Below are 57671 nucleotides of genomic sequence, written 5' to 3'. Positions count from 1 at the left end.
CTTCCTTTCCAAGTACTCTTACTGCATATATGGCTGCCTCATACCTCTTTACCTGTGCCTCAAGATTGCTGCTCCCAAACACTGCTAAGCTTTTAAGGACATCAGCCTTTTCAGAACTTGTTAATCCTGTGGCTTTTGCTGGTACCAGAAGTGAAAGGAAAATACAGATTGTCAGTATGGTGGAAAGTATTCTCTTTGACCTCATTTATAAAACCCCTTTTCATTAGTTATATAGATATCAGTATATCACTTTTTGCTATATATTAACAGCTATATGACGTTAATATGTGACACAAAGTTCCAATATCTTAGTATATCGGAACATTTACATAAGTAGTAAAGCAATAATATCCGCTATAAAATCAAAAGGTATTGAATCAGAACAATTCTGATTCAATACCCTCTTGTACAGTACTATTTTATATCATGATACTAAATTTTCAAATTCTGCCTTTATTACGTTATAGTCGCGAATAGATGAATATTTTTGATATACAGCGTCTATGTATTTTTCTTTTTCATTCAGGAATGATTCTTTATTTAGTGTTCCCTTTTTATATTTAGTTTCTGCTGCCGACAATTTTTTGGTTAAAAGTAATGCGAATTTTTCCGCAGTCTCTACCTTTCCCTGTTGGTTAAGTAAATCATTGTACTTATTTCTGATATCCGTTTCAAGATTTGCCTTGGCATCAGCTAGTTCAATTTTTGCAATTTCCACATCATAGTAAGCATTATCATATGCAGAACTACCCGGTTTGAGGTAATGATTGATTTCCTCAAGATTCTTTTCTTTTATTTTTAAGCCCTGCTCTTTCTCATAAATATTTTTATCTGTTTCAAAAGCTTTTGTTATTATATTTTCAATATCTGCCTTTTGTAAAAATTTATATTCAATCACATCTTTTATATCAACCAGAACCTCGTTTACAGGCATATTTAATAGCTTTTGCAATTCAAGTTTAGCGGCCTCTAAGTTATCTTCCACCCTAATAATGTCGTTTTTCTTGCACTCAACACTGTATTCAGCATCATTTACATCATTTTGTGTAACTGATTTTTGCTTAAATTTCGCTTGTACCATAGAATACTTATCTTGCAAAATACTCAGCTTCTGTTTCTCCGTCTCAAGCTCTTTATTTATTACTAGTATTTCTGTAGCTACCTTTAATACGCTATAGTTTAGAGTTTCAAGATTATCTCGCTTAGCCCTTTTAGCTAACTCCAGGTTCATTTCAACCTCTATCGGTTCTACACCTTTTTTATATGCATTTTCCAGCGAAGAGCCAGAATTAGGAAGAATGTCATATTTTGAATCATTTAAAATAATCTCTTTAACTTTTATATATAAATCATCTAATACCGCTTGCCTACTCTTTTCAACTGCCAGCTTTTTTGCTTCCTCTATAGTTAAAGTAACTTTTTGTCCACTAGCAAATACTGTAGTGAATGAAAGTGTAATAAACAATGTTAGCATTATAGATACTAATCTTTTCATAGTATACCCCTCTCTTAGTATGCTGGTCCGATACCGGCTGCATATACAAGTTTAATCAACTTCGTATTATAGTTATACACAGCGATTTTATATCCGTTTTCCATCTCATTTATTGATATTTGCATTTCATCAACAGCCATTTCTGTTGTCATGCCCTGTTTAAGTAATGCCTTTAACTTCTCATGGTTTCTCTTTTGAGCATCAATTGAACTTAGTAACCTCTTTACATTATTTTCTTCCTTTTTTATTTCTAAATATGCTTTTTTAATCTCATTTTCAATATCAAGCTTTGCCTTTTCTATTTTTAGATATAGACTTTCAATCTCATTTTTTATAGTTGAATAATCTCTTTTTGTATCTCTATATATATTACCTACATCATTTACTTCAAGAATGCTTTTTTCTAACTGTTTTAGTGCTATTTCTTTTTGAGCATCTACAATTTCAGCTCTTTCTTTTAAAGCTTTTTCTATGTAATAGTTTATGTCTTTATTTACAATGCTGGTATCAAAGGTTTCATCATAGGTAATTATGCCATAACTTGAGTTAAGTGGAGCGCCTATATACTTATTAAGTGCTCTACATGCATTTTCTCTGCTTCTCTTTATAGCCTCGAGTTCGCTTTTTGCTTTTATCAGGTTATACTCTGAAGCTTCAACATCTAATTTAGAAATTAACCCTAATTTATACTTTTTACTATCCTGCTCATTTTTTTTCTGTGCTAATTCAAACTTTTTCTGTTTTAGCTTACTATCCATATCTGCATTCAATAGTACTAAATATACACCTCTTAGTCCTACTATCAAGTTGTTTTGCGTTGTTATTTCTCTACTTTTAGATAATTCATAATAGTATTTCATCTGCTCGGGCAGGTAATCTCTTTGCTTTATAAGAAGCATTTCATCATAAGCACTGAATGTCCAATTCATAAAGCTATATATTTGTTTGGCGGTTTCTATACTTATCTCATCAGCATTTTTTTTTGCATTCTCATACTGGCCACTATACTTGTAAGTTGTATAGCTTAACTTTTTTAGCACACTGCTGTTCTCAATAAGACTTCTCTTCGCATCCACATATCTAATAATATTATCAGATGCGTAAGATGTAATGAATGTAAAGAGAATACTAACCAGTAAAACTACAGAAATTGTTTTTTTCACTTTATTCCCCCTATCTCAGATCGATTATTATATACTTAAAGGATATATGCTGTAAAAATCAGAAATAAAATCATAGATTAATAATAATTAACAGCATCAGATATATTTACGATAAATGATATAAAAAGTCTAATTTTAGTCATGTATTTTTTAAATATATCAGAATCCAGTATTTGCACAATAAATATATATTACCACTTTTCAATATTGTTATAAAGTAGCAATTATAATTGTTTATAAATTTGTAATAAATGAAAAACCCCACTCCATACATAATTTATACAAAGTGAGGTAATTCCTAACTACTAAGTTTATCGAGATTTTACATAGGTGGGAACAATATTTTGAATATATTCAATTACTTGGTCTGAATTGGCCAGTATGACATCTTTTAATGCGTCAATTTCACGCTTTAATAAAGCAAGGTCTGTAAACACGGGCTGAGCAACAAATATCTTGTTATTTTTAGTTGCTTGCAGTCCTTCTTCCGCCATTAAAAGCTCTTCATAAAGTTTTTCTCCTGGCCTCAAGCCTGTAAATTCTATCTTAATATCTACATCTGGCTCAAAACCCGAAAGCTTTATTAAATTTCGTGCCAAGTCATAAATCTTTACAGGCTCACCCATATCAAGTACGAATATCTCCCCGCCTTTAGCCATAGCTCCTGCCTGCATGACAAGCTGTACTGCTTCAGGTATAGTCATAAAGTATCTGATAATTTCTGGATGAGTTACCGTAACCGGCCCCCCTTGTTCAATCTGTTTCTTAAATAAGGGAATAACACTCCCGTTGCTTCCAAGTACATTCCCAAACCTTACTGCTACAAATTCTGTATTACTATATTTGTTAATTGCTTGTATTATCATTTCAGCAATTCTTTTGGTTGCCCCCATTATATTAGTCGGGTTAACTGCCTTGTCTGTAGAAATTAGAACAAATCTTTTTACTCCAAACCTATCTGCACATTCAGCAACATTTAGCGTACCAAATACATTATTCTTTATCGCTTCCGTAGGATTGGCTTCCATCAATGGAACATGCTTATGCGCAGCTGCATGAAATACCACTTCGGGTTTATACTTAGCAAAGACATTTTCAAGTCTGTATTTTTCCCTTATGCTTGCGATTATTCCTACAATATCCATATCCGGGTAAGCAGCTATAAGTTCATTCTGGATGTCATAAAGGTTATTTTCATAATTATCCAGTATGATAATCTGTCTTGGCTGAAAAGAAATCACCTGCCTGCATAGCTCAGATCCGATAGAGCCTCCTCCCCCTGTAACAAGCACAACCTTTCCATTTATATATGATGCTATTTCGTCATTATCGAGTTTTATAGGGTCTCTTCCCAGTAAATCCTCAATGTCCACATCCCTTATTTTTTGAATCATAACCGATTCATCGATAAGCTGGGCAACAGATGGTAATATTTTCACCTTACAGTCCGTTTTTGAACACTCTGTGAATATTTCATTTACAACTTTGTTACTTGCTGATGGTATTGCGATGATTATCTCATCAATCTGCTTCTTTTGTATGATATCTGCTATATCTTTTCTTTGGCCTACAATCGGAACACCATTCAGCTTCTTCCCCTGCTTCATAACATCATCATCTATAATAGCTACAGGTCTACTCTTTAATTCATGGTGAAGCTTTAGTTCTCTTACAATTATCGCTCCCGCATCTCCTCCACCAATGATCAGTACTCTTTTATAATCTTTAAGGCGGATTACTTCTCCCTTAGCTATTCTCCTGAATGCTCTGTATGCAAATCTAATTCCGCCAATTACAAACACATCGGTAAAAAATGTAATTATGAATATACTTCTGGGCCGTACATCAACTACATACATATATCCCGTCATTATAGTATTACTTATAAATGCGGCAACAATGATATTAATCATTTCATATATGCTCGCATATCTCCATAAACTGCTATACAGCTTGAAAAATACATAAGTAGCAATTTTAATTATAGTTGCTGTAATTACCAGCTGGTTAACATCCTTTAGGAACTCAGTCGGTATTCCACCATTATCAACAGCCCGAAGAAAGTAGGCCATAGCAAGAGATATATTCACAAGTACTATATCAAGTATTATTAACAGGTTTGACCTGATTTTTTGCTTCATAACGACCTCCCTCCTAAATAAAAAATGTCTGAATGTTTGCAGTATATCTCCAAATGCAACAACTAAAAGTCTATTACTTATTTGTCATACTAACAATTCTTATCCAGAGTCTGTTTCCCCTCTACAATACCTTTCTTTGATATAACATTTATAAAAGTAATAAATAAAATTTTTATGTCCAACCAAATGGATTTATTGTCTGAATAATACTTGTCATATTCAACCTTTACAGGTATCGGCAGTTCATCCCTTCCGTTAACTTGTGCCCAGCCTGTCAAGCCCGGTGCTATGTTATTTACTCCATAGCAGTCTCTCAGCTCTATTAGGTCATACTGGTTGTATAATGCTGGTCGTGGCCCAACAAAACTCATATCCCCTTTTAGTATGTTAATTAACTGAGGAAGCTCGTCAAGGCTAGTTCTTCTTAAGAATTTTCCTATAGGGGTAATATATTTGTCGGGATTTTCCAGCATATGGGTGGGTACATCTTTAGGTGTGTTAGTGTACATTGTTCTGAACTTATATATATAAAATTCGTGTTTTCCCTTGCCTATTCTCTTCTGTTTGAAAACTACAGGCCCTCTTGATGTAACCTTAATTAAGCCAACTAATATCAATAATACTGGAGAAAGCATAATGATAGACACAATAGACATAAATAAATCTATAAGCCTCTTCACAGTTTCGCCCCCTAATCTATATAAAAATAATTTTCTTTTTGGCACACTTCGTTTATAGCATTTTTTCCCTTAATACTTCTTCTATTAATCTAATTTGTCTTTCTATGACCAATCTTTCGTCAAATTCCTGCTCAGCCTTTTTCCTGGCCATTTTACCCATCTTTACACGCAATTCAGGGTTATTAATAAGAGCCTCTATCTTTTCAGCCAACATTTTCGAATTTCGTACTGGAACTAAAAAGCCAGTTATTCCCTCATCTATTTCCTCTCTACAACCCCGTATGTCTGTGGCAACTGCCGGCTTTTCCATGCACATTGCTTCTATCAATGAACGCGGCATCCCTTCCCTATAGGAAGGAAGCGTAAAAATATCAGTAATATCCAACAGTTCAGGCACGTCAGCCCTTGAGCCTGTAAAAATAATATGTCCTTCCAAATTGTTCTCTGCTATATATTCATCCAACTCTTTTTTTATTCCATCCCTGTCAGACTCCAATGTGTCTCCTACAGCCATAAACTTCACGTTTTTATATTTTAGTAAGACCTCATTTGCTGCCTGGATCCACTCCATATATCCTTTTTCCCTCACAACCCTTCCAATGATTGTTACTACTAAATCGTTGCAGTTGATACCCAGACAGCTCTTAAGTATCTCCCGATCTGTTTCATTGCTTAATCTTTTACCGTCAAACCTACTTATATCAACACCATTTCCAATCACAGAAATTTTTGATTTATGAATAATTCTCTCTTTTATTGCTGTATTATAGTCTTCTGTACTTTGAGTAAAAATGTAATCGGACAACCAGCCTCCAATTTTCTCAAACAAAATAAATAAATTTCTTTTAAAAGTATCCATATTATCATGAAAGTAAAAGCCATGTGCTGTATAAATAACTACAGGTACACCCGCCAGCTTTGCAGCAACACGACCAATCAAGCTGGCTAATGGCGTATGCACATGAACAATATCAAACCTCTCCCGTTTCAAAAACCAGAAAAGTTGAAATAGTGATCTTATGTTATTTATCGGATGTATACGCCTTCCGATATATACGTTTTCTATCCTGTAGCCTTTTTCTTTTAACAGGTCAGTCACTTCATCTCTGCCACATAATATGGTAACATCATAATACTTACTCATCTCATTTACAAGTGGAAGCAGGAGCTTTTCCACTGTAAACCCTACTGCGCACATCTGAAGCACCTTCAATTTTCTTTTTTCCTGCATAATTTGCCCCTCAAAGTAATAGAGAACGAAGAAAAAATAGGTAATTTGTCCTCCCCGCTCTCTAAACAAATATATCATATTATATCACTATAAGTAATAACTCTCAATTGTCAATTCATGCACACCTTCTATAAAACACCATTTCACCTATGGCACAGCCTACAAACTCCAATAGAAGATACCTGCCTCTTCAACAACCCTTCTATCTATCAAACCTTTAACATCTACCAGAATATATTTGCCGTTTCTGTATTTTTTCTTAAGCTCTTCTATGTTTATATGTTCAAATTCCTTATGAGCTACTGCGAGAATTATGGCATCTACATCCTTAATCTTATCTACTTCCTCAATCACAAGGCCGTATTCATGCATTGCTTCTTCTTTATCTGCTACAGGGTCTGCCACATGCACTTCTATGCCGTATTCCCTGAGCTCATTTACAATATCGATAACCCTTGTATTTCTTGTATCGGGTACATTTTCTTTAAATGTAAATCCCATTATAAGCACTTTGGCGCCCTTTATAGGTTTGTCCGCCTTAATGATCTGTTTTACCGTATTCTCAGCAATGTATTTTCCCATACTATCATTAATCCTTCTACCTGACAGTATAACCTGAGGGTGATAGCCTATTTGCTCAGCCTTATAAGTAAGGTAGTAAGGGTCTACTCCTATGCAATGCCCTCCTACCAATCCGGGAAAGAATTTCATAAAGTTCCACTTAGTGCCGGCAGCTTTCAGTACGGCATTTGTACTTATGCCCATCTTATTAAATATAATTGATAATTCATTCATAAAAGCTATATTAATATCACGTTGAGAGTTTTCAATTACCTTTGCTGCCTCAGCAACTTTGATACTTTCTGCCCTATACACCCCGGCTTCAACTATGATACTGTAGATATTTGCTATCTCACCTAGGGATTCTTCATCCATACCGGACACTACCTTGGTTATTTGGGTTACTGTATGGACCTTATCCCCTGGGTTTATTCTCTCTGGAGAATACCCTACCTTAAAGTCAACACCGCACTTAAGTCCTGACATCTTTTCCAGTATAGGAACACATATTTCCTCCGTAACCCCAGGATATACAGTCGATTCGTATACTACAATCGAGCCTTTAGAAAGGTTTCGTCCAAGTATCGCGCTCGCTCCTTCTACAGGTCTCAGATCCGGTGTTCTGTCGCTGTTTATAGGAGTTGGAACAGCTACAATATGGAATTTGACTTTACGTAAATCAGCCTCGTTGCTGGTAAATCTCATTGCTGTGGACTTAAGTGCCTCACTACCGACTTCCTTTGTAGGATCGATACCTTCTTTTAGTTTACTGATTTTATCTTGATTGATGTCGTATCCAATAACATTGATTTTTTTCGCAAATTCGATTGCAAGGGGAAGTCCGACATACCCAAGTCCAATTACCGACACAAATTCATTTTTCTTTATTATATTATTATAAAGACTCATTTTAGCCGCCTCCACATTCCTCTGTCAACTCGTTCGCCTATCATTATAGCACATATACAAATGTTTGTTTACTGGTTATTATTAGACAACCATTTTATTAGCTTCCTTAGACCCTCATCAACACTAACTTTTACATCATAACCTAATATTTCTTTTGCCTTCGTGATATCCGCCAAGGAATGTTTGACATCTCCCACTCTAGTTTCTGCATATAGAGGAATAATATCTGTGCTAAGTATGCTATTTATCTTTACAACCAATTCGTTTAGTGAAATCCGCTCTCCGCAGCCGATATTCATTACTTCAGAGCTACCGGGCCATTTACATAGACAGGCTGATAAATTTGCCTCCACTACATTATCAATATAAGTAAAGTCTCTGCTGGTTTCTCCATCCCCATAAATAGTAGGTTGCTTCCCTTCCATAATTATGCTGATGAATTTTGGAATGACAGCAGAATAAAAGGATTTTGGATCCTGTTTTGGTCCAAATACGTTGAAATATCTGAGGGACAACACCTCTAATCCATATACGTTATAGAAGGCTTTTCCATAGTATTCCTGTGTCAATTTAGCCACTGCATATGGTGAAAGAGGGTTAGGTATCATATCTTCCCTCTTCGGCAGAGTCGGTGTATCTCCATACGCTGATGAAGATGCCGCCTGAACGACTCTTTTTACTGATTTACCTTCAACGGCTGCCTTAAAAAGATTCACCGTAGCTGTAACTATGCTTTCATTTGTTGCGATAGGATCTTTAACAGACCTGGGTACTGAAGGTATAGCTGCCTGGTGTATTATATAGTCAATACCATCTACAGCTTTTTCTGCAATTCTATAATCAGCCAGGTCCCCACAGATGAAATCAGCAATATCAATGAATTCCCTGATATTATCAAACTTACCTGTTACCAGATTATCTACAATCCTTACCTTATTTCCATCCTTTAATAGCCTTTCAACTATGTTGGAGCCTATAAAGCCCGCTCCACCTGTAACTAAGTAACTTGCCATTGCTACACCTCTATCCTTAGATTAACGGTTCTTTAACGACTTCCGTATATTGTATGACTGCACAAATCCATACGAAGCAAAAATAAAATATATTGGTAACAGCTGCCCTCTCATCCTATATGCAAAGCCCATATTTCCCATCTGCAAACAGTAGAGTCCTGTAAAAGCCATTAAGATCAAAATCAGAACACTACTGAAGAGCCTATCCTTCTTTAATTTTAAAGTATAATATATCCCTGGTAAAGTAAATATGAAGAATAATATATACCATAAGATATTTTCCAGTGCCCCAGCCATTTGGAGCATGGTTCCCCCAAATTGCCAGGGAAAAGGGGAAAACATAAAGTAAAGAAAAGCTACAGGCAAAAACTTAAGTAATCCTGACAATGTGTTTATATGCATGTCCAATAAAACTTCTGACCCGCCTCTATACCTAGTGTTTCTGAATAAATCCAGGGTGTCAAGATTATAGTACTTCAAAAATTCCCATCCGAAAAAGCCCATCCCTGCTTTGTATGTCACGATTCCCATAGCTGCTACCATAGCAAAAGAAACAGCAACTTTCTTCATGACTGTCACCCTTAAGGCAATCAGGAAGTATACACAAACAACACATGCCATGAATATCCCGGCATAGCTTCTGGTAATAGTCAGAACAACTACATATATGGCTAATGAAACAATAGTTCTTGCTCGTATCTGCTTTTGGACATAGTATAGATTCCTGATAATAGCCGTAAGCAAAAAGACAACCATTGCTTCCTTCAGGTTCAAAATCTGCCAAACTACCAGGGAAGGGAAGAATAAGCATAAAATCAACGATACCTTGGCTGCCTTATAGCCAAACATTCTGTTACATATCACATATATGTTCAAAGCTGCAGCAACACCAAGAAAGCTATTTACAATATTCACAATAGACGGGTGAAAGCCAAACAGAAAATATATTATTGCATTATACGTATAGTAAAAGAAGTGCTCAGAGGGTGATGTAAAAAACAAATTCCCATTTCTCCATTCTTCTACTATCTTCATACCTTCCTGTTCGTAAGTCTGTGCATCTGATAAGTATAATACAGGATATACGGAATTTATTATCACTGATAGGATTCTTAATACAAGACCAATTATGCTTATCAGACTCAAGAAGTCAATTTCTTTCCTGTCAGTACCAATCCTTTCAGCTAAAAGCCTTAGAGACCATGATAATACCACAATGGATACCATCCATAAGAAATAAACGTACCCCGTCAAGTAGAACAAAAATATTCCTGTAGTAATTGATACGATTAAGCTACTCTTGATGATTCTATTCTTGTTGCCAGATACCTGCTCCGTCATGTACTCAACCTCAATTTTATAATATAGCTCATGCTTACGGCATGCTTTTGAATACTTTTGCCAGTTTGTCAAAAGTATCATTTTCTGAAAAAATCTCTTTTGCTCGAATATAGCCATTCATAACGCAATTTTTTCTGGTATTTTCATTTCCTAGCATCGTCCTGATAGCTCTTTCAAGGGCTTTTGAATCACCTTTTGGAATTAGTATTCCTCCGTCATCTCCAGTGAGTTCATGAATCCCGCCTACCTTAGTAGTAATGACTGGAACCTTCATTGACATGGCTTCGAGGACACAAGTAGGCATTCCTTCCCAATCAGAGGGGAGCAGGAACAAATCTGTGATACCTAATAGAGAGCGGATATCATCCACAAACCCAGCTAATATAAAATACTTTTCCAACCTCTTTTCTTTTATATAATTGGGTATTTCACCATTACTGTCATCCTTACCTGCAAAAATCACCCTAATATTATCAAAATCCTTCACTAGATTTTCAACAGCATCTATTACAAGCTTATGCCCCTTCATGATTCTTAGATTGGCTATCTCGCTTATCACAAAATTCTGAGCTTTTATTCCATATTTTCCCCTCGCAGCTTCCTTTTCACCTTCGGTCAATGGCTCATAGCTATCCAGGTTTATACCATAATATACTACCTTTATTTTGCTCTCCTTGACCTTTTCTCTTTTCATGACTGCTTCCTTACCTGCAATAGAGTTGGAAACGTACATATCTACAAAAGGGGCAGTAATTCTGTCTAGCATTATGTGATACCATTTCCGCCAATCATCAGTACTGACTACGGCAGTAACTACTTTTGTCCTGGCTATAAGCTTCCCGATAGGCCTCATGATAATGTTCGTCCTGAGCCCGAACAACTGTATCGCATCGAATTTTTTACTCCTCAACAATGAACACAGCCTAACAAAATCCTTTAAAACGCTTCTGATAGATACCAGGTTGAAGCTGTATACTTCTATATTGTTTTTTTCATAAAAATCCTTTAGCTTAGGACAGTTTCTTAATAATATCACACTTGTACTAAAGCCTTTTTTATTAAGGTGCTCACATGTAAGCTTGATATTCTTCTCAGCCCCGCCTATACCATCAGAAGAACAAACGAACCCTATATTCATTAAAAATTTCAGCCTTTCTAATATACTAGTGAATCATATTCTTTTATACTTTCTTAGCAATTGCAATGAGGGACTCTTTTTCCTTTTTAAACCGCGCAATGGCTATATACACATTTTCTATTACATTTACAACAATACTCTTCAGACTTAAGTTCCCACTCCATCTGAATTTCTTGACTGTAGGGTTATTTACTACCTCTAGCAGTTTAAAACCAGCTGTCCCGAGTACCTTCTCCAGTGAATGTTCATTAAATAGTGTCACAGCAGCTGGGATATGAAGGAATACTCTGGCAAGTTCGCTGCTGATTCGGTATAAGAACCTGGCATAGGCCATATTAAGCCGTCCCCTATTAGGAACTTGTACAACCACTAATCCATCGTCCTCGAGACACGCATTTGCCTTCACCAGATATGCCATAGGAGACTCTACGTACTGAAGAGAATCCCAAAATGTTACCATATCCACCTTTTTATCCAATTCCAAATTCAAAAAACTACCACAAACTACGTTTCCGATACCATACTTTTGCTTCACGTATTCACAGGCACTTTCAGATATTTCTACACCATATACGTCATACCCCGCGCCAGCCATTTCGGCAAGAAAGTGCCCCGCGCCAAATCCCACATCCAATAGCTTTCCGTGTTGCAAATATTCTTTTATAACCGCTGAATTCTTCTTAAAAAATATATCGCTTGCAGCTGAGTTTGATAAAAGCTTATCAAGATACTCTGAATCGAACTTTTTATTAGTGGTATCTATGTGGTTTCCATGCTGTGTCGTAACTATAGCACAGCCTTTGCATTTCATAAGGTTGAAGCCATTGAACTTCATAAACACATTCAGTTTTTTCGATTTACAGAATCCACATACTTGTGAATTATCTATCATTTTTCCCTCTGTCACTATTTAGTGATTTCTTTTATATAGTAGATTAATTTATTACTTTTCATAGCAAACCTGAACATATCGTCCTTCTGGTATATACCTATACGCTTCAAGGTAAAGTCAGTCTCTTTTATCCCTTTTCTCGGCGGAGTGACTACAGCAAGCTTATATCCAGCACTTTCAACTAGTTTGCACACTTCCTCGTTCAGATTTCCTGCGGGATAACAAAAGGATAGAATCTCTTTTCCAAGCATATCCTCAAGTACTTTTTTTGATTTTTCTATTTCTTCTTTTGCTGTATCAATGCTGACTGTTGTAAGTAAATGATGGTTCAACGTATGAGAGCCAAAATCTATTCCATATGCAAGCATTTCCTCTATATTATTTTTTGTCATAGGGTAGTCCTCAGAAACCGGTATTTCAAACCTTTGCTTATCCCAAGGAAAAATCTCTCTGCTTGATATATAGTTAGCAGTCAAGAATATGCTCGCAGTTATGCCGTACTTCTTCAATACAGGGTATGCATGCATATAGTTGTCTGCATAACCATCATCAAAGGTTATGACAAAACACTTCTTTTCTGGTTCTCTGCCTGCCTTGATATACTTATCATATAATTGTGCCAGGTTTATGCATTCATATCCTTTATCCAGCATATACCTAATCTGCCTATCAAAGTTTTCGATAGTTACAGATAATGTTCCTCTCTCTATAGGAGTGATTCTGTGGTAGGCATATATTTTCAGATTTTTCATTTGCCTCTATCCTTTATAGTTAAATAAATATTTTGCATATTGTCGACCATAACTTCTTTACTAAAAGCCCTTAAGATTTTCTCCCGCGCTTTGACTGCATACCCAAAAGCTAACTCTTTATCAGAAACCAGCCTAAGAATACCGTCCGTAAACCCTTGTTCATCACCCGTTTTAACAATTATACCGCAAACCTTATCCTCTATCAGTTCAGCATTCCCCCCTGCATCAGTAGCTATGATAGGCTTTTCTAAAAGCATTGCTTCTGCTATGGAGTTGCTTAAACCTTCTCTAATGGAAGTATGAATATATATATCCAACATACCTATCTCTTTTGAAATATCATTCTTAAAACCAGTGATTATGATTCGGTCTCTTAGTCCCTTATCATCTAAGAGCTTGATTATCTGCTCCTTATACGTTTTCTCCTCTGGAAAGAGAGCATCTCCTATGATAAGCATCTTAAAACTATAATAAGTACCTGTCAGCTTTTCAGCAATCTTTGCAAAGGTCTCAAGATCCTTAGCCACATCAATTCTGCATGCCATACCGATTAACAGGTCATCCTGCTCTATACCATACTCACTTCGAGTGTCTCTACTGGATTGCCTTATACTCTGAATAGGAGGAATCCGGCTGGTGTCAATACCATTATATACTGTAGTAAGCTTTTTGGCAGGTATACCGATTTTTTTGTGTAGTGTATCCTGAGCACTCCTACTGTTACAGATCACTAAAGTAAATATATTAGATAATGTCTTCGTAATGAAAGCGAACAGCCTGCTTTTGTTCCCATCACTTCTTTCAGATGAAATGATGACTTTGACACCTGCTATAAATGCAGCGAGCCCTCCCCAGATATTTGCCGTATCCAGCCATGTGTGAACTATATCCGGTTTGTACCGCTTGATAGCCTTAATCAAGCGGATGAAAAACTTCAAATCCGCTTTGCTGCATTTATCAAATATGACAGGCTCCTGTCCTGCTGCTATAAATTCTTTATGCAGTGCCCCCCCCGAAGTGGTACAGAAAACCTTCATTTCGAATTTTTCTTTATCATATCCGCTAACCAAGCTCAAGAGCTGCCGCTCAGCCCCCCCAATTGTCAAAGTCGGAATGATATGGAGAACTTTTATTTTTTTTACCATGTCAACCTCAATTATACACTACTCTACTAATTTTCCTTTTTAAAGACAAACTCATTACAACCCCTACCACCAGCGCATGTTTTCATGTTTAGAAGCTTAAATCCTCTATCTCTATAGAAGTCAAATATTTCTTCCGGTTTTGCTACTTCAAATGGATATCCTCCTACCCAGTCAACAACATCACTCCATGGTGACATACCGCGCCTTTTGATATAGGTATTCCAGGTATACATAGGCTTTCCCTTAAACAAATCTCTTAGGAACATAGGCCCTCTTAGTCTTATAAACGAAGGCCACAATACAATGAACTTCATCCCTCCAGGTAGTTTATTGTATAGCTTCTTAACAGCCAACCACTGATTGCTGGCTCTTCCTTGATTATTATATATGGAAATGAACAGCATCCCTTCAGGAGCAACCAGGCTGGAAACATTGTCCAGAGCCCGCCACATATTACCCGTGTGATGTAATACACCCCAGGAATATACAATGTCAAATTTGCCTAAAGATTCTAAATAGCCTTTGTCTAATGCATTTCCTTCCTCAACTGTCCACTGCGCGTCACCATTGTAATATCTTCTCTTTAGTTCAGCTGTACAATTAACAGAATTTGGATCATAATCAAATGAATGGACTCTTGCACCTAATCTCCTCGCACAAAGAGAGAACAAGCCGCTACCGGAACCAACATCTATGAATGTCTTTTTTTCAAGAGTATCTACATTCAACATCTCTTTTAATGATTTTTCTGCTACCAAAATACGTTCATCGTTCAGCTTTGATAAGAATTGAGCCCAATTCTTACCAAACTCAAAACGTTTTCCTTCAGATACCTCTTTTGCATGATCACTCATCAATATTCCTCCACTATAGTTAGGCATATATGTTTATAAATGCCCTCGATCATATCATATATCTATCAAACCACATTTGAAACATAAGCATGGACCAGATCATGTTCATGTTATTGAGTCTTCCACTCATATGTTCTGCTATAATAGTCGAAACAATCCTATCTTCAAATATTCCTTGCTCTTTCAATCTAGTAGGATTAAGATAATGGTCTACCAAGTGCCTCAAATCTTTTTTCAACCAATCGGAAAGCGGTATAGCAAAGCCCATTTTGGGTCTTTCGACCAATTCCTTAGGTACATATTTGTAAAGTATGTTCTTTAGTATCCTTTTCGTGATCCCATCACTAAACTTATACTCCAGTGGCGTTCTTAAAGCAAATTCAACTATCCTGTAATCCAACAAAGGTGCCCTGACTTCTAATGATGTTGCCATACTTGCTCTGTCCACCTTAGTAAGAATATCCTCCTGTAGGTAATTCTTGATGTCAACTAACATCAGTCTCTGTAGTAAACCCATATCCTTTACATCCTCATGAGTTTGCCTGAACTTGCTATTCTGTAAGATAAGCTTAGAAGAAGTTTTATCAATAAACAACTGACTTAGGTCCTTTGCCCTCCACTGGCTCATAATATGCTCATGCAAGCCTGGAGCCCCATTACCGAGTATAGCCTCTGTGAAATTCCTTAGTCTTCTGTTATTTCCTATAAAAGGTCTGACTACCTCTAAAACAGACTTCTTAACAACATGAGGCAGGTGCAATAACCTATCTAGTCTATTGATTCTCCTATAATGCTCATATCCACAGAAAAGCTCATCCCCACCATCTCCCGAGAGTGCTACCGTTACATGCTCCCGTGTCATTTTTGATACCAGGAAGGTTGGTATTGCAGAAGAATCCGCAAAGGGCTCATCGTATATGTCAGGAAGTCGCATAATCGTATCAAAGCAATCCTTTGGACTGACATATAGCTCATGATGCTCAGTATTCAAGTGTTTCGCAATTTCCTTTGCATGCTCTGCTTCATTGAAATTGGTGCTTTCAAAGCCTATTGTGAAAGTCTTAACAGCCCTTTTGTCGATAGCAGCCATCATTGAAACAATAAGACTTGAGTCTATACCCCCGCTTAAGAATGCACCAAGATTTACATCACTTATAAGTCGGTATTCTACAGCACTTCTTATCAATCTCTCCAATTCATTCTGTGCCTCATCATAGGATATGTCCTTGTATTGCTGCTCACGAGCAACATTAATGGGATTCCAATAAATATGGTCCTCGACGCAGCCATCCTGTATAACCATGTAATGTCCGGCTTCCAGTTTATATACATCCTTGAATATGGTATTGGGAGAAGGAATATTCCCAAAAATAAAATACATGTATAAACTATCTTCATCTATCTCTTTTTTCAGAAGAGGGTATTTCATTATGGCCTTAAGCTCTGAGGCAAAAGCGAATTGACCATTCCTTGAGTAATAGTATAAGGGTTTTTTCCCTAAACGATCCCTGGCCAGAATCACTTTATTATTTTTCTTGTCCCATAAAACAATGGCAAACATACCGTTGAACCGTTCAAAACATTTTTCTCCCCAGGCTTGGTATGCATATATTATAACTTCGGTATCACAATGGGAGTTAAACGAGAATCCTAACTGTCTCAGTTCATTCTGCAGTTCCAGATAGTTATAAATCTCGCCATTGAAAACCACCCACAAAGCTCCTGTACTATCACTCATGGGCTGGTGACCTGCTGGACTTAGGTCAAGTATGCTTAATCTGCGCTGCGCAAGGCCCACTCCTTCATCTATATAGAACCCTTCATCATCAGGACCTCTATGTGAAAGAGTATCATTCATGACCCTCAGACTATCTATTGCTAAATTTCTCTGTTTAGATTGAGTAAATCCACAAATACCGCACATTTTTATTCCTCATTCTATTTTTCTTAGATGCGTCTGAAACGATTTATGTTATTTCTTATAAGCCCACTGAGCTTGTAAGGCATATATGTTTCAATATATCTAGCCAGACATCTCAGGTTGTGGATAGTCGAGGTCTTACTTAAATGAATATAAAATTTGATATTTTCCCTCGCTCCACTATTATCACCCTTAGTCCTTAGAATTTTAGCACGTTCGAGTTTAGCCATAAGTTCCATTAACTTCAATTCATGCACATATCTTTGCTTATCGGATTCAGACAGGATAGATTTAAGATTGTTTACTACATAAATGACCTCATCCGGCCATTTTTCTCTTTTTGTGTTAGTAGTATTTTCCGGATATATACGATATACTGCCAGTGGTTCATGGATATATGCTGCCTGGCAACTATACAATATCCTCATGAATAAATCATATTCTTCAGCTATGTTAAGATTTTCATCAAATAGCGTGTCAACCTTATCCAACTCACTTTTCCTTAGTAGTACTGTGACCATTCCAACTGGGTACTCATTGAGAAATCTACCAAATACTTTACCTTCAGGCTGCGGATTCTTATGTGCAACAACTTCTTCCATATGCGCCATATTCAATTCATAATAGTTACTATAGACAAACCCCACTTCTTTAGGCAAACGCTCTATCAGCTCAATCTGCCTTTCTAGTTTATCAACTGCCCATCTATCATCACAGTCAAGGAAAGCGATATATTTACCTTCTGCCTTTTTGAGAGCCTCATTTCTTGCTGCGCCAAGGGGTAGGAAGGTTTCTCCTTTGAAATACCTCAAAGGCTTACCATAGCTCATAGCTATTTCTGCACTTTTATCTGTCGACTGATTGTCCCAGAATATTATTTCAAAATCCTTGAAGGTTTGCTTATATAAGCTGTCCAAAGCCTCATTCAGGTATTTGTCCGAGTTATAGCAATTCATTATTACACTTACTAGTGGCATTCAAAAATCCCCCTATACAGAAGTAAGGATTCACCCATGTCTTATTTGCCAGTCATAAGGAATATCCTTCGTGAAAGGATCAACCCTGATTATTTCATTAGGATCATGGGGAATTGTAGCACAGTTTGCTACTATGGCAGGTTTGACTCCTATTCCCTTAAACCCGTTATAGATAAAGGGTGGAACAGTCACCAGTACATAATTGTCTTCGCCTATGAACATTTCCTGAAGTTCACCCCTTGTCGGTGAATCTTTTCTGTCATCATAGAGAACAAATTTTATCATACCAGATACGACTGCATAGTTCAAAGTCATCTCCTTGTGTAGATGCCACGCCTTTATTGCTTCTGGATTAACAACAGAAAAGTATATTTCACCAAACTTTTCAAAGTTGGGACTATCAGAACGAAGCATATGCATTATCATTCCACGCTCATCAGGAATCTTTCTTAATGGGGTTATCCTTACTCCCTCTATCATTATCAATACCTCTCTATTCCTTATTGTTAAAAAACTCTGTATACCATTGTATAGTCTCTTTGAGCCCCTCTTCGACATTGTACTTAGGCTTCCAGCCAAGTATTGTCCTGGCCTTTTCTGCTGAAAGATACTGATGCTCGATTTCACCACTTGTCTCGTTAAGGACTTTAGGCTTCAGATCTTCCCTTCCCATGATCTTCAGGATAAGATTGGTAAGCTCCAAAACAGTCAGCTGTATTTCATTACTGAAGTTAAAAGCCTCTCCATGAATCTCTCTACTGTCCATTTTTTCTGCTAGGAAAAGGTATGCCTCAACAGCATCCTTAATATATACATAGTCTCTTATATACTCACCGTTACTTCTTATTACCGGGCTTTCATTGAATAGGACAGAACGTATTGTCCCAGGAACTATCCTGTTAAAATTCAAATCCCCTCCACCGTAAAAATTCCCACATCTTGTTATACAAACAGGTAGTTTATAAGTGTTATAGTAGGTATGAGAAATCAAATCTGCGCAACTTTTTGATACATCATATGGGTGGGAGCCTTTCAGTTGAGCATCCTCTCTATAAGGCAAATGCTCATGTTTCCCATATGCTTTGTCACTTGATGCAATAATCACTCTTTTTACCGTCGAGTTTTTTCTACAAGCCTCTAACAGCGACCATGTCCCTTTTATATTTGTTTCGAAGGTGGATATAGGATTTCTATTCGCTATAGTAACTATCGTTTGAGCCGCTAAATGAAACACAGCTTCAATCTCATACTCATTAATGATCCTTTCCATAAGCGAGTAATCCTCTACTTCACCGCGTACTATATTTATACGTTTATCCAAACCGAGCTTGACAAAATTTGATTTTGGTACATTATCTCTTACCAACCCTATCACATTTGCACCTTTTTCAACTAGTGCCTGTGTCAGGGAAGAACCTAATAGCCCAGTACAACCAGTTACCAGGACATTTTTATGCTGCCAGTAGTGTTTCACCATAATATTCCTATCTCCTTTTATATAATCTGAATTAACAGTCCCACAGCTTCCAAAATGCTTTATCCATATTCCACAGGTTATTTAGATATTCCATATCCCTTTGTGTATCCATACAGCCCCATTTGCCTGTATGTGTATATACCATCAGCTCCCCTTCTGCAGCAAGCTTTTCTAAAGGGCCTTTTTCAAAATCACAATTATCATCAATAGATAAGTAATCAAACAGCTTTTTATTGAATACGAAGAACCCACCACTAATCAAACCCGATGAAGTCTGAGGTTTTTCAGAAAACAACAGTGCTTTATCGTTTTCTACCAGCAATTCACCAAATAATGACGGAGGACGTACCCCGGTGACTGTACCGATTTTTCCATGTGATTTATGGAATTCCAGCAGCTTGTTTATATCTATATCAGCAACTCCATCACCATAGGTAACCATAAATATGTCACTGTCGATGTATTTCTCGACTTTTTTCAGTCTCGAACCCTTTAATGCTGTCTTTCCAGTATCTACAAGCGTAACATTCCAATCATTCTCATCTGAATTCTTGAATATGGTTATTTCCTTGTTAGAACCAAGCTTTACTCTAAAATCATTATTTATCATCTCATAGTTCAAGAAATATTCCTTGATTTTTTCGCCCTTATATCCAAGGCACAATACAAAGTCTTTTAATCCGTAATGGGAGTAAAGTTTCATGATATGCCAAAGGATGGGCTTATTACCTACTTCAACCATAGGCTTTGGTTTGTATTCGGTCTCTTCCTTCAACCTTGTCCCTAGTCCTCCACAAAAAATTATGACCTTCGGATTCACTACTCATCACCCTTTCTTCCTCATATACCTCACACTTGTTTAAAATAGCTCTTTACCCCTGCAATGACCTTTTCAACATCTTCATCAGATAATCCATAATGAAGCGGTATAGAAAGAATTTCCTCAAACGCCTTTTCAGTATGTGGTAAAGACTCGTTTTCCTTCTTATAGAGAGTATGGAAATGGTTAGGTATATAGCTGATGCTTGTCTCTATGTCAATATTTTTCAGATATGACATCAACTCATCCCGCTTACCATTTTCGGCTCTTATTACATACATGAACGGTGTTATTCTGTCGTAATCCACATCAAGCAGTCTAATCCCTTCAATATTAGAAAATGCATCATCATATCTTGCGCAAATCTCTCTTCTTCTAGCTATGAATTTATCGATCTTTCTTAGCTGCCCTAAACCAATAGCTGCATTTATATTACTCATATGGTATCGATATCCCTGCATATTGACATCATATAGCCAACTGCGCTCTTTCCACTCTGCAGTATGCGATTTGCGATCTATCCCTAGAAGCCTCTTCTGTCTTAAAATATCAGCAAACTCAGGATCCTGGCAAATGACAGCGCCACCCTCACCACAAGTTATAGTTTTAATCGAATCGAAACTGAAACATGTAATATCTCCGAAGCTGCCTATTTTTCTCCCATTATATTCGGATCCTATGGCATGTGCAGCATCTTCAACAATCCTTATACCGTATTGTTCTTTTAGCTTCAGCAGTTCATCCATATTACAAGGATTTCCTAAGTAATGGACAGGAATAATAGCTTTAGTTCTATCAGTGATTTTATTTTTTACATCATTTATATCGATAAGAAGGTTTTCTGGGTATATATCACAAGATACCGGAGTCGCACCTGTAAGTGTAATAACCTGATATGTGGCAACAAAAGTCATTGACGGTACTATGACCTCATCACCTTTTGTTATTCCCAGCGCATCAAGCGAGAGATGTAAAGCTGAAGTACCTGTGTTCACTGCAACCGCGTTCTTTGCATCCAGATAGTTTTTCAAAGCATCTTCAAATTGAAGCACCTTTCCAGCAAGCCCGAAATAACCATACTCAAACGCTTCTTTTACTTCTATAAGTTCTTCTTCTCCTAGACATCCCTTAGCATATTTGATCATCAACAAAACCTCTTTCCAAATCTTTTTAGTATCAATGCCTCTATATAATCCTTACAGGACTAAACATTAAGTATTTCATCCTTTTCCTTTAGCCGCCTTAAGCATCCTAAAAGTTTTTTTCATTAAGGTCAATGGTCTTACTACCAGTTTGGGTAGATGTGCTGCCATAAATTTTATAGGATTGTCCCTAAAATATGCTGCCAACAGGTATTCATGACCCTCTTGCAGTAACTGTTGAAGCTTATCCCCATCCCAGTTTTCAGTTGTTATGCTAAAACTTCTTATATACAAGTCATCAGTAGAAAAAGTTTCAGAAATATACTTGTTTTCGACACAAGTGTCATAAAGCACGGAACCTGGGTAAGGAGTAGCAACAGAGATATGAGGGTAATAAATCTTCAGTTCTCTAGCAAAGCGAAAACTGTCCCATATTTGTTCCACTGTTTCTCCTGGCATACCAATAACAAGAAAAATTCCCACTTTTATCTTGATTTTTCTAGCATATTCAATAATCGGTTTAACATTTTCAAGTTTTAACGGCTTTTTGATTACGTTATCCATTATATACTGGTTGCCTGTTTCCACAGCCAGATTTATATTATAGCATCCACTTAGTTTCATTTTATCAATTAACGCCTCATTCAATGAATATGCCGCTACACCGTTGGGGGTATCCCATACAAAGTCAAGCTTCTGCTCTATCATCATATCGAAAATTTTCTCTGCCCTCTTAGGATTAAGTGTCAGATTATCATCTTCAAACATAAGTTCTTCTATTCCGAACTTTTCCTTAAGTTCTTTCATTTCCGCGACAACATTTTCTGCAGAACGGTATCTATACCTTTTACCCCATACTTTATGGGCAGAACAGAAAGTACAATTGGCAGGACAACCTCTTGATGTAATAATAGGAGAAAACTTTCTTTTTCTTCTTTCACCATGAGAAGCGTTAAGTCCATAATACTTTTCCATGTTTAGAAGATGCCTTGCTGGAAATGGGATTTCATCCAGATTTTCAATGAAACTAGTTTTTGGGTTTATCCTAATCTCGCCTGCATCGTGATAACCTACACCATCCAGAGTATCAAATCTCTGTTGTCCTTCTATTTCCCTGATAAGGTCAATAAAGACGAATTCTCCCTCACCCATGATTACAAAATCAACATTATTATCACTTAGGACTTTTTCAGGCATTACTGTAGGATGAGCCCCACCGGCAACTGTTATTATATTTTTGTCAATTTCCTTTACCTTAGCATGTATGGCATGAGCATTCTCGCTCTGTTTACTAAAAAGATTACTTACCCCTACAATATCAGGAGAAAATTCTGTAATAATATCTTTAATTTCATCAAAGTTCAATCCCACTCTGATTACATTATCGTGAATGACTACCCTATTGTCCCATCCTTCGATAAGACTATCTACAATTTTAACCTCTATACCGTTTTTCTCCAAAACAGCTGCTATATACGCAAGTCCAAGAGGTGGTACAGGATTAATATCAATATTATCCGCAAATGTAAATGCTGGAGGAGTAATCAAAAGAACCCTCTTTATTTTTCTGCTACTTACTACCATAACCTATACCTCTTCTACTAATTTTTTGTTCTCTATATGAAGATTATTGAATCCAAGGACTTCCAAGTTATTGGTCAAAAGAATACTTGTCCAACTTCTATCTATTAAGTAATACAGTTTTCCAAACATCTTCCCTAACAGGAGAGAACACTTTACTTAAGTTCAGAATGTCTTTCCTTTGACAAAGGAAATCTTTTTCATTAAACATAGACAAAATTATATCACGCATATTCCCCTCGAAACAACTTCTAATTTCTACCTCGGTAAACGAGTCAAGAGGATCAAGATCTATAGCATGTTCTGAATAGTATTTCACAACTTTTTTCCCAGCCAATAAAGCTTCCAATCCTGATGTAGACGATGAATATATGACAAGCCCAGCTTCAGCCAATACTTCATTCATAGGACTTTTTGACACTCTGAAATTATCAGGTAACTCCTCTAATAAATCCTGTAAGGTCTTCATTGGTGTATCAGGATGAAACTTTAACAGAAATTCAAAGTCTTGGGCCGAGAATTCATTACAATAATCGATTAAAACCAATAGAATTTCTTCCGTCAGGACTCTTGAAGATGGAAAAATGATCAATACCTTTTTGTACATAGTGTCAATATCATCATCTGTCGCTTTCAAATTGTGCAACGCTTCATATCTTAATGCTCCACCATTGATTACATTTACTCTTTTTGCATATCCCGCTTCTATCAAAACATTTTGATAATGCTCACCGTTTGCAACAATATAGTCAGGAAGAGGCATTATTTCGCCTTCCTTTTCCGTAAAGAAATAATTTAGCAATAGCTGAGGTATTGTAGAGTGCTGGTATCCCACCAACCGAGTATTCAAGGAATGTTTTTTACATGCAATACACATGAGTTTTTCCCACGGATGATTTTCAAAAGTATATATGAAACTGATTTTTCTATCGCCAATACTCTTTGCCCAGTTAACAAACGCATAGTATGTCAATTTGTTAGTGAAAAACGAGACATTGGAAAACTCGTAAAAAATCTCTCTTAACAACAGAGAACTCTGTCCAGAAAATTTTAGTAACGCAAAACAAGTGATCATAATGGTTGAAAAAACACTCTTGATAAGATCAGTCACACCAACATAGCTATCTAGAATTATAAACTTTCCGCTTTCTATACATTTCTTTCTTATATCTGATCTTATATGTAAAGGTGTAAGATTTGTAAACCTGATGTCGGCATCATTCAAAATATCACTCAATCGTCCGAAATAAGGGTTGACTATTTCATTCTGCTTAAAAAACCTATCTTCTACCCAAGAGTATATAAATACATCAATATCTGACGGGATTTTGTTGTTAGTTTTCTTATTGAATAATTTGTTTTTTAGCATACCAAAGCATATGTCTAGTCCAGAATATACTCCCAATAGAGCTAATCTGAAAGCACTGGGTAAACGGCTCCGCTTACCGATAAACGTGTATTCCTTCCTGTAGTTGCTCGCTAAGTATTTATAAAACCACACATCCTCAATGATGAAAACCAAATTATCAGATGAGTGCTTTTTAGACATATCCTTAATAACCGCTTCAAAGCAATAGAGCTTAAATAAATCCCCCTGAAGGGGACTTTTGCTTGCAAAATTCAAAGCCCACCAATTAAGCATGTTTTTTTTGTTAAACCCAATATCGGTTACAAATTCCATAAAGCTATCTTTAATTCTATATGCCTCGCTCTGTAGAAGTTCTCCTATCAAAAGACGGCTATCATCCCCTAGCAAGGCAGCAGTTTCCTTTTTTCCTTTTACATCACTACCAAGGTATGTCCATAAATATTTCTCTCCATTGAGCATCAATGATGCTTTTTTAACATCCCTATAAAACACAATGAGGTTGTCTCTCAATAGTCTCACCCCACTTTGACTGATTTCTTAATTATTCTTGGCTACTAAAAAATTCATTGGGTACAATCTTTCATAATTTATTTCGAGCTATCAATTCTAAATGAAGAACATATTACATCCTTAGCCCATTTCTTATTAACAGAATCTTTAAAGCTAATCCATCCTCCTGCCGCTTCAACCAGAGCAATCCCCGCGGCAACATCCCAAAACATGATATTCTCTTCTATATATGTATCTGCATATCCACACGCTACATATGCAAGTGACAACGCAGCAGTTCCTAGCATTCTGATTTTTTTGAATGACTTAATCTGAGATATAGAGCTCATAAGAGAGTCTTGTCCAAAATCCCTATTGACAGGAAACCCTGTTACTAAAACAGCCGCTTCTTCCTTCTGAATTTGTGATACTGATATCATCTTATCATTACACCATGCACCGACACCTACTATACCCGTATATATCTCACCTGTATTAAAATTATTTATGACACCCAGAATTGGCCTTTTCCCTTTCCAGAGAGCAATAGATACACAGCATAATGGGATATTCCTACTATAATTGAATGTACCATCTAAAGGATCTATAATCCAAACAGGCTCATCTCCATCAATTTTTCCATGTTCTCCGCTTTCCTCAGCCAAAACCGGGTATCTGCTATTGCTTGTAAGCGTTTGTATAATCATACTCTCCGCTTCTCTGTCTGCTCCTAATTTTATATCCTTCCCATACTCACTGATAATATCCAAACAACCGTTTTGTAATTCCTTAAGCTTATCTCCTGCTGCTTTTGCAGCACAAACAGCCATTTCCAGTTCAGCCTGCCACTCCACTACCTTACCCCCAAATCTCTAAGCAAGTTCTTTACTGCTTCTGTTTCCATCGAAAGACGGCACTCCCGAGTATATGTGCTGACATGGGGAGTAAGCAAGACCTGTTCATACCTGCAAAGCACTCCTTTGTAAGGTTCTTCCCAGAAGGCATCAAACCAAGCACCACTGACCCTTTCCTCATCCAATGCACGAACAAGGGCATTTTCATCTACCAACTCACCGCGTGCCGAATTCAGCAGAATTACACCCTCTTTCATCAGTTCAAACTCCCTGTGTCCCAGTAAGACATCAGTACCGCTTGCATGAATTGAAATCAATTGAGCCTCATTCAATCCCTCTTCCAGTGACACCAACCTTTCATTATTGCAAAGCATCTCTGGTTTTACAGCTGGATCAACTACAAGTATATCTGCACCAAAAACTTGAAACAATTCACCCGTGCGTCTTCCGATGCGGCCATACCCGATAATCAAAACCTTCGCACCGTCTAGACTACTACTTATGTGTTTTTCCCACCTGCCTTGGTGTAATAATGAGTTTTCAACCGTTAGCTTACGGCATAATGCCAATGCAGCAGTCAGGGTCATCTCAGCTACAGCTTTAGTAGGCCCGTCAGGTGTATTTGATACTTTGATACCACGTTCTTTTGCTTCCACTATGTCAACATTTGTCATACCTATACCAATTCTGGCAATAGCCTTTAGTTCAGGTGATGCTGAAAGGACATTTTTATTCAAGGGTTCCAACCCTGCAAGTAAGCCGTCCACACCCCTAAGATGCTGAATTGTCTCCTCTTCTGTCAGACGGCGTCCATATGTATTATTTCTGACTTCCACTCCTGAATCTATTAACAGTCTCAATGGAGTATCATCCTCTACAGCGAAGGAAGACGCTCCTATCGCAACCACAAGCTTCATAAATGACCCTTCCTTTCAATCCCAAAATTTACGACAAAAGCCCACTATATCACTTTTCTTACCTTACCTTCATCTTGTTTTGAAACCACATAGCTAATAGGTGGTTAATAACCAAATGGATGTCTTCTACAGGTCCATACTCACCTTTCGGAGTGTCTACATGGACCACTATGTCACTGATTTCTTTAAGCTTTCCTCCATCAAAACCAGTAAGTCCTATTACCTTACCATTTCTTTGCTTTACCCACTCCGCCGCATTTATTATGTTAGGCGAGTTTCCACTTGCAGAAATTCCTATAAGGATATCGCCTTCTTTATAATATATCTTAAGTTGATTCACAAACACATTATCATAACTGTCATCATTAGATATAGCCATTATCAAGGGAATATTATCAGTCAGTGACATAGCACGGAAAGGAACTTCAATACCTGCTTTTTTTAACACATCCATCCCTAAGTCGTTTACCATATGTGAAGCAGTTGCCGCGGAGCCTCCATTCCCGACAATGAATATATTATTCTGACTTTTATGGCACCTATCCATTTCGTCTATAAACGCTGTTATTTCATCTAAATCTAGTTTCCTAAGTAGATTTGCCAGATAATCAAGATATCCAGCTGCAAACTCTTTTGCATTTGAACTTTCTGCAAAAAGGCGTTCCATATTATTCATTAAAGCATCTCCTTTCATATATAAAGCCTACGAACACTAACAAATCATTTAATATTAAAGCGTGAACACCATTCTGAATCTGCTCCATAAATCTCATAAATCAGCTTCATTGTATCAAGGGCATCAGCACTGTTACCAGATTTCAATTCAATTCCCTTTAGTATAGCATCTGCAAATTCGTTTACTTCATCCCTCCAGGAATTATCCTCAAGATATGTAGTAACCTGCTCCCGCGTTGCTCCCACATCCGATTCGTCTCTCTTGCCTAATATCAGCATCTCCTGCCCATAGCTTTTTGAACCTGACAGGATTCCCCTCAGTTCAATAAACCCTTCAGTAAGGCTGATTTCTAAAGAAAACTTATGTTGCCATTGAGTAGCTGTGGAATGAAGCATTGCTATCCGTCCCAATCTATCACGCATTAACGCATATGCATTATCCTCAACATCATGTTTCCAATAACTATTTGATATATAGCTTTTCACTTCAACAAACTCTCCACAGAAGAGCCTCATAAGGTCAACCATGTGAATGCCTTGATCAAGAAGTATTCCACCACCTGAATACTTTCTTTCAGCACGCCATCCACCTGAAAATGGGATTATCTTACTTTTGCCATATACACCACGTAAGCTGACTATTTCGCCCAGCTCACCTGACTTAATAATTCGTATGGCCTCCTTGACGGATTCGTGATACCGGTGATTGAACCCATATTTAAGTACGAGTCCTTTGTTCTTTTTTTCAGCTTCCACAACCTTTTCTATATCAGCTACATCACGGCCCGGAGGCTTTTCACAGAATATATGCATGCCCCTTTCAAGACCAGCAATAGTTACCTCCGCAGCAAGATAGTTCGGTAAGCTTACAAAGACTGCATCTAAATCCTCTTTAAGAATCTCATTGTAATCATTGTAACACCTAATCCCATCAGCCATTACACAAGGTTCACTGAAATTCTGATCACAAACTGCCACAGTCTTCATGTTAGGATGCTGATCTATATAATGACGACGTCGTTTTCCTACCACTCCATAACCCACAATCCCGACTCTAAGGTTATCATTGGATTTCATTAATGTGTCACCCCGGTTTCATCTAATGTAGTTTTTAACAAGCTTGTCCTTTGCCATGAGTTTTTCTGCTCTTTCCAAATCCTCAGGCGTATCGACACCTATAGATTGGAACTCAGTCAAAACCATTCGGATCTTATACCCATGTTCAATAGCTCTTAACATATCCACTGATTCAACAATCTCCAAAGGAGTCGGTGTCAATGCAGTGAATTTCTGTAAGAAATCTTTTCTAAATGCAATAATACCAAGTTGCTTATATTTCTTATAGCTCATTCCTTTTGCTTTACTTGCAGAAGGTATAGGTTCCCTGGAAAAATAAACCGCATTACCTGACAGGTCATAAACTGTTTTCACTACATTTGAACTGACGAAATCCTGTTCTTCATGAATCTCTGCCATCAGGTTCGTACAATATACACCCTTATCATCAATCAAAGGCTTTAAAAGAGGTTCAAACATTTCGGGCATTACCAGAGGCTCATCACCTTGCACATTTACAATTATATCAGCGTCTATATCAAGAGCAGCTTCAGCGACCCTATCAGTGCACCGCTCATGCGTATCAGCTGTCATTACAGACTTTCCGCCAAAATTAACGACAGCCTCATAAATTTCTTTATCACATGTTGCTACAAAAACATCATCAATCAACGAACACATGGCAACCCTTCTACGGACATGCTCAATCATCGGTAATCCGGAGATATTTGCCAGAGGCTTGCCTGGAAATCTAGTTGCACTCATTCTTGCGGGTACAACAGCAACTATTTTCATATAAAATCACCTTCCAATTCTTATTCTACCTTTTCCTTGCTAATATCCTCATGTGAGAACTGAATCTGTTATTTTTTATCCATTCCTGCAATTCCTTCTTAGCTTCAGGAGTAGCTTTTTTTGCTACCAGTTTCCAAAATCTATCTTCTTTTTCATCCCTTATACTAATTGCATCTTCTACTATATTCCAGTCTAGCTGCCCGGGGGTTTCCGCCTCTAATACCTCAAATCCGACAGATTCAAGCAGACTACTGAGTGAATCAGGATTAAAAAAGTTGATATGTGCAGGAGGATAGATACTTTTTGAATCTTTCCAAAGAACCTGAATATCAAAGCCTTCTCCGTTAAGAGTACTCATCCAGAGCCACCCCCCCGGCTTTAACAGTCTATGTACTTTTGACAGAAACTCTGCTGGATCTGACAGATGCTCCATCAATTCAAAGGCTGTCAGGAAATCAAAGTAATCATCATATCCTTTTAAATCTTCTAACATTGAACACTCGGTTTGGAATCCTTGCTTCCGGCAAATCTCCGCCTGCTCACTAGATGGCTCTATCGCTGTATAGCTGGAGCTAGGCCAAAGCTTCCGTAATTCATCCAAGAAAATACCAAACCCGGCTCCGATATCTCCTATTCTCCACTGTGGATCCTCACCGAAGCGTTGAGCAAAGTACTCCGCCCTTGGTCGGAAAATTTTCTCTCTTCTGGCTTCCGCAACAGGCATAAAAAACTCATTGACCCAATATGAAGTAGAAACCGACTTAGAATAGAATTCATTGAGCTTATCCAGCGAAGGTCTTGTCTTTGCATATAAGGTATTGCAGCTGTCACATGTCACGTATTTGAAAGAGCTCTTTTCAAATTGGCTAGAATAGCTTTCATTCACACATGCAGGACACCTACCTATATAAAAGCTTTCTGAATCGCTAAAATATTTTTCACAATCTTCCTTGACCAGTCTTAAATATGTCTCATGTGCTTCCTTTTTACGAATATCATTTTCTTTCATATATCAAGCCTCCGCAAATCTATTTCCATCTATTTCTTTCAATGCCCTTCTGCAGGAATCTCCAATATATATAAAGTCTACTCCATATGCAATAAAAGAGTAACCATCTTTTATCTTTTGATTGACCGATTCCTTTTGCGGAAAAACTACATGGAATCCGGAGGTTGCATTCATTTTTTCCGAAATCCTTTTTATCTCATTAAGAGCTTCGATCATTTTGGGATGTGTAAAATCTCCTGGAATACCAAGTGAACCCGAAAGATCATATGGCCCCACCATAAAAGCATCAATTCCTGGAGTTCTCAATATTCCCTCCAGGTTTTCTACTGCATTTATATGCTCTATCTGCACTACCAGTACACTGTCATTTTCTACCCATTTTCTGTAGTCATCAAATCCATAACCATATTTTTGTGCCCTGGATAAGCCTACCCCACGTTTTCCAACAGGTGGATACCTCATAGCACTGACTGCCGCCTCAGCTTCCTCCTTTGAGTTGACCATTGGGACGATTATACCATGGGCACCTGCATCCATGACCCTCTTTATGATAGTAGGATCATTCTCCCCAATTCTAACTAAAGGAACAACATCTGACAATTCAATCACCCTGATGAGCTCCTGGGCTTGACTGATTGATATGGCGCTATGTTCCAAGTCAATCGTCAGCCACTCAAATCCAGACTGGGCCATTATTTCTGCAACATTCGGATGCCCTATACTGATCCATGAACCTATAGTAAGTTCTTTCTTTTGGAGTTTTTGTTTCAGATTTATCATAATATACCTCTCTCTATGGTAAATTTCGAATTACTTTTGCAGGTACTCCACCAGCTATGACATTTGGAGGTATGTCTCCAGTTACAACGCTACCTGCTGCAATAATTGAATTTTCCCCTATTGTTACCCCTTTAAGTATGATACACTGTGTTGCTATCCAAACATTATTACCAATTCTTACATCCCTATCTTCTTCCAAAGCAGGATTCTCCATTCTTGTTTCAGGTGGCCATAAAGCATGAAAATCTGAATCCATTATTGTAACATTAGGTGCCAACCTTGTATTCCTACCTATATAGATGCATCTTGTCCTAGCTGTAATAGACGTTCCGTTAATTCCTGCATCATCTTCAATAATAATTTGTGCTGTATCAGAATATGTCTTTAGCCTCACTGGTGCATATATTGAGCTAGCAGTGCATCTTGGAGAAGATGATAAGAACATTACATTATTACCTACACTTATTTTACTTCCTACCGCCCTTATTATATGTATTGGTCCATAACATTTGATACCTCTTCCATATTCCACTCCAAACATGAATGCTTTTAGCCTAAAAACAAAGGTGCCAAAAAAAACAGACAAAAAGTCTTGTCCCTTTATATATAAAGCACATATGCGATCGTATAAGAACTTTTTGTTGTTTTTTTCTCTTTGTACTTTCTTAAATACATTGAATGTCATCAGGAGTACCTCTACATTATTATTATCAAACTTGTTATACATATTTCATATCATATCTTTTTTAGTTCTCGCAGCCATTGATTTAAAGCAGAGTCAGATACTAAAACATATTTTTTGCAGAAATTAATTATAACCTCCTGCCTTTCATTATCATTCCACCATTCTTCCACATTGGGGTATATTCTATTTATAGCCACCGCCGCCTCTTCTGGTGTATAATATAAAATTCCCATCCTTCGTAATTCGCTATAATCTACTTCTGCTTCACTATTAAGCACAAACATTTCCGGATCCCAGAACAAAATTGTTGGTTTATTCGCAGAAAGTGCCTCCAGAAACGTTGTAGATAAATGGTCGCAAACATAAATACGGCATTGGGTCATGCTCTCTAAAAAACTAATACTATCATAACTTTCTATAAGATGTCCGTATTTCAGTTCCTTCCATTTCATGTCATAATCTCTTCCGAACATTTCACCGTGGAGACGTATACGGATTCTTTCTCGTATATTTGAAGAAATTGTACAAACAAATCTTTTCTGCCAGTTTTCATAATTATCCGAAAAACTTTTTGGTTCCTGAAACCTTACTAAATATCTTGTTATAGAAGTTGTTGTATATAGAATACCTTCAAAATTATTATGTGCTTCAATTTTATTCCTGTCAACAAGTTTAGGTGCTGGCATAGGTACTATGTTTGCAGTATTAGTAAATCTATCCCATCCCCACGAATAGAACCTATCTGATATTTTTGTTTCATGCCTGTCAAAGAAAAAAAACTCTTCAACGCCATAATTACCCCCATGTTGGGCACCTAAAAGATGCACGCCTCTTTCGGTTAGCATCCCAGCCCATTGCTTGAAAGTCTCATCAAAATACCAGCCATAAACTGTAAATAATGCTTTAATATTTAGCGGATAATTTTTTTCAACTCCCCTTTTTATTTCGTTATATCCCTCAATAAAGCATTTTGGTATGTCATTAGCTATTACTGTTGATAAAAATATTTCAAACTCATTATTAGAATTAATATTAAAAAAATTCTTTACCACTAACCTACTTTCTTGGTTCACTGGCATAAAACCAATCTTTTTCGAATTATTAAACTCAAATGGCAATATTTTTCCACATGACCCTATTGTCATTTTTAGAATATTATTTCTTCTAAAATTGGATAGTGTCATTAAGATAGAGTTTTTGTTGCTGACTAATCTAACAATAGATTTAAGCACCTCATTGATTTTATCACTAAACTTCTTTTTTAGAGTGATTGGACCAGAATACCCTATCTGTTCTGGAGTAATATCAAGATACTTCTTTTCAAATTTAATGTTAAAGAAAGTCATTATTTTAGTATAAAATTGAAGATTGTAAGGATCATCATTAATTAATGAAATAAATTCAATTGTATCTTCCGGTACAAAAAAAGATTCTTCCTTTAATCCCATTGTTTCAAACTGACCGTAATCAGTCATGATCATTTTTATAGACAAAAATCTGTCATACGTACTGCTTAAGTAATGGTAGAGCCACGGGCCAAGCAATATCCTCCAATACCTGTTGCTATAATTTACACCATGTAAAGTGTTTAGGCTATTTCCTAGTGAATCCAATACTCTTTCATATAAATCAAGTATATAGTAAAATGCTTCTCTATGCTTATTTACATCTTCCCACATATTAGTAACAACCTTATGATCAAGGTTTTCCCAACCTTCTTTTCTACTATGCCGCATACACCACTCGCCAAGAAAAATTATGGGTTTTGATTTGTCCCAAAAATCTTCTAAAGCTGTAGTAGCAACAAAATATGTAGTAGCTTCATCTTTCAGATTCTTCAATTCAATTCCCTCCATAACCTTTTCCACACACAAATAGTTACTCAATAATATATAAATTCTCCCTCAAGTAATTAACTTGTATGTAATTAGAAATAGTATTTCTAATACAGTATTGTGTCAATCCTTCAATCTAGATATATACTTAGTTATAAGTATATTCGAGAATGACTTAACATCCTTTTTGCTTAGTCCCACTATTTCAGGTATTAAATACACTAATACAAGTACAATTACAGTGTATATTACCCCTTCAACTATAAAGCTAGCAAAAGTATTTTCTTTTAGTCCTAAAAGTATATCTCCTATAATAGCTGAAACTAATCCTATACCAATGAAAAAACTAACACTAATAAGTTGATGTAGCACATATTTCCAAAACTTTAACTTTAACAATTTTGCATTAAAGTATAGCTGTACATTTACCCCGAGAAACTGCATAAGAACCATCTTTGCAGCCAAGCCTACTGCTCCAGTATCTAGACCCATTATGCTTTTTGGCGCAATTAATATATATGTAATCGGTAGACCGACAACCATGAGAGTTATTCCAATATTTCTATATGTCTTCGTTTTATCAGCTGCATAAAAAATGCTGCCGCTCATCTGCCCATAAGTCTGATGAATCGGGTAAAAAGCCATTATTATAACCGGTAAAAGTGCACCTTTATAAGAAGTCCCCCCAAGTATATAAATTACTTTTTCGGCTTGTACAGCTGTAAAACATGCAAAAAAAGCCGTAACTGAATACATAAGTGGAATAAACCGTCGAAACAATCTTGCCATACCGCTAAAATCTTTATTAGCATATGCAATAGAAAATTCTCTTGTTAATAACGGCGTCATTGCACCCGTAAAAGCAAAACATATTGAGCTTAACTGATACGAAAGTCCAAAAAAACCCTGTTGAACACTTCCTGCAAAACTTTGAAGCATCCACCTATCTAAAATAGAGAATAATACCCCAAAAAAAGAATAAATAAAAAGAGGATGGCAGTAAGTATAAAACTCATATGTATATTCTTTAATATCTTGTATTGATGCCTTCCAGTGTCCTTTAAATATATTATTGTCCTTGTTAATTATTCTTGCTAATAAAAAAATCAATAAAAGCATTGATAAATAATAACACAAAAAGTAATTAGTAAGATTTAAAACACCAAGGTAGAAAAAGAGCATAATTACTACAGCATTAAATATTTTTTGTGCTATCCGAGCTCGCTCAGTTGAAACCGTGAGACCAAATGCATCCCCTATACTATTTATTATTTGAAGAGCCCAATTTATTATTGCATACCCTGCAGCGAGATAAATAAATTTCAATGCCTGATCTGGCCACAATTTCTCATAAATCGTTGTTAGATGAGTCATAAGAACAAATACAAAGATTAAAAAAAATACTATCCCAACAAAATACAGGTAATAGTAAACTAATCCTTTTTCCTTTGGCCTTTTTGATAATTTTGTATAAAACCCTATTGAAGAGCCCATGTCAAAGAAACTGACTATTTGCGATAAATTACTTGTTAAGAAGTTAAAATCACCAAAATTCTTAGGTCCAAGACCCCTCAAAACTATACCCTGTGAAAAAAGGCTTATACAGAAACCTGCAATATTTGTAAGCAGCTTATATAAATACCTTTTTTTTAATGAATCAGTTTTTTCCATTATATTACCTTCACTTATATTATAATCTATATAAACCCTTTGAATTGAACAAATTTTAGACCGCTTCAAAAAACAGAACAGCTAGCGATAGTTCCAAATCCCCTTTTAGGCTTATGCATTTTAGTTCACCGAGTTGCTTTAGAACACATTACAACAATACATTAATATACTTTCTAAAGACTTCAACTATCCGCTCTGTTCCATAACCATCTATCAATCCTATTGCTCTTTTACACAATTCAAGTCTATGGCTATAGTTCTCAGATAGTTGCTTTATCTTTTTTGTTATGATATCTTTTTTCATTTCATTATACCATCCTAAATCAATTACATATCCAGCCTCATCCATCTTTTTTACTATGAACTCCTGATTATTTGCAAGGATAATTGCCGTAGTTGGAGTCCCGCAAGCACATAATTCATAAAGAGTACTTCCACCTGATGATATTGCTATATCTGAATCGAGCATAATTTTGGCCATACTTTTCACATTTTCATGTAGGATTAAATTACTATATCTTCCAACCATTTTTATTATTTCCTCTTTATTTGTAAACGCATTACCAACAATAATATTAAAAGTAATATTGTTAAAGTAACTATCTTCCATTAAATCCTCTACTATCTTACAGGTAAGATTGTACGGATCAGCTCCTCCCGTAGTTATCATTATCTTATTTATCTTTCTATTAATACTTCTTAAAGGAATATTTTTAAACTCATTTCTTATTAAATTGTATTTAGGCCCTAGCAGCATAATCTCATCATTATAGTATTTGGTATAATTCATATATTCTCCTGTAATATTTCCATTTATAAGAATATTAACAGGGTATGTAAACTTATTAATATCATCAATATATGAAAGTATCTTTACAAATTTTTTTATTAGCAGTAAATACTCATGTGTTACGTTATAACTGTCTACAACCAATATATCAATACAGTTTTCATTAATGCACTTTATTATTTCTCCTGCTTCTTTTTCCAAAGATAACATATCTCCATAATGGAATCCTTGTTCATGCTCTACAGCACTAAATGTGCTTTCTAAGCGGAAAATTTCAAATTTTTCATTAATTATCCGATCAATTCCTTCTTGATATTTACTGAGAAAAATTACATCAAAACCTTGCTTTCTAAATTCGCTGGCTAATGAAAGGCATCTTATAATATGCCCCATTCCCATTTGCGGTCCACCATCCGCCCTAAAGGCTACTTTAATCATTTATATCATCCTTGAAATTAAAACTTTCATTTTCTCTTATTCTAACAAATTGGTTTTTATCACTTATTATGTCGTACTTGGTAATCTTCAAATTATTACCCACAGATTTCACTAAAATATGATTATCCCGAACCTCTAGAACCTTCCCATTTTTATACTCTCTATGTTTCTGATCCTGTTCTGCCAATTCTGCTTTCCAAATGATAACCTTAAACCCGTTATAATAAGTATAAGAACCTGGATAAGGTTCAGAGGTAGCCCTAATTAAGTTATATATTTGTATTGCTGGCTTATCCCAGTTTATCTGACCATCCTTAGGCGTTCTTTTTGAACAATAGCACCCACTAGATATATCTTGTTTTATAGGAACAACTGTACCTTTAATAATTTTCTCAACACTATCTTTAACTATATATGAATATACTTTCTTTACTTTTCCTAGAATATCTTCTATATAATCATTCTCTTCAATATCTATACTAACCTGAACTATTATATCGCCTGTATCAATACCTTTATTTATATAGTGTACTGTAACACCGGTTTCCTTTTCACCATTAATAATTGCCCAATTAAGAGGTGCTCTACCCCTATATTTAGGAAGTAATGAAGCATGTGTGTTTATACACCCTTTTATTGGGATACTAATAATTTCTTCTTTTAATATTTGATCGAAATTAACTACTACAATTAATTCTGGTGACATTTTCCTTACCGTCACTACAAAGTCTGTATTATTAATATTCTTTTCTTTAAAAACCAGTATACTATGCTTTTGGGCAACCTCATCTACACCCTTATACCACTCATCTGTGGTATCGGTTATAACAACACCAATAATGTTTTTGTTACTTTTAATGAGACTTTCGAGAGCAATTTTTCCAAGCTCATGTCCACCCATAAATAAAATTCTAATAACAACCATCTCCTACCTTATACTATTCAACCATTTTCCAGTTCAAAGGAGTGCCTCTGTCAATATCTCTGGATGCACGCTCTCCCAATACTTCTTCATAGTATTTTGGCTCAAGACCATTTCCAGGCCTAATAACTCTTATATTTTGTTCTGTAAAACACTCACCCTTTTTTATATTTTCAACAACAAATATAGATTTTCTGAAGATTCTACTAGATGCTTCACGTTCAGATATTTCATAGCTGATTTCCCCAATAGCCTTTTCAACATTTCTAATATCTCCAACCATTTTTTTAAATTGATCAGGTTCCATCGAAAATGAAACATCAGGGTTATCAATTTCCTTACTTAAGCAAAAGTGTTTTTCAATCACTTTAGCACCTAATGCCACTGCTGCTATTGAACTTACCGAACCGTACGAATGATCGGATAACCCTACCGGTACATCAAAGGAATCACTTAAATGCTTTAAAGTCAATAGATTCATATCAACTGGTATAGCCGGATAAGAACTTGAACATTTTAACAGGCAAATTTTATCATTACCCTGGGATTCCATAGTTTTAACTGCCATTTCTATTTCCCCGAGGCTAGCCATGCCTGTTGAAAGAATAATAGGTTTTCCTTTAGACGCAACGTATTTTATCAAAGGTATATCAACTAATTCAAACGACGCAATCTTATAAAATTTCACGTCTATACTTTCTAAGAAGTCTACCGCTGTCTTGTCAAATGGGGTGGACAGGAAATCTATTCCTATCTTATCTGCCTCTTTCTTTAAATCGCTCTGCCATTCCCACGGAGTATATGCCTTCTTATATAGATTGTATAGATTCTCGCCCTTCCATGTCCCTTCTTTTATTTGGAAGTAGTCGTTGTTACAATCAATTGTTAAAGTATCCGGTGTATATGTTTGAATTTTAATGCAGTCTGCTCCTGATTCTTTTGCGGCATAAATTATCTCCATCGCATTGTTTATATCTCCAGCATGGTTTGCCGACATCTCTGCAATTATATAACAGGGATTACCTTCCCCTATGGTTCTATATCCGATATTAATAGATTTTGGCATATCTTATACCTTTCATTGCAAATATTAATACATTTTACACTTATCTAGAATTTCTCTTAAATATGGGATTAACCTTTCCCCCATGTAAAATTCCATCTAAAGAATCGTTCTCTCTTGCCCTTCTAATATCTAGAATGGCACTTTCTGTAGCCTCTAAATATTTGGCAACTTCCCTTTCCGTATGTGATAAACAAATATTATTTACTCCAACTGTCAATATTCCCATATCTATCATTCTCTGCTGGTAAACCGAGTTTATATCTAGATAATCTAATGAGCCTATTCCTTCAAACACTACTCCCCCGTGAGGAGGTAGCCCTGTCAATTTTACAGCCTCACTAACATCATACTTCTCTACAAGAGTCTGGATTCCATTTAGCATCATTTTTCCAAGCTTCCAAATATATTCATAAGTTCCGGGTTGCTCAAGAACTTTAATTGTTTCCAAAGCACCAGATAATGATAACGCCTCTCCACCAAAAGTAGTAGAAATAAACACTCCCTTAGTGCCTATTAGTTCCATAATCTCCTTTTTGCCTGCTAATACAGAAATCGGAAGGCCATTACCCATACCTTTACCAAAAGCAGCCATGTCAGGCACTACATTATAAAGCTCTGATGCACCGCCTAGAGCATATCTGAATCCCGAGACTACCTCATCAAAAACCAAAATCGCACCATTTGAGTGAACAAGTTCCTTTAATACTTGCAAATAACCTTCTTCTGCACCATTTCCTTGAATAGGCTCTAAGATAACAGCCGCTACCTGATTAGGGTACTTATTAAAAACTTCCTTCAGAGAATCAATGTTATTATATTCAAAAGTCTTAGTTAATTCACATACTTGCTTAGGAACGCCCCTATTATTAACAGTTGAACCTATATACCAATCGTGCATTCCATGATAGCCGCATACAGCTACTATATCTCTATTCGTATAAGCTCTTGCCAACCTTATAGCAGCAGTTGTAGCATCTGAACCGTTCTTTACAAATCTGACCATCTCTGCGCAAGGAATTATCTCTGTTAACTTTTCTGCAAGTTCTAGTTCAACCCTTGACGACATAGAAAAAGAAATTCCCTTTTCTAATTGAGCAATAATGGCTTTATTTACACGAGCATCATTATAACCTATAATAACAGGTCCTAATGCACAGATGAAATCAATATATTTATTTCCATCAATATCCCATACATAACACCCCTCACCTTTTTCAATAAAAGATGGGGAGTTTCCTTCACAAAAATACCTGTAACTCTTACTGTAAGTTTGTGCCCCTAATGGTGTAACCCTTTTTGCTCTTTCGAGTAGAATGTTACTATTGCTGTAATTTCTTGACATAACTTCATCTCCTCGTAATTTATAAACTAGTCCAATTACGCGGGTCTATAAGTGCTATATCGGTTACCTTTAGTTGCTCTAGCTCGTGTAACTGGTTATTAATCTTAGATCCCTGGATGATATCTATATTCCTTTGTAGCTCACTAACTGAATTTATTCCAAGTATAGTAGTTGATATAAAATCTTTACTATTAACAAATTGTAATACTAACTCGTCAACTCCTAGTTCTAGCTCCTTTGCAAGGGTATTAAGCTTGTTTTTATATTCTCCTAATTGAAATAATTCCTTGGGCAAAGAATCTTCCCTGCAAGTGATTACGCCCTTAAGAAAAGCAGATCTGCTAATAATACCAATTTTAAACTCTTTAAATGTATCAACTAAGTCATCAAATCTTCTATCAAAAACGTTATAAGGTATTTGAAAAAAATCAATATATTGTCTATACTCATTTACTAATTTTATTGTCTCTTTAGTCTCGTAAACAGATATGCCAAAACTATCTATTAGATTTTCTGACTTCAGGTTTGAAATTGCATGCCAAAAATATTCGGAATTAGTTATATAGCTGTCAGCTTGGTGTAATTGTAACAAATTTAGTTTGTCCAGCTTTAAATTGCTTAATGATAATTCTACGGAACTGTAGATAATGTTTTTAATGCTTTCCTTATTTTCTACATCCTGAGGACTTATTTTTGCAAGTTTAGTTGCAATAATAAAGTCATTATCATTTTGCGAAACATAATTACCTATTTTTTCTTCACTATCCCCATAGCTGCTTGCCGTATCAATAAAATTAATTCCCTGCTTTTTAGCACAAGAAAGAATTTCATTCACACTGTCTTGATCCAACTTTTTATTAAATCCATAGTCAAGACCAAACTGAACTGTCCCCAAGCCAATTTCTGAAAGATAGTAATTTGTCTTTCCTAATCTCTTTTTTCTCATAGCTAGTTTCTCCAAAATATAAGCTTTTACTTTTTAAGTCCTGTAGGTGTGTAAATTGCCCTGAAGAGTTTAGCATCTTCGATGTACTTTAATGGAGTATAAAGCCTATCTCCAACACTTATTTGTTTTATAAAATCTTCCCCACTTTCCGTACTAACACTCTTTATTATAAGTGTTCCATCTTCTGTTGCAACAAATAGTGCACCAGCACTTATTCTATATACAATACCCTTTTGGAAAGGGTGGAATACTCCATCATTTGTTGAGCTAAAGCAGCTTTTGACCCTTACCTTTATACCGTTTATAAAAGTAGAAGCTCCCCTATATGGGTCATCAAATGCACATATAAATTGCTCAATATCCCTAAGTCTCCAACTCCAATCTATATATCCATGTAAATCAGTTGAAAGTCTAGGCCAGTATTCACTTAGGTATTCCTGTTGACTAAGCTTATGAAAATCCATTCCTGAGATAATTTCATTAAAAAATTCTTCCAAAAGAATATGATATTGCTTTATTGTGTAATTCTGGTAATCCACTGGTAATCTACAGGACGGTGGATAGAAATATTCCTTATACTTAATTATATCTCCGGTATCTACTCCAGGATCTATCTGGTGAATTATGCTATATCCAAGCCGCTCACTTCTAAGGATTCTCCATGAAAATCCTCCGCCACCTCTATCCTGTGGGAGTCTAGTTCCATGTAAATTTACTAATCGTCCCCCAAAGTGATTAATAAATTCAGTCCTAAATATCCAAGCTGCCCCCATTGAAATACCGATTGTACTATCAGTAATTCTGCTAATTACAGCATTATCATTGTTAACATTTGAGGAAACTACATAATTGATTCCTTTTTCAATTAAGAAGTTTTTAAGTGATAAGTGTGTCTCATCAACACATATAAGCTCTTCCGAGTGCCTTTCACTGGTTACAACTAAAACTTTAAAGCCTTCGTTTACCAGTTTTAATGCTAGTTCAGATAACAATTGTCCTCCCCCGAAAAGCATACACTGTGTTACTTTGCCAAAATTCATACATACCCTCCTCAAATCCTAACATCTATATCATGTGTAGATAGATAGTATCTGGCTTTTATTGGACTTTGGTCCGTAAAATGGAATATACTCCCAGCTGATACTGCAGCTGCCTTAGCCTTGTTAAACGCTGTTAATAAGTCCTCGAGTGTTCCGGCTCCTCCTGAAGCAATAATAGGCACATTAACACTTTCTGAAGCTTTCTGTATTAGCTCAATGTCATATCCTTGCATTGTGCCTTCTCTATCAATATTAGTCAATAGTATTTCACCAGCACCAAGCTGTGTACACCTCTTAATATATTCCAGTGGCTCAACATCAGTTTGTGTTTGCCCCGAATCAATAAATACTTTTAAATTTCCATCTATAGTTTTTTTGTAATCCACACTGATAACTATACACTGGTCTCCAAACTTCTGCGCCGCATCCTTTATGAGCGATGGGTTTCTATATGCTTCGGAATTAATAGAAACCTTATCTGCACCAATCTCCAAAAAGTTTTTAATATCGCCTATGCTTTTAATACCGCCACCTACAGTCAGTGGCATAAAACACTCTGATGCAACATTGCGAATTATTTCATTAACCTTTTCCCTGCTCTCATATGTGGGACAAATATCTAAAAATACAAGCTCGTCCACCTTTTGGGCATTGTAAACTCTAGCAGCTGTTACTGGATTACCTACATCCCTGAAATTTGTAAAATTAGATCCCTTAACCATTCTTCCGTCTTTTAATAGTAAGGTTGGAATAATTCTTCTTTTTAGCAAATTCAGACCCTCCACTTAACAAAGTTCTCCAGTACAATTAGTCCATTCTTTTGGCTTTTTTCAGGATGAAACTGTGTAGCGAAAATATTGTCTTTGATTAAAGCTGCATTAAAATTCCCACCATAGTCGCAGGTTGCTAAAACTTCTTCTTTATTTTGTGCCTCAAAATGATAACTGTGTACAAAATAGAAAGCCCGCTCTTTTATTAGACCTTTAAATAGTGGGGTTTCTTTTTCAATATTTATGTCATTCCAGCCTACATGGGGAATTTTCAAGGACTGATCCTCAACTAGAAATCTCTGAACATTACCCTTTATCCACCCTAGACCCTCAAATATACCTTTTTCCGTACCGTAATCAGCCAAAACCTGCATTCCCAGACAAATCCCCATAAATGGCTTACCTTTTTCTACTACTTCTTCCATTAAAAGATCCTTTAACCCTAATTGTTTTAAGTTTTCTATACAATCACCAAATGCACCGACACCTGGAAGGATAATCCTATCAGCATTCTTTATTTCCGTCTCCTTATTTGTAATAACCGCTTCAACTCCTATATAGTCTAAAGCATTGAATACGGAAAACGTGTTGCCCATCCCATAATCAATTATTGCAATCATATTTAGGATTCTCCTTAATAAAATAGTTTGCAAAATCTACTTATTTCCCTTTAATCTATCCAACTCCGCCTTCAATATCTCATTTTCTGATTTTATATAATCATAGTCCTTAACTAGCTCTTTTAGCGAAAGTCCTTTTGTATTCTCCCTATACCATAATCTCTGATCCCAAACTTGATTTCCCTTCCCAAGCTTTTCCGGATTCACTCTATTGGGATGTACCATAAGGCTAACAGCAATTTCGTTAAATTCCTCCTCCGAAATACCTACATAGTCAAGAAAGACATCAAGACTAGCGGGCCGTTTCCCCTCATACTCTTTAATATATTTCATTGCTTCCTCACGGCTCATACGACCATTTCTAATATCTATACTTGTAAGATGAGAGACCCTAGAATATCCTCTTTTTATATACTTAAGATAATCTCTTACACCCTGCATTTGACATTCAATCTTTTCATATCCATATCCCGGTAATACCCCTTCAACTTCCTCTTCCTGCCATCCCAGTTCTTTTTTAATTAAATCAGATTGTTTCTTTACATCCCACGGAATATAACTTCCTAAGCAAAAAGATCTGTAATTTATAGACTTTAAATCTTTTAATTTGGGGTAAGTAAACGGCGTTAGATCTCTCATTGTTACCGTACCATCAAGCATTCCTACCATATCCTCAGCGGTAATACCAAGGTTAACAAAACGATTAAATCTTTCTTCATCAACCTCTTCAATGCCATCATCATATGAATAGTATGATGTATATTCTGCACTAGGTTCTCCCCATATAACAAGGGGAACCTTAAATTTTACTGCTATATGCATAGGGTATGCAAAAATACCGGTGTGACAGTGCCAGCAGAAATCCCCTTTTCTTTTAAGACTTTCAAGCAGCAATTTTTTTACAACCTTCCAATTAGGTGTGTACTTAAGAACATCTACCCCCAGCTTCCTAAAAGTTTTTAGCTTGTTTTCCTCTACCTGGGGCCTATAAAACCCATGATCAAAGGAAATTACCAAAGGTTTAAGTTTATACTTTTCAACAAGCTCATATAGAGTAAAGGTACTATCTTTTCCTCCACTAAAAGGAACTAAACAATCATAATCATTTTTCCCACGATACTCTTCGATTATTTCGATAAACTCCTTATGTCTTGCTTCCCAATCTATATTTTCCTTCTTATATTGGTGTTGTGAACAAATATTGCATACACCTACATTATCAAAAGTTATTGTTTCGTGAGTCTCAGGAATAGTACATTTTGAACACCTTTTTAATTCGTTCATATTCAATAATCCTCCACTAAAAACTTTATATTTTAACAATTCATTTTATTATGAAAATATTATATAGCTTTATCATTTTTTAGAGACTTTTCCAATCCTTCATTTCTCTTGAACATAATATTTCCCTTTGAGATTTCCGGCACTTTTTCTAACAAATCCAAAATATCTCCAAGGAAAAAAATATTATTCTCTAAATATAAATTTCTATATATTTTAAGTATTACATCTAAATCTTCCTTTTCATCTAAAGTCCATCTAAGATTTGATATATCTTTTTCATACTCAAAATTTACTGTACTAAATAATTCTGGATGATTTCTAACGTATAAAGTCACATGTTCTCTTTCAGAAGTGAGTCTAGCCTCTCTATAACTTTTTTCCAGTGCTGAAAATTTAAATATTTCTATATCTAATCCGTCAGGAAAAGTCGGCGGATTGATATTTGATGCATAGTCACATTTATTGTTGAGATATACAGAGATTACATTATCTATTACCTTTGGATCTATCAGTGGACAGTCTGCAGTAATCCTTACGACACTATCATTTTCACGTAAACTATATTTGACAGCAGCGTTATAAAATCTATCTAGTACATCATTTTCATTTCCTGTGAAACAATTGATATTGTATCTTTTACATTCTTGTACTATAAGATCATCTTTTTCATTAGTACTAGTCGCAACTAGTACCTTATCTACTAAATTACTTTGTTTTACCCTGTTAACCACATGCCACAAAACAGTTTTTCCTAATAACTCTATTAGAACTTTACCTGGTAGCCTTGATGAGCCCATTCTTGCTTGAATAATTGCTAGAATCATTTTAATATCACCTCAAAACAATTGTCGCAGATCTCCTATACACTCTATAGCTTACTTAATACCTTCAGTACTTAAGCTAGGATATAAAGGAAGAGTAATGGTATTTTGATATAACGACTTAGCATTAGGACATGTTCTTTCTATACCCTAACTTTTTTTATTATAGATGAAAATAAATAGTTATATATTACACCTTTACCTCTATACTTTTTTGTTTTATTCATTAATAATATATTTTCATACTCTCTCCCTAAACAAGTGAGGGATTTTCACTAATCCATTTCATAGTTCTTGCAATACCTTCGTCAAGTGATATCTCAGGTCTCCATGACAGTATTTTACTTGCCTTGCTGTAATTACACAGTAGCTTCTGAATTTCACTTTGTGGATGTATATGTTCAACATGCTTTATTTTACTGCTATCCCCACATATACGCATTGCAAGTTCATTTATACTTATATCATAACCTGTTCCGGCATTAATCGTTTCCCCTATAGCCATATCGTTTAAACCTGCTTCTATAACAAACCTTGCACAGTCTTCAACATATAGAAGATCTCGAGTTTGCTTACCCTCTCCATATATATTTAAATCCTTTCCTCCTAGTGCGCGTTTACAGAAAATGGCAACTACTCCTCCTTCTCCACCGCTCTTCTGGAATGGACCATACGTATTGAACGGACGTAAGATAGTAACAGGTAATTTGTAAGCATACCAATATGAAAGAACTAAGTTTTCTCCTGATATTTTTGCTCCAGCATAAGGTGAAGCAGGTTTTAAGGGATGGCTTTCAATAATACCGTTTTCATTATTTGCTCTATCATACACCATACAGGTACTCATAAACACCATTCTTGTATGGTATTTCCTACATAACTCAAGTACATTGAATGTACCAATAACATCATTATTAAAAGTGGTTTCCGGATCATCGATACTATCCTGAACATTAATACTCGCTCCAAGATGGTAACATATATCAATTTTGTTTTCAAAAAGTGTACTTAGTAAATCATTATCCTTTATATCGCCATTAATAAAAGCTTTAAGTTGCTTACTTTCTTTAAACTCTTCTAAATTTTCAACTCGCCCGTTTGATAGATTATCAAGGATCCAAACATCATTCCCCATTTCTATCAACTTTTTTGCTACCCATCTACCAATAAAACCTGCTCCACCTGTTAGTAATACTCTCATAGTATTTTCACCTCTATAACAATGATTCGCTTAGAATAATATCTCTTATTTGATCCTTACTTATGGGTTCTTGCTCTTCGGAGCTGTAACTCATTTCATTTACTTTCCTATAATTTTTATAAGTACTTTCATAATCCTTTTCATGTAACCCGGTAGTTATGGCAAACATCTCGCCCAAATCATAAGTAGAAAATGATTCTTCCTTTGTCATTAATTCTTCATACATCTTTTCTCCTGGTCTAAGTCCAACAACTTTAGTCCTAATTGATTCCTTATTCATACCATACTTTTTACACATTTCTTCAATAACTACTTCACAAAGGTCTTTTATTCTCACTACTGGCATTTTAAGAACAAAAACCTCCCCACCAGTAGATACTAGAGCCGCTTTCATAGTTAATGAAACAGCTTGTCCTATTGACATCATAAACCTGCTCATTTCAGGATTAGTAACCGTTATTTCTTTACTTTCAAGTATTTGTTTCTTAAACAAAGGAATAACAGACCCTCTTGAGCCCATAACGTTCCCAAAACGTACAGCTGAAAATATTGTTTTAGCTTCACCCTTGTTATAATCTGCACTTGAAATTAGTTTTTCAGCTAATAGCTTAGTAGCGCCCATAGCATTAGTAGGACTTATAGCTTTATCAGAACTTGTAAAGATAACTCTCCCAACATTATTCTTAATTGCAGAAATAATTAAATTTTGGGTTCCAATAACATTAGTTTTTACTGCTTCAAATGGGTTATATTCACAAGCAGGAACATGTTTCATTGCTGCCAAATGGAAAATTACATTTATACCTTTACTCGCTCTTTCAATTCTCTCATAGTCTCTAACATCACCAATCAAATACCTTATATTGTCTTTGTGGCCTAATTCATTTTCCATTTCAAATTGTTTAAACTCATCACGGCTGAAAACTCTGATTACTTCAGGTTCATGCTTTAGCAGTTCGTTGACAAGCCTTTTTCCAATAGTACCAGTACCACCAACTACTAAGATTTTCTTTTTATAATACGTGTTATCCTCCATATACACCCACCAATTCACATAATCTGGTCTATTATTTGTCTACAAATTAAACAAGTTTACATACTTAATACCTTTTTCAGTTAGTAATAATTCATTTTCGTAATCCCAACAGAGAACAATATATTCAACATTTTTATCGAAACTGTCCAATTGGGCACTTGAAACGCTATATAAAGCTATACCAACTTCTCGAACTGCATTTGAAACAATATCATATAGCTCATTATGAACACCAAGGAGATATACTCTTTCAAGTCTTGTATTTTCATTTAACATCCCCTTGATTTTAGAATTTAAACCAGTTATATAATTATACGAATAAGCTATAAACTCACATGCTCTTTGCGTTTTTTGAATAAAACCTGTCGGAGTCAGCATATATCTAACAGCTCTACTATTAACGTGTTCTATTTTAATAAGACCTTTTTTTATTAACCGTTTTATTAGTATATTTGCAGCTCCTAAAGACAAACCTGCTTTTTCGGCTATTTTCCTTTGCGTTACGTTTTTATCCATAGATATATACTGTAATATTTCATATTCTTTATCCAAGACTATACACCCATTCATGATAAAAATTTTATTGATTACTGTTCAATAATGCTTATATTGCTTAACTTAAACTTTCCTTTTATTATTAATTTTAGGCTAACATCATATTGTGTGATATTATTTGGGGTTTTAAATGAAGCGGTATAAGTGGTTCCTACTGATTGTGACAGAAACCCACTGACATCGGTAGCCCCATCAATAGTAAATGGTATTTGTAAACTTTGACTTCCTGTCTGAATATTTGCATTAATATTGTAAGTTTTATTTGGCAATAGTCCGAGACCTCTAGTGCTGATATAAGTCTCATTATTGTCTGGAATTTCAATATTAAAACTTTTAAAGTCATTTATAGTTTTAATATTACTATCTTTCTTTATATTCCATTGATCTGGAACACCATCTGAATTTATATCCAAATCAAACACATTATACAGTTTTATTTTTTCATAATCTATAAAATTTTGCTTGCCCAAATTGTCTTTAATATACTTAAGCTTTTCATATGCTTCCATGGATTGGGCAGAGAATATAAATGGATTTAAATTGCTTTTATTGGCTTTCACTGCATCATCAAATATATGTTTCATTCTATCTATAACTTGTACTGCATTTTGATTGTTATTTTGGCTGAAGTTATAAAGAGCAACCTTTTTATACGTATCAATTCTTTTCTCCCATTGGTTTATATCTAAAGGTGCTAACTTATTACCATAATCAAAAAAGCTTAAGCCCTTTTCAACTTGATTAATAAACAAATAAAATGTACCTAGTTTATTTATTACATCTAACTTATATTTACCATACTTTTCTGCACCTTCCGCTTGCTCTATCGCTAAATCAATATCTTTTTGAGTAACATCCTTCTTCGTCACTAGCAAGTTTGCATAGTCAATCCTATATCCATCCATCAAAGGATCTGCTGCTACAGCCCTTTTCATATAGTCAAAAGCTCTCTGGGAATCATTATTTACTGAAGCTAAAGCAGCTTCTTTTCCAAAAATGAACCCCATATTAAACCTAAATGGAATTATCAATATTACAAGTGCTAATACAATACCAATGACAGGGTAGACTTGTATAATCTTAAACCTTTGAGCTCTACTGATAACTGAAAGTATGTTATTCACAAAGTTTTTCTTGTACATCAATTCCCTGTCTTCCCTACCATTCCTATACCTAGAATTAAATAATGCCATAAGTTCCCAGAGCAGTAGTGACACAGCTGACATTGAAAGATCCCAATCAATGATAGCATGCATTAACATTGCTATAATAGCTGTGAAGATACCTGTTTGCAGAATCCTCTCTTTAAAATCACTCTTCATTGTGTATCTGTACTCACGTAAAAACATAGCTATTAGTGAAACAATTATGAATAAAATTATTACAAACCCTATTGCTCCAGTTTCTAGAGCTAGCTGCAGATAATAGTTATGAGTCTCAGTGGTAGAATAGCTATATGACTGATAAGAAGGATGCAATATGAACCAGGCCCCACCACCTGCACCCAATATCAAATTATCCTTTAAAATCTTAAAAGCATCTCCATAAAAAATCTTTCTTTCTATAGCACTTTTGGAAACAGATAAGTTCTCAAACCTGGAAGCTATATTATCAGGTAGAAATCTATGTTTCATAGGTATGCTTTTTACTGTTTTACCCGAGTCCTTTTCTATTATTCTTGCATTATTAAGAATGGCAGCTTGGTTAGTATCACTACTGCTAAAATATATATTTACAATCTTTAATCCATTTGGAACAAAGAATGTAACTTCACGTGTCTCTCTACCGTTGGTATTTTTTCCTACCATATTTACTAGCTGCTTTTCTTCACCAAAGATGATGTCTGTCTCTTTTTGTGCAGTTAATCTTACAGTGTAAGCATTACCAGAATTATTTTTTGCATCAATATCATATAGTAGTTTATATCTGCTACCCGGCTCTAATACTATACTTTTCTTTACAGTTTCTGACACTTGCATTGGTTCATAAGCATTAAGCACATAAATAATAGCCGCAAAACCTAGTAAGCAAAGTGTTATTACTCCACATAAATATACCTTCCAATTAAGGTGTTCAAACCATGCTATAACTTTATCAGAAATAGCAGAAAACACAGCAGAAATACCTAACCCTAATAACAGGACTAACCAAATAATTAAAGCCTTTTCTCTAGTGCCTGAAATATTCATATACTCCAAAACAGCAATACTAGATGAAACTATGGCAATTATAGCTACATTTATAAAACCCCGGACTCTAAAACCTTTCGGAAGAAGTAAAATAAAGATAAATGCGGCCACAGGTAAGAACAAGAAAGCCCCTCTACTTAAGGTAAGTAAGAATGTTACTAGTATAAAAGTACATACAATAAAAGAAACCGTTCTTTTAAGCTTTGATACGGTATATATACTGATTGGCATAACTATAAAAAATACAGCCATCAAATAAGAAGCCAGGGCATTAGGATATTGTATAGAAGCAGTCATTCTATTATTGACATATAAGTCAAAGAACTTAATCCTCAGTCCTAAGCCACTAAATATACTATTGAATACGCTCGCTATACTACCTCCAGTTGCACCATCAAATCCTAATATGCAAACTCCGACTGTAGCAGCAACCATTACACCTAAAACCCTCATTTTGCTTTTATAAGAATTAATAATATCTGACAGAATAAAGAAAACAGAAAAATACATTACATATTTGAGCCATTCTGAAACAGCAAGATGAATATTTGCTGAAACAAATATACTGATAAAATATATGACTGTTAATAAAAAAGTACCATATTCCAATGGAGTTTGGAGAAATTTCTTATCTTTTTTAAGAGATTTATAAATCCAATATATAGCAAACAGCAACAGAACAAAAACTTCAGTAGGAAATATCTCTTCATCAAAGAAGAGTCCTCTTATGAAGGGTGGATAAAATATTACAATGAAAACTAAACAATAAATAAAACCTTTTAAGACTGAAACAAAATCAACTGTACTAGTATCTTTTTTCATTTTCATATAAATATTTTCCTCTCAGGACAAAATGTAATAAAATAGTCATGTTCATTATATGAACATGACTATTTTATTACATTAGTCTGTATAAGTCAATTCCAGTATTTATTAATATGATTGAAACATATTAATAATATACACTTAATATAAGCAAAAAAACTATATATGCAAACTCAAGCTATTTGCTTTTTAATAATACCATTTATTGAAATGCCTATACCCAGCATGGTCCAAAATACAGGAGCTACAGAAATGGTACTGTCGTTAAAAATACCTGTAAGGCAATAGCTCAAAACTCCAATAAAAACACTTACTCCTATTATGCCCAAAAATGAATCCAGTCTCGCTTTAATGTATATTCTAATTGATGATACCGTATATGCAAATATTATGAACAAAAACGCTAATACTGAAACTACACCCGTATTTACTGCCATCTGAAGATACATATTGTGCGGCTTATCGACTACTATGATGGAACTATCTAGACCAAGTAATTTACCAGCTATATCATCCTGTGGAAAGAATATAGCAAAGGTATCAGCACCGTGACCAAAAATGATAGTATCCCTTAACATTGGCAAAGTTCTAGACCAAATAAAGCCTCTTCCTGACGCAAAATCTTCTATTCCAACGAACCCCCATTTTGGTGGATTTCCAGCATCTATCAATCTATTTTGCACACTTGGAACTTTAAAACCTTCTTTGGTCAGAAAGAATAATATTTCTTTACCGCTTACATAGACGGTACTATTGCCGCCATTATTCCTTACTGTAACCTTAATGTCTGAATACGTTTCATTTCTGAACCCGATACTACCTCCATCATCAGTTATTGTATCTAAGGAATTCTTATTGCCATCTAAAAAAATAATCTGTGATTTCACATTCTTTAATATAAGAATAGCTTTTTCAGTTTTTATTTTCATCTCATCTCGGTCCGTAAACACAGCCTGTAGCCTATCTAGCTTTTTCTTTACAGAACTGTCTTTTTTAGCAATTCTTACAGACTCTATTATACTCTCACCAACAGAAGAAAGTTTATAGTACAAGAAACCGTTAGATACGATATTTGCTCCTACTGAAAGTACGATGCTTGCAATAACCATTACCCCAATGAATTTATAGTTACTGATAATTGGCTTTCTCAAAAAAACTATCAGTAATATAAATGCAACTACTGATATACCCATACCTGTCTTTGAACCTGAGCCGATCAGAGAAACTATCAGGCAGCAACTGAATAAAAATAAGCCTATCTTTTGAAATATATTTTTAAAGTATAAGGTAAGTCCAACTAAAACAGGCAAAATAAGAGCAACATAGCTTCCCACATAGTTCGGATTATACACTGAAGTATATACCTGGTGCTTAGGGAAAGTAAAATTCAACTGATCCCTTATATGAGCATATAGAGAAGGAACAATTAATTGTTTTCCAAGTACTGACTTATAAAAGTCCCAGCCGATAAGTTGAAATACTCCTATGAGGGCGATGATGGCTGCAGAAATAAGTATTGAAGCAACCAATATCTTGATTGTCCTTTCTCCTTTAGCAAGATTCATGCCAACAACCATAACAATAATATATCCAAGGAGCACCAGAGTACCTTCATACCTTTCAACATAACCAAATAGCGCTACATCAGGGTATTTAGCAGCGATAAGAGATACTATGACCACTAATGCATAAATGCCTAAAGGATAATAATATATGGATTTTTTAGTTTCCAAACCTTGCATACCCACTCTAAAAACAAATGTTATCAACAATAAAGAACTGAAAACTATAAATATTACAGACTTGTAATAGCTAAAAAAATCCACACTTTGAGGTGAAATCCATGTTTCAGCAGATATCCCTTTCAATTGTATGGGTTTCATTAGTACAATAGTTGGAACTATTGATAATATTAAAACCAGAGGTATTAAAAAGTAAATATCATATTTCTGAGTCAATTTTTCTGCTTTCCTTCTCCTTTTATTAGTACTTGACATCTGACTACCTCTCCTTATTTTCCTCACAAATTTTGTGGCCTACTATGTATGCTTATTATTCTATTCCCATAGTACTAAAAAAGCTAATAAAAGAATTTTGAATTGTAACAATAAAAAAACAGAATTACTCTGTTGATAATGAATAGCTCACGGTTTTTTAATTTTATTGTATATTAATAATTTTATTAAGTCAATTCCTTAGGCGGCTACACACATTAGCAAATATTAATAATTAATAAAAGTAAAATTATTGTAACTAAATTTCGATATTTCAGCATCAGAGGCCTTATTTTCCTGCTTAAGTCTAAAGATATTTCTCTCTCTTGGTGTAGCCAGGGGGGACTACTTATTATAATAAAAAAGAAGTGCCGATAAAATCGGCACTTCTCACTAACTATTTTTATTGATATTATACTACAACTACCTTAATAACCAACACTTTATTAGTCTTAGTTATTACAGTCATGCTGAATGTGTCACCAGCCTGTAAGTTAGTTGTACTTGAACCATCTACACCGCTTATAGTACGATCACTAGTAGAGATGTTTGATGTTACTGAAGCTGCTATATCACTAGCAGTTACTGTGTAGTCAGCCCCATACTGATCTTTTGCTCTGAGTACAGCAATTATCTTAGTAGACAATGTAGCTGCGTTTGTAATATCACCTGCTGCTATTGAAACTGCTTTAGCAGCTTTATCAGTTACTTTAAATCCACTTGCAACTGTTGTATCTGTATCCGCAAGATAGAAATCAGCAATTTCAGGAACTTTTGTTGAAATTACTACGCTACCAGTTACTACTACAGGACCATTTGCACCGAATACAGTTACAACTACAGGTATAGTTGCTTCCTTAGAAGTACTGTCTACAGATGCTCCATAGTATGCGTATACTCTGTTTGCTGCAGATTTATACTGTACATTAGTGTCGGTAGTAGCAAGCTGTACACTGTAGTAGGATGAAGGCACCGCTACCTTTGTACCGTCAGCTTTAACACCGTTTACAACTATTTCCACACCATGGTCGTTAACTAAAGGATCCTGAACATATGCTTTAGCCATTGCAGCTAATTCATATGAAGCAACGTCAGCTTTTTCAACTACAGTTACAGTGAATGTATATTCAGTGTTGTCTATAGCTGTTCCGTCACCCTTCTGGAGTTTGATAGTTACAGTAGATGTACCTTTAGCTTTTGCTTCAAGTACAACCTTATCAGTTCCAGCCTGACCGTCAATTCTTGCCATTGTGCGTATAGTATCATTAGCCTGTGCATATACTTTGTCAGTAGCTGAAGACTCAACTATAATTCTGTATACACCAGCAGCTGTTCCAAGAGGAGCAGTGATATCTCTACCATATTGGTCTTTTACTATAATTTTTGATGTTGTAACATCTACTGTAGCACCCTTAGCAAGTGTAGTTGTCAAATCTTTGATTCCGCCGATTGCAACACACTTAGCAGGATCTTTAACTGCTACAGTTAATGTATATATCTTACCAGTCTGAGTGACGATTGTAAGTGTTCCAGTTCCTTCTTTCTTCTGAGTTGAGTTAGCAGTAGTTGTATCAATTTCAAGGTTAGTTACACCTTTAACATGGTCACGTTTGAAGTCAACTGTTGCAGAATAACCATTGAATGTGAATGTCTTTGTGCTAACAAGATCAAGTGCTGTTTCATCTGTCAAAGCAGCTCCGAACTGGTCAACTGCTGAGAAAGGTATATTGAACTTTTCACCAGCTACTGCTACATCAGGAGCAGTAAATGTAAAGCTGTCAGCTTTAACTGCTGCTTTTACTACTACATCAAATGATGCCATTTTAGCAGTAGATTTAGCTATCATTCTAACTGTGCTTGTTCCTTCAGCCTGAGTATCAGCAAGAGCCAATACTGTTCTGTCTTTATCGTCTATCTTCTTAGTTTCGAAATCAGGGTTTCCAGCTCCACCCTTAACATCAACTTTAGAAGAATCTGATACTGTAACGATTACGTCTGCTTCAATAGCACCAGTGCTTGTTACTTCATTACCATACTGGTCTTTTGCAGTTACAACGAGGAAGAAGTTTGTTGAAGGTTCTGCACCACCACCAGCTGTTAAAGTCTTACCATCTGCATTCCACAATTTTTCAATTGCTATTTCAGCTACTGAAGCCTTGTCAACAACTGTAAGAACAGCTGATGCATTAGTACCACTTGAAACATGGATAGCTGTTACTGCAACTTTTTCGTCCTTAGCAAAATCAGCTCCACCGGTATTATCCAGTGTAATAGTAGCATTTGAACCGTTTGCAGTTGCGCTTGTCTGAGCTTTACCTGCTGAAATTGTTAAAGCTGTTCCGTTTGTAATCTCTTCGTCATACTGATTGTATACTTTATAGCCTGTAGTTGCCTTTTTAGCGTTTGATCTGTCCATAACCAAAGTAGTTCCTAAGGTAATCTTAGTAACTGTTTCATCTTTAACAGTAACTTTGTACTCCTTAGTAGCAATTTCGATACCGCCTACTGTTACAGTATAATCACCAGCAGTCATTTTGCTGTTTAATTCTATAGTTGCAGCCTTCTTAGCGGAATCCCATGTTGTTTCCTTCTTAGTTACAGCAATTGTACCCTTCTTAACATCGAAGGTAGCCTTTGTTGAATCAACTGCCTGGTTGAAAGTTACGGTTAACTTCTTAGCACCAGTAGGAGCTGCTGTAGCTGAAAGAGCTGTTACTTTTATAAGACCAGTAGTTTCAGCATCAGCCTGAGCTATAACTTTTTCTTCTACTAACTTTTCAACAAGAGTTTTTTCAGTACCTTTAACTTTTACAGCTAAAGTTTCAACGATAGCTACTGCCAAGTCGTTGTTAGTAACCTTTGTAAGGTCAGCTATTTTAGTCAAACCTTTTTCAGCTGCAAATTCAAGGATTTTTGAATACTCATAGTCACCTTTTACAGTAGCTGTAGTCTGAGTATATCCCAAAGCCTGAAGAAGAATCTTGTAAGCCTGCTGTGGAACTAAAATCTGATTTACACCGAACTCTGTTCCACCTTTGATACCTGTAAAACCAAACTCAGGATGAGCCTTCAGGTATGCAAGTATGTTTTTACCTTTTTCCCAACCAACCAAATTTTGATCTTTAAAAGTTTCCTTACCGGTTGCATCAAAAGCTTCTGCTGCGTCGTATTTACCAACAAGCCTTAAAAGAACCATAGCTGACTGGAATCTTGATGATTCTGTTGCAAGGTATGCATCAGTAACTCCGTCGTTTCCACCCCTAAGAACTTTGAGGGTTTCAGCTTTTTTTGCATCTGTCATAGTAGTTTCTGCTGCGAAAGCAGGAACCATAGCTGTCATCATAACAGCGATAGCAACTACTATTGCCAAAAATTTCTTGAGATTTCTCATGCTCTCAAATCCTCCTGTAATATTATTTTGGGTGAGCCTTATTTTAGAGCCGGGTCCGCTCCCCAGTAATATAACCCAGCTTGTGTTGCTTTTCTCAGGGTAAGCAAAGTTTACCTATCCTGAATTCAAACTAATTATATCATCGTAAATTTTGCCAGTCAACATAGGGGAATTAAGTGTAAAGAAATTGTAACAGAAAAAAGACACCTCACAAAATTTGTGAGGTGTCTTTTTATTTCAGTTATTAATTACTCAGTAATTCTAAGAGTTACAGTGATGGACTTACCATCCTTAGCTGCTGACATTACGATTTCATCGTTTGCTTCAGCTACTGCGCTACCTACTAACTGGAGGTATTTTCCGCTACCGATAGTGTACTTACCGCTAGTGCTGGATACTACCATCAGGTTTGTTGGGCCGTGGAAGGTGTCTTCCTTATCAGATTTACCGTACTGATCTGCAAATCTGAATCTGATGCCTGCATCACCTGTAGCACTCATGCTTCTTGCTGGCAATACTGGGCTAGCTGTCGGGTCGCCAATGAAGAACTTCTTAAAGTTTGCAAGAGATACTTCGTAGTAACCTTCAGCCTTCTTAACAACAGGCTGTTCAGTAAACTTAACATCTGTACCACTTCTGGTTGCGCCGTACAAGCTTACTGCTGCACTCTGAGCTGTTGGAGCTACATTGGATGATTTAACTGTTGTTGTTGGTGTGTAAACAACCTTGTCATATCCCCTTACCTGTGCATATACTGTAGATTCTGCTCCGGTTTCATTAGTGCCTACAGGAAGAGCATATACATAATTGCCAACTGTTGCAAAGCGGCTAGTATTGCCTACGCCATAGCTATTCAGGATGATACCGACTTTATTATTTGCGATGTCAGCACCGGTTAGGTCAACATTAGGCATCAATACCTTAGTTCCGCCAGCGAGTAAACCTCTTACCTTGATTTCCTGATTTTCCTTATCAGTAGCTGCTATCTTATTCTTCCAGATAGCATCATTTTCTTTGTCTGTTACAGGGTATGCATAAAGCGGAGTTGTGATCCTGTCTCTTATACACATCTG

Annotated in this window: 49 protein-coding genes (1 of these 49 running past the window's edge); all 49 read right to left on the bottom strand. The window is 35.8% G+C overall.

Annotated elements, in window-relative coordinates:
- On the bottom strand, nucleotides 1-205 hold the 5' end (the start) of the coding sequence (locus N3I35_12210) for an S-layer homology domain-containing protein (protein ID MCX8130852.1). Its footprint begins 2078 nt before the window's first position; 205 of the gene's 2283 nt are visible here — the first part of the coding sequence; it begins with the start codon at nucleotides 203-205; its stop codon lies off the left edge, out of view.
- Nucleotides 206-424: 219 nt separating this feature from the next.
- Complete coding sequence (locus N3I35_12205) at nucleotides 425-1495, bottom strand: TolC family protein (protein MCX8130851.1); 1071 nt, start codon at nucleotides 1493-1495, stop codon at nucleotides 425-427.
- A 14-nt stretch (nucleotides 1496-1509) separates the two neighbouring features.
- Nucleotides 1510-2658 (bottom strand): TolC family protein, encoded by a 1149-nt coding sequence (locus N3I35_12200; GenBank protein ID MCX8130850.1) that lies wholly within the window; start codon nucleotides 2656-2658, stop codon nucleotides 1510-1512.
- Between the two features lie 311 nt (nucleotides 2659-2969).
- Entirely contained in the window at nucleotides 2970-4799 is a 1830-nt protein-coding gene (locus N3I35_12195) for a polysaccharide biosynthesis protein (GenBank protein MCX8130849.1), read from the bottom strand.
- An 89-nt stretch (nucleotides 4800-4888) separates the two neighbouring features.
- Nucleotides 4889-5479: a sugar transferase gene (locus tag N3I35_12190; protein MCX8130848.1), complete on the bottom strand. Its 591-nt coding sequence runs from the start codon at nucleotides 5477-5479 to the stop codon at nucleotides 4889-4891.
- Nucleotides 5480-5531: 52 nt separating this feature from the next.
- Nucleotides 5532-6710 carry a glycosyltransferase family 4 protein gene (locus N3I35_12185; GenBank protein ID MCX8130847.1) on the bottom strand — a complete coding sequence of 393 codons (1179 nt, stop codon included), beginning with the start codon at nucleotides 6708-6710 and terminating at the stop codon, nucleotides 5532-5534.
- Nucleotides 6711-6869: 159 nt separating this feature from the next.
- Nucleotides 6870-8162: a nucleotide sugar dehydrogenase gene (locus tag N3I35_12180; protein ID MCX8130846.1), complete on the bottom strand. Its 1293-nt coding sequence runs from the start codon at nucleotides 8160-8162 to the stop codon at nucleotides 6870-6872.
- A gap of 86 nt (nucleotides 8163-8248) precedes the next feature.
- Nucleotides 8249-9193 (bottom strand): SDR family oxidoreductase, encoded by a 945-nt coding sequence (locus tag N3I35_12175; GenBank protein MCX8130845.1) that lies wholly within the window; start codon nucleotides 9191-9193, stop codon nucleotides 8249-8251.
- A 21-nt stretch (nucleotides 9194-9214) separates the two neighbouring features.
- Entirely contained in the window at nucleotides 9215-10615 is a 1401-nt protein-coding gene (locus tag N3I35_12170) for a hypothetical protein (protein MCX8130844.1), read from the bottom strand.
- On the bottom strand, nucleotides 10569-11672 hold the full coding sequence (locus N3I35_12165) for a glycosyltransferase (GenBank protein ID MCX8130843.1): 1104 nt from the start codon (nucleotides 11670-11672) through the stop codon (nucleotides 10569-10571). Before N3I35_12165 ends, N3I35_12170 begins: the two co-directional genes overlap by 47 nt.
- 43 nt (nucleotides 11673-11715) lie before the next feature.
- Nucleotides 11716-12564: a class I SAM-dependent methyltransferase gene (locus N3I35_12160; protein MCX8130842.1), complete on the bottom strand. Its 849-nt coding sequence runs from the start codon at nucleotides 12562-12564 to the stop codon at nucleotides 11716-11718.
- Between the two features lie 14 nt (nucleotides 12565-12578).
- A complete protein-coding gene (locus N3I35_12155; protein MCX8130841.1) occupies nucleotides 12579-13316 on the bottom strand; it encodes a polysaccharide deacetylase family protein in 738 nt (245 codons plus the stop codon).
- Nucleotides 13313-14461, bottom strand: coding sequence for a glycosyltransferase (locus tag N3I35_12150; GenBank protein MCX8130840.1), 1149 nt, complete (start codon nucleotides 14459-14461; stop codon nucleotides 13313-13315). The genes N3I35_12155 and N3I35_12150 overlap by 4 nt, the downstream gene beginning before the upstream one ends.
- A 26-nt stretch (nucleotides 14462-14487) precedes the next feature.
- On the bottom strand, nucleotides 14488-15315 hold the full coding sequence (locus N3I35_12145) for a class I SAM-dependent methyltransferase (GenBank protein MCX8130839.1): 828 nt from the start codon (nucleotides 15313-15315) through the stop codon (nucleotides 14488-14490).
- Nucleotides 15316-15364: 49 nt separating this feature from the next.
- Nucleotides 15365-17239, bottom strand: a complete 1875-nt coding sequence (gene asnB, locus N3I35_12140; GenBank protein MCX8130838.1) for an asparagine synthase (glutamine-hydrolyzing) — start codon at nucleotides 17237-17239, stop codon at nucleotides 15365-15367.
- Nucleotides 17240-17262: 23 nt separating this feature from the next.
- A complete protein-coding gene (locus N3I35_12135) occupies nucleotides 17263-18213 on the bottom strand; it encodes a glycosyltransferase family 2 protein (GenBank protein MCX8130837.1) in 951 nt (316 codons plus the stop codon).
- A gap of 30 nt (nucleotides 18214-18243) precedes the next feature.
- Nucleotides 18244-18693: a dTDP-4-dehydrorhamnose 3,5-epimerase family protein gene (locus N3I35_12130; GenBank protein ID MCX8130836.1), complete on the bottom strand. Its 450-nt coding sequence runs from the start codon at nucleotides 18691-18693 to the stop codon at nucleotides 18244-18246.
- A gap of 13 nt (nucleotides 18694-18706) precedes the next feature.
- Nucleotides 18707-19690: a GDP-mannose 4,6-dehydratase gene (locus tag N3I35_12125; protein MCX8130835.1), complete on the bottom strand. Its 984-nt coding sequence runs from the start codon at nucleotides 19688-19690 to the stop codon at nucleotides 18707-18709.
- A 31-nt stretch (nucleotides 19691-19721) separates the two neighbouring features.
- Complete coding sequence (gene rfbF, locus N3I35_12120; GenBank protein MCX8130834.1) at nucleotides 19722-20510, bottom strand: glucose-1-phosphate cytidylyltransferase; 789 nt, start codon at nucleotides 20508-20510, stop codon at nucleotides 19722-19724.
- A gap of 29 nt (nucleotides 20511-20539) precedes the next feature.
- Entirely contained in the window at nucleotides 20540-21655 is a 1116-nt protein-coding gene (locus N3I35_12115) for a DegT/DnrJ/EryC1/StrS family aminotransferase (protein ID MCX8130833.1), read from the bottom strand.
- Between the two features lie 75 nt (nucleotides 21656-21730).
- Nucleotides 21731-23236 (bottom strand): B12-binding domain-containing radical SAM protein, encoded by a 1506-nt coding sequence (locus tag N3I35_12110; GenBank protein ID MCX8130832.1) that lies wholly within the window; start codon nucleotides 23234-23236, stop codon nucleotides 21731-21733.
- A gap of 97 nt (nucleotides 23237-23333) precedes the next feature.
- Nucleotides 23334-25112, bottom strand: a complete 1779-nt coding sequence (locus N3I35_12105) for a hypothetical protein (protein MCX8130831.1) — start codon at nucleotides 25110-25112, stop codon at nucleotides 23334-23336.
- 77 nt (nucleotides 25113-25189) lie between these two features.
- Nucleotides 25190-25945, bottom strand: a complete 756-nt coding sequence (locus N3I35_12100) for an inositol monophosphatase (GenBank protein ID MCX8130830.1) — start codon at nucleotides 25943-25945, stop codon at nucleotides 25190-25192.
- Nucleotides 25945-26862: a hydroxyacid dehydrogenase gene (locus N3I35_12095; GenBank protein ID MCX8130829.1), complete on the bottom strand. Its 918-nt coding sequence runs from the start codon at nucleotides 26860-26862 to the stop codon at nucleotides 25945-25947. Before N3I35_12095 ends, N3I35_12100 begins: the two co-directional genes overlap by 1 nt.
- 58 nt (nucleotides 26863-26920) lie before the next feature.
- Entirely contained in the window at nucleotides 26921-27538 is a 618-nt protein-coding gene (locus tag N3I35_12090) for an SIS domain-containing protein (protein ID MCX8130828.1), read from the bottom strand.
- Nucleotides 27539-27582: 44 nt separating this feature from the next.
- Complete coding sequence (locus tag N3I35_12085) at nucleotides 27583-28614, bottom strand: Gfo/Idh/MocA family oxidoreductase (GenBank protein MCX8130827.1); 1032 nt, start codon at nucleotides 28612-28614, stop codon at nucleotides 27583-27585.
- Between the two features lie 18 nt (nucleotides 28615-28632).
- Entirely contained in the window at nucleotides 28633-29388 is a 756-nt protein-coding gene (gene kdsB, locus N3I35_12080) for a 3-deoxy-manno-octulosonate cytidylyltransferase (GenBank protein ID MCX8130826.1), read from the bottom strand.
- Nucleotides 29389-29413: 25 nt separating this feature from the next.
- The gene (locus N3I35_12075; protein MCX8130825.1) at nucleotides 29414-30397 is read right to left on the bottom strand and encodes a class I SAM-dependent methyltransferase; all 984 of its coding nucleotides are present in this window, start codon (nucleotides 30395-30397) and stop codon (nucleotides 29414-29416) included.
- Between the two features lie 3 nt (nucleotides 30398-30400).
- Nucleotides 30401-31177 carry an aldolase/citrate lyase family protein gene (locus N3I35_12070; GenBank protein ID MCX8130824.1) on the bottom strand — a complete coding sequence of 259 codons (777 nt, stop codon included), beginning with the start codon at nucleotides 31175-31177 and terminating at the stop codon, nucleotides 30401-30403.
- A gap of 13 nt (nucleotides 31178-31190) precedes the next feature.
- On the bottom strand, nucleotides 31191-31862 hold the full coding sequence (locus N3I35_12065; GenBank protein MCX8130823.1) for an acyltransferase: 672 nt from the start codon (nucleotides 31860-31862) through the stop codon (nucleotides 31191-31193).
- A gap of 50 nt (nucleotides 31863-31912) precedes the next feature.
- Nucleotides 31913-33703, bottom strand: coding sequence for an LIC12162 family protein (locus N3I35_12060; protein ID MCX8130822.1), 1791 nt, complete (start codon nucleotides 33701-33703; stop codon nucleotides 31913-31915).
- Nucleotides 33704-33820: 117 nt separating this feature from the next.
- Complete coding sequence (locus N3I35_12055; GenBank protein MCX8130821.1) at nucleotides 33821-35368, bottom strand: oligosaccharide flippase family protein; 1548 nt, start codon at nucleotides 35366-35368, stop codon at nucleotides 33821-33823.
- A 148-nt stretch (nucleotides 35369-35516) separates the two neighbouring features.
- Nucleotides 35517-36596, bottom strand: coding sequence for a UDP-2,4-diacetamido-2,4,6-trideoxy-beta-L-altropyranose hydrolase (gene pseG, locus N3I35_12050; GenBank protein ID MCX8130820.1), 1080 nt, complete (start codon nucleotides 36594-36596; stop codon nucleotides 35517-35519).
- Complete coding sequence (locus N3I35_12045; protein MCX8130819.1) at nucleotides 36589-37521, bottom strand: methionyl-tRNA formyltransferase; 933 nt, start codon at nucleotides 37519-37521, stop codon at nucleotides 36589-36591. The genes pseG and N3I35_12045 overlap by 8 nt, the downstream gene beginning before the upstream one ends.
- Nucleotides 37522-37534: 13 nt before the next feature.
- Nucleotides 37535-38584, bottom strand: coding sequence for a pseudaminic acid synthase (pseI, locus tag N3I35_12040; protein MCX8130818.1), 1050 nt, complete (start codon nucleotides 38582-38584; stop codon nucleotides 37535-37537).
- 40 nt (nucleotides 38585-38624) lie between these two features.
- On the bottom strand, nucleotides 38625-39926 hold the full coding sequence (locus tag N3I35_12035) for an aminotransferase class III-fold pyridoxal phosphate-dependent enzyme (GenBank protein ID MCX8130817.1): 1302 nt from the start codon (nucleotides 39924-39926) through the stop codon (nucleotides 38625-38627).
- Nucleotides 39927-39945: 19 nt separating this feature from the next.
- Complete coding sequence (locus tag N3I35_12030) at nucleotides 39946-40872, bottom strand: aldo/keto reductase (GenBank protein MCX8130816.1); 927 nt, start codon at nucleotides 40870-40872, stop codon at nucleotides 39946-39948.
- 26 nt (nucleotides 40873-40898) lie between these two features.
- Nucleotides 40899-41912 carry a hypothetical protein gene (locus N3I35_12025; protein MCX8130815.1) on the bottom strand — a complete coding sequence of 338 codons (1014 nt, stop codon included), beginning with the start codon at nucleotides 41910-41912 and terminating at the stop codon, nucleotides 40899-40901.
- A gap of 11 nt (nucleotides 41913-41923) precedes the next feature.
- On the bottom strand, nucleotides 41924-42682 hold the full coding sequence (wbuZ, locus tag N3I35_12020) for a glycosyl amidation-associated protein WbuZ (GenBank protein ID MCX8130814.1): 759 nt from the start codon (nucleotides 42680-42682) through the stop codon (nucleotides 41924-41926).
- 2 nt (nucleotides 42683-42684) lie between these two features.
- Entirely contained in the window at nucleotides 42685-43302 is a 618-nt protein-coding gene (gene hisH, locus N3I35_12015) for an imidazole glycerol phosphate synthase subunit HisH (protein MCX8130813.1), read from the bottom strand.
- Nucleotides 43303-43338: 36 nt separating this feature from the next.
- The gene (locus N3I35_12010) at nucleotides 43339-44586 is read right to left on the bottom strand and encodes an N-acetyl sugar amidotransferase (protein MCX8130812.1); all 1248 of its coding nucleotides are present in this window, start codon (nucleotides 44584-44586) and stop codon (nucleotides 43339-43341) included.
- Between the two features lie 59 nt (nucleotides 44587-44645).
- Nucleotides 44646-45410 carry a glycosyltransferase family protein gene (locus tag N3I35_12005; GenBank protein MCX8130811.1) on the bottom strand — a complete coding sequence of 255 codons (765 nt, stop codon included), beginning with the start codon at nucleotides 45408-45410 and terminating at the stop codon, nucleotides 44646-44648.
- A gap of 250 nt (nucleotides 45411-45660) precedes the next feature.
- The gene (locus N3I35_12000) at nucleotides 45661-46608 is read right to left on the bottom strand and encodes an SDR family NAD(P)-dependent oxidoreductase (GenBank protein ID MCX8130810.1); all 948 of its coding nucleotides are present in this window, start codon (nucleotides 46606-46608) and stop codon (nucleotides 45661-45663) included.
- Nucleotides 46609-46621: 13 nt separating this feature from the next.
- A complete protein-coding gene (locus tag N3I35_11995; protein ID MCX8130809.1) occupies nucleotides 46622-47644 on the bottom strand; it encodes a polysaccharide biosynthesis protein in 1023 nt (340 codons plus the stop codon).
- Nucleotides 47645-47683: 39 nt separating this feature from the next.
- Nucleotides 47684-48196 carry a winged helix-turn-helix transcriptional regulator gene (locus N3I35_11990; protein MCX8130808.1) on the bottom strand — a complete coding sequence of 171 codons (513 nt, stop codon included), beginning with the start codon at nucleotides 48194-48196 and terminating at the stop codon, nucleotides 47684-47686.
- 35 nt (nucleotides 48197-48231) lie between these two features.
- Nucleotides 48232-51216, bottom strand: a complete 2985-nt coding sequence (locus tag N3I35_11985; protein MCX8130807.1) for an O-antigen ligase family protein — start codon at nucleotides 51214-51216, stop codon at nucleotides 48232-48234.
- 170 nt (nucleotides 51217-51386) lie between these two features.
- The gene (locus N3I35_11980; GenBank protein ID MCX8130806.1) at nucleotides 51387-53210 is read right to left on the bottom strand and encodes an O-antigen ligase family protein; all 1824 of its coding nucleotides are present in this window, start codon (nucleotides 53208-53210) and stop codon (nucleotides 51387-51389) included.
- Between the two features lie 409 nt (nucleotides 53211-53619).
- Entirely contained in the window at nucleotides 53620-56598 is a 2979-nt protein-coding gene (locus N3I35_11975; GenBank protein MCX8130805.1) for a hypothetical protein, read from the bottom strand.
- Nucleotides 56599-56846: 248 nt separating this feature from the next.
- Nucleotides 56847-57671: hypothetical protein (locus N3I35_11970; GenBank protein ID MCX8130804.1), on the bottom strand; the 825-nt coding region annotated here is incomplete at its 5' end.

The organism is Clostridia bacterium, from assembly GCA_026414765.1.
Classification (GTDB): Bacteria; Bacillota; Clostridia; order Acetivibrionales; family DSM-27016; genus SKW86.
This window is presented reverse-complemented; position numbering and strand designations above follow the sequence as displayed.

Bases quoted from the DNA above. Each gene is read 5' to 3' on its own strand.
- N3I35_12205 (MCX8130851.1), bottom strand. From the start codon at position 1,495: ATGAAAAGATTAGTATCTATAATGCTAACATTGTTTATTACACTTTCA.
- N3I35_12195 (MCX8130849.1), bottom strand. From the start codon at position 4,799: ATGAAGCAAAAAATCAGGTCAAACCTGTTAATAATACTTGATATAGTA.
- N3I35_12185 (MCX8130847.1), bottom strand. From the start codon at position 6,710: ATGCAGGAAAAAAGAAAATTGAAGGTGCTTCAGATGTGCGCAGTAGGG.
- N3I35_12175 (MCX8130845.1), bottom strand. From the start codon at position 9,193: ATGGCAAGTTACTTAGTTACAGGTGGAGCGGGCTTTATAGGCTCCAAC.
- N3I35_12170 (MCX8130844.1), bottom strand. From the start codon at position 10,615: ATGATACTTTTGACAAACTGGCAAAAGTATTCAAAAGCATGCCGTAAG.
- N3I35_12165 (MCX8130843.1), bottom strand. From the start codon at position 11,672: ATGAATATAGGGTTCGTTTGTTCTTCTGATGGTATAGGCGGGGCTGAG.
- N3I35_12160 (MCX8130842.1), bottom strand. From the start codon at position 12,564: ATGATAGATAATTCACAAGTATGTGGATTCTGTAAATCGAAAAAACTG.
- N3I35_12155 (MCX8130841.1), bottom strand. From the start codon at position 13,316: ATGAAAAATCTGAAAATATATGCCTACCACAGAATCACTCCTATAGAG.
- N3I35_12150 (MCX8130840.1), bottom strand. From the start codon at position 14,461: ATGGTAAAAAAAATAAAAGTTCTCCATATCATTCCGACTTTGACAATT.
- N3I35_12145 (MCX8130839.1), bottom strand. From the start codon at position 15,315: ATGAGTGATCATGCAAAAGAGGTATCTGAAGGAAAACGTTTTGAGTTT.
- asnB (MCX8130838.1), bottom strand. From the start codon at position 17,239: ATGTGCGGTATTTGTGGATTTACTCAATCTAAACAGAGAAATTTAGCA.
- N3I35_12135 (MCX8130837.1), bottom strand. From the start codon at position 18,213: ATGCCACTAGTAAGTGTAATAATGAATTGCTATAACTCGGACAAATAC.
- N3I35_12130 (MCX8130836.1), bottom strand. From the start codon at position 18,693: ATGATAGAGGGAGTAAGGATAACCCCATTAAGAAAGATTCCTGATGAG.
- N3I35_12125 (MCX8130835.1), bottom strand. From the start codon at position 19,690: ATGGTGAAACACTACTGGCAGCATAAAAATGTCCTGGTAACTGGTTGT.
- N3I35_12115 (MCX8130833.1), bottom strand. From the start codon at position 21,655: ATGATCAAATATGCTAAGGGATGTCTAGGAGAAGAAGAACTTATAGAA.
- N3I35_12110 (MCX8130832.1), bottom strand. From the start codon at position 23,236: ATGGTAGTAAGTAGCAGAAAAATAAAGAGGGTTCTTTTGATTACTCCT.
- N3I35_12095 (MCX8130829.1), bottom strand. From the start codon at position 26,862: ATGAAGCTTGTGGTTGCGATAGGAGCGTCTTCCTTCGCTGTAGAGGAT.
- N3I35_12090 (MCX8130828.1), bottom strand. From the start codon at position 27,538: ATGAATAATATGGAACGCCTTTTTGCAGAAAGTTCAAATGCAAAAGAG.
- N3I35_12085 (MCX8130827.1), bottom strand. From the start codon at position 28,614: ATGAAATCCAATGATAACCTTAGAGTCGGGATTGTGGGTTATGGAGTG.
- kdsB (MCX8130826.1), bottom strand. From the start codon at position 29,388: ATGAAAATAGTTGCTGTTGTACCCGCAAGAATGAGTGCAACTAGATTT.
- N3I35_12075 (MCX8130825.1), bottom strand. From the start codon at position 30,397: ATGAAAGAAAATGATATTCGTAAAAAGGAAGCACATGAGACATATTTA.
- N3I35_12070 (MCX8130824.1), bottom strand. From the start codon at position 31,177: ATGATAAATCTGAAACAAAAACTCCAAAAGAAAGAACTTACTATAGGT.
- N3I35_12065 (MCX8130823.1), bottom strand. From the start codon at position 31,862: ATGACATTCAATGTATTTAAGAAAGTACAAAGAGAAAAAAACAACAAA.
- N3I35_12055 (MCX8130821.1), bottom strand. From the start codon at position 35,368: ATGGAAAAAACTGATTCATTAAAAAAAAGGTATTTATATAAGCTGCTT.
- pseG (MCX8130820.1), bottom strand. From the start codon at position 36,596: ATGATTAAAGTAGCCTTTAGGGCGGATGGTGGACCGCAAATGGGAATG.
- N3I35_12045 (MCX8130819.1), bottom strand. From the start codon at position 37,521: ATGGTTGTTATTAGAATTTTATTTATGGGTGGACATGAGCTTGGAAAA.
- pseI (MCX8130818.1), bottom strand. From the start codon at position 38,584: ATGCCAAAATCTATTAATATCGGATATAGAACCATAGGGGAAGGTAAT.
- N3I35_12035 (MCX8130817.1), bottom strand. From the start codon at position 39,926: ATGTCAAGAAATTACAGCAATAGTAACATTCTACTCGAAAGAGCAAAA.
- N3I35_12030 (MCX8130816.1), bottom strand. From the start codon at position 40,872: ATGAGAAAAAAGAGATTAGGAAAGACAAATTACTATCTTTCAGAAATT.
- N3I35_12025 (MCX8130815.1), bottom strand. From the start codon at position 41,912: ATGAATTTTGGCAAAGTAACACAGTGTATGCTTTTCGGGGGAGGACAA.
- hisH (MCX8130813.1), bottom strand. From the start codon at position 43,302: ATGATTGCAATAATTGATTATGGGATGGGCAACACGTTTTCCGTATTC.
- N3I35_12010 (MCX8130812.1), bottom strand. From the start codon at position 44,586: ATGAACGAATTAAAAAGGTGTTCAAAATGTACTATTCCTGAGACTCAC.
- N3I35_12005 (MCX8130811.1), bottom strand. From the start codon at position 45,410: ATGATTCTAGCAATTATTCAAGCAAGAATGGGCTCATCAAGGCTACCA.
- N3I35_12000 (MCX8130810.1), bottom strand. From the start codon at position 46,608: ATGAGAGTATTACTAACAGGTGGAGCAGGTTTTATTGGTAGATGGGTA.
- N3I35_11995 (MCX8130809.1), bottom strand. From the start codon at position 47,644: ATGGAGGATAACACGTATTATAAAAAGAAAATCTTAGTAGTTGGTGGT.
- N3I35_11985 (MCX8130807.1), bottom strand. From the start codon at position 51,216: ATGAAAATGAAAAAAGATACTAGTACAGTTGATTTTGTTTCAGTCTTA.
- N3I35_11980 (MCX8130806.1), bottom strand. From the start codon at position 53,210: ATGTCAAGTACTAATAAAAGGAGAAGGAAAGCAGAAAAATTGACTCAG.
- N3I35_11975 (MCX8130805.1), bottom strand. From the start codon at position 56,598: ATGAGAAATCTCAAGAAATTTTTGGCAATAGTAGTTGCTATCGCTGTT.